The following is a 57,342-nucleotide window of genomic DNA, read 5'->3' on the forward strand; positions in this document are numbered from 1 at the left end:
TCCTTTGCCATGGTGAATCACGTATTACAACAAATGGGAATCCCCGAATTTAATAGGTCCTGACCCTAAAAACACACGGAAAATCGCGCCGCCGCCCCTGACAGAACGGGAGCGGGAATGCCTGTTATGGGCGGCACGCGGCAAAACCAATGAAGAGATCGGCATCATCCTGTCAATTTCCGACAGCACGGTCAAAGCCCATTTAAGCGGCGTAGCCAAAAAGCTGAATACTCACACCAAAACCCAAACCGTGGTGGAAGCCATCAAGCGGGGGATGCTGGTGCCTTGGTAACCAAGGCGGGCCAGCCTGCAGGCTTTACTTCAGCGCTTGCACCACCGCCCTTACGGCCATCACCTTCACCAGATGGGCCCGAAAATCGGCACTGGCGTGCATATCGGAATTCAATGGCCCTGCATCCACAGCAATGCCTTCCAGCGCATCGGGGGCGAATGTGCGTTCCAGCGCCTGCTCCATTTCCCGGTGACGAAACACCGTGGGACCGGCCCCTGTTACCGCAACACGTACCTTTTCACCCAATTGTGCCACGAACACCCCGGCTATGGCATAGCGCGAGGCAGGATTATGGAATTTCACATAAGCGGCCCGTTCAGGGCGCGGAAAGCGGATAGAGCTAATCAACTCCCCGTCTTCCAGCGCCGTTTCAAACATGGCTGTAAAGAAATCATCCGCCAAAATCTCGCGGCGATCTGTCTGGATGGTCGCCCCAAGGCCCAGCACAGCACCGGGATAATCCGCCGCCGGATCGTTATTGGCCACCGAGCCACCCAAAGTTCCCCGTGCCCGCACCATTGGATCGCCAATATCGCCAGCAAGAATGGCAAGCGCCGGGATCGCATCACGCACATTTGGGGATTTTGCCACGTCTTTATGGCTGACCATCGCCCCGATCTTCACATGATCGCCCTCCAGCGTGATACCGCGCAAAGCCTCCACCCCTGACAGGTCCACAAGATCCGACGGCATGGCAAGGCGCTGTTTCAGCGTGGGGATCAAGGTCATGCCCCCGGCGAGAAACACCCCGTCTTCTGCCGCATCAAAAGCGGCGCGGGCGTCTTCAAGGCTGGTTGCTCTATGATAATCAAACCGAAACATTTAAGATCCCCCTTCAGCTTTCGCTGTCCGTCATAAGACGTGTACCGGCCGCAACTGCTTTCACGATATTCTGATAGCCGGTGCAGCGACACAGATTGCCTTCCAGTTCGCGTCGGATGGTTGCCTCATCCGCATCGGGGTGCTGCCGTGCAATGCCAATGCCCGTCATCACCATCCCCGGCGTACAAAAGCCGCATTGCAAGCCGTGATGCTGGGCGAACGCCGCTTGCATGGGATGCAGTTCCCCCTCCGGCGCCAAGCCTTCAATGGTCAGAATCTCCGCCCCATCCGCCTGCACGGCCAAGATGGTGCAGGCTTTCACCGGCTGGCCATCAAGATGAATGGTACAGGCACCGCACTGGCTGGTATCACAGCCCACATGGGTCCCCGTTAACTGCAAATCATCACGCAGGAAATCCACCAGCAGGCAGGTTGGCTCAACGGTCTTTGTAACGGCTTCGCCATTGACAGTCAGATTTATGGATAGGGCCATTCTCGGATCTCCATAGGGGAGCAGGATACAGTCAGCTTATCGCAATCGGCTTCAATTTCTGGATTGGGCCATAAAGTCCGCCAAAGATTTCCCTTGTTCTTCATTGGATTGCTTACATAGATCCGTTTGCGCCACCACATCATGCCATTGTTTAAGCTTTGGTGTCCCTTCAAAGGGATCAAAACCCAAAATCGGCGCCAATGTGCGCACAAAGAAGAACACCGGGATCATGGCACAATCCGCAAGGCTCCAGTGATCCCCCACTGCCCGCTGGCCCGGCGTGATATAATATTCAAGATAAGACAGGGCCTTTTGCAAATTCGCCACCGCCTCATTTGCCGCATCGCTTTGGGCTTCACCTTCCCGGACCGCACGAAATACCGGCCCCAAAGCCGCCGACACATAAATATCCACAAGGCGACACAGCAACTCCACCTGCGCCGCATCTTCCGCCCCGTCGGGGATCAGGGCCGGGCTTGGATAAAGCCGTTCCAGATAGGTGCAGATCACCTGACCTTCCGGGATCACAAATCCTTCGCGCACCTCAAGCGTCGGGATCTTTCCGATAGGGGTGATCGCTTTATAGTCTTCGGACCCAAGTCCGCCCGGCACCGGGGTCAAGGCCACATCGTCCAGCGCGTTCTTAAGGCTTAAAACCAGTACCACACGCTCAAAATATGGCGATAACCGCCGACCATAAAGTTTCATCATTTCGTCCCGATCCTATCGATGTCAGCGTTATTTTTTAATCTTTGGCAGAGATTGCCCCAGCCATTCCAGCAAAATGGCATTCACCTCGTCGGGTTTTTCCTGCTGTGTCCAATGCCCGCAATCCTTAATGTCGACCCGGCGATAATCTGTGAAAAAAGCATCCTTGCCATCCGCCAGATGCGGCGGGCAAACCCCGTCCTTATCGGCGGTAATCATCAGCGCCGGACTATCAACAAGCAATGCCTTCCCTGCGGGCTGAAAGCGCTCCATATCACGCCAATTGGCATCCATATTGCGGTAATAATGCAAAGGGGCCGTCATGCCGCCTTCCCGGAATGCCTCCACATAGACCGCCAATTCCCGCTCCGGCAAGAAATCATCCCCCGGCCATTTGTCACAAGGCCCTTGCAGCCAGGATACCAGATCCAAATCCGGCACCGAAAACGCGCCACCGCCGCCTCCTGCGCCATCATGGATTTTGGGCTTGCGAAAGAAGAACGCCATGGTGCGGGCCATATCTTGCTCGAAAATCGCTTCGCACGGCCCTTCCTCTTGAAAGCGCACGATATACATCTGCTTGCCGAAAGCCGCTTTGAAAAGCGCGATCGGCGCAATAGAGCCGCGCGGAAGAAAGGGGATATTGAGATTGGCAATGCCGTGCAGGCGGTCCGGACAGTAAAATGGCAAGGACCAATTGATCAGCGCCCCCCAATCATGGCCGATTACAAAAGCCCGGTGCACCTGATAATGATCAAGCAAGCCTGTCACGTCGCGGGCCAAAATCTCCATTCCATAAGCGGATCGGTCTTGCGGCTTATCCGAGCGCCCAAAGCCGCGCAAATCCGGCGCAAGAACGCAATAGCCCGCCCCGGCAAGAACAGGAACCTGATGCCGCCATGTAAAGGCAAGATCGGGGAAACCATGCAGCAACAAGACCACAGCCTTTGCCCGATCCGGTGATGGCCCGGCGCGGTGCACGGCAAGTCGAATGCCGTTGGTTTCAACCATTTCTGGAACGGGAAAAGCGAACATAAGTCTCCTTCGCGCTGCACGCATTAGCCGTTATAGGGGAAAGAAAGCAAAAATCAGATGATTAAGCCAGACAAGAACGCCGCTCATCCCCCCAGATCCCGGATATTGGCATAATCCTCACTGCGTAAGCCATCGATGATATGGTCAGCCGTACTATGTGGCAGGCCCAAAGTCCGCAAAACCTGCCCGCCAAGCTGCAAGCTGGCCTCCAGCGTTTCCGGCACACAAGCCGATGCCCCCAAGGCTTCAAGCTCCACACCATGGGCATGATCGCGGGATCGCACAATGATCGGAATATCGGGATTGATGCGCCGGGCCGCTTTCACAGCGCGTGCCGCAGACGCCGGATTGTCCAATGTCACCACAAGGCTTGATGCTTTATAAAGCCCTGCGGCTTTTAACGTCTCGGCTGATGCGGCATTGCCATAAAATACCGACCAGCCCCGCCGGGTGGCACGCATGATGGTATCGCCATTCAGATCCAGCGCCACATAATCGATGCGCTGACTGCACAGGATTTTCGCCAGCGTTTGCCCGACCCGGCCAAATCCGGCGATTACCACATGACCTTCCAAATGCCCGCCCGTGTCCTCCAACTTTGTTTGGTTGCCCGGCGTGTCAACAATCGCCACGCGGCGCTCAAACCAGCGTCCTAAAGCATCCAATGCCGGTGTCAAGGCGATGGACAACACCACCACAACGCTAAGAATTTGTACCTCTCGGCTATCCAGAAGCCCAAGGGCCAAGGCGGCGGCAAACACAATGAAGGCAAATTCCCCGGCTTGCGACACCAAAAGCCCAAAGCGTTCCCGCCCCCCCTTTTCCAGATCGAATATCCAGCCAAGGCCAAAGGCAACGATGGCTTTTATCGCCAGCATGCTTACCAACAATGCCAGAATCCAGCCGATTTCATCCAAAATCAGCATGGGATCAAGGGCCATACCGATGGTCAGGAAAAACAGCCCCAAAAGCAGACTGCGATAAGGTTCGATATCCAGTTCCACCTGCGTTCGGTATTCGGTTTCCGCAAGCAACAAGCCCGCCAGAAATGCCCCCAGTTCCAAAGACAATCCCACCCGTTCCATGGCCCAGGCAGCCCCCAGAACCACCAGCAAAGTGGTGGCAGCGAACAATTCAGAGTTTTTGGTACGCGCCACAAGGCGGAAAAAAGGCTGGGCGGCAAACCGTCCAAGCCCCCACACAACCACAAGGGCGACAATCGCTTCCCCGATGGCTTTCAAGGCCGCCAAAGAAAAAGCGGGGGCGCCATCCGCAAGAGCACTGACCAATAACAGGATCGGCACCACCGCAATGTCTTGGAACAACAGCACGGAAAAGGTGCGCCGCCCGACCTTTGTGGCCAAGGCATCCTGATCCAGCAGCAACCGCATCACCACCGCCGTGGACGACAGGCCTAGTGCCAGCCCCACAACCACGGCCGCTTCCATTGTCAAACCCAAAAGCGAAGCCGCAAGGCCAATGGCTGCCGCACTGAGAACAACCTGAAGTCCGCCCAGACCAAAAATCATCCCGCGCATGGCGCGCAGCCGTTGCGGCGACAATTCAAGCCCGATGGTGAACATCAAGAACACCACGCCGAATTCCGCCAGCATATGGATTTGCGGACTATCATCCACCAGCCCCAGCACAAAAGGACCGATCACCGCACCGGCGACCATATAGCCAACCACCGGGCTCCAGCGCAGGCGTGCAACCCCGAGCGCCGCCAGAATAGCCGCCAATAAGAACACCAACGCATCCATCAAGGCGCTGCCCTCTGCGCTAAAGGCGATCTGGGTGCTTTCGGATGTCATGATGTGTTCTGATATACCTTTGACTAGAGAGAGGTTCTTTTATTCCTAAGCGGGAGCCCCTATATGGGCAAGTGCATCGGCTGGATTAATTGCCGATGTTTTTTTTACACACGGCATGAGGGACGCAAAGTCCAACATATGTTTCTCGCTCTCTTGCAAGCTATCGCCGGTCTGGGGCTCCTTGTCATAGCCGGTGACATTCTCGTTCGCGGCGCCGCGGCTTTGGCCGAAAATTTCGGCCTGCCGCCTTTGTTGATCGGCCTGACCATCGTCGCGTTCGGGACATCGGCCCCTGAATTGTTCGTTGGCGTGGATGCTGTCTTGCGCGGCGCACCCACCTTGGCCCTTGGCAATGTGGTCGGCAGCAATATAGCCAATGCCCTCTTGGTTCTCGGCCTGCCAGCCTTATTGGCCCCCCTGACCTGCTCTGCGCCAAAATTGAACCGGAATGTGGCGGTGATGCTGGCGGCAACGGTGTTGTTCATTGCCCTCGCCATGGGCGGTCAGATCGGCTTTTTTGAAGGCATGGTTCTGTTCATCGGGCTGGTTGCCTTTCTGGTCTATTCCGGTATACGCGCCAAAGCCGATCCAAAAGTGGCAGAAGAATTTCTTGAATTTGAAGAAGACCTTTCCGAAAAACGCCGCCCCTGGGCCGCCGGGCTCATGGTTATCGGCGGCTGTGCCGGGCTGGTGTTCGGGGCAGATTTTCTGGTGGACGGATCAATGTTCATCGCCACAACCTTGGGCGTGCCCGAAGCGGTGATCGGCCTCACCCTTGTGGCCCTTGGCACCTCCCTGCCCGAACTGGCCACTTCCATCGCCGCTGCCTTGCGCTGCCAATGCGATGTGGCGCTGGGCAATGTGATCGGCAGCAATATCTTCAATCTGCTGGGCATTATGGGCGTGACCGCCATGGTGGGAAATGTGCCGGTTCCAGACAGCTTTTTCCATGTAGATCTTTGGGTGATGTTGGGAGCGTCCCTTGCCATTTTGCCCTTCACATTAAAACATCGGCCTTTAGGACGAATCGCCGGCTTTGGGCTTGTGCTTGCCTATGCCGCCTATATCGGCTGGCTGGCTTATGACGGGGTGAGTATCGCGCGTATGGCGGCGGTGGGATCATGACAGAAACCATTTTGATCACCGGCGCGGGCAAGCGTATCGGACGCGCCATGGCCCTGGGCCTTGCCAAAGCCGGGCACAGGATCGTGGTCCATTATCACCGGTCGGCTACAGATGCGGACCATCTTGTGAAAGAAATCATTGCAGATGGCGGCACGGCCCATGCCATTGGGGCCGATCTTTATGACGAAACAGCCCTCGACGGCCTGATCGACGATGCGGCAGCGCAAGCTGGGCCGATTTCGTGCCTGATCAACAATGCCTCCACCTTTTTGAATGACGATCTGTTGTCGGCGAAGCGGGAAAGCTGGGACCAGCATATGCAGGTCAATTTACGCGCCCCATTCGTTCTAACGCAAAAATTCGCAGCCCAATTGCCGTCTGCTATGGCCGGATCTGTGCTCAATGTGATCGATCATCGGGTATGGAAGCTCAATCCGTTATTCTCCACTTATACGCTGTCCAAAGCCGCTTTGTGGACATTCACACAAACCGCCGCACAGGCTTTGGCCCCACGCATTCGGGTCAATGCCATCGGCCCCGGACCGGTGCTCCCCAGCACCCACCAAAGCGCTGAGGATTTCGCAAAAGAAGCCGCCAGCGTGCCTTTAGGGCATGGCCCATCCCTTGATGAATTCGTAAAAGCGGTTCAATTTCTTTTGGATGCACCCTCGATCACCGGTCAAATGATCGCTTTAGACGGCGGCCAGCATCTGGCATGGCGTACAGCGGATGTGGATGCAAGCAAAGGATAACGCCATGGATGGCAGCGAGACTCACCGCACCCAAGACTCCTCTCATATTGCCGATGGCTATCGTCGGATCCGGCATGTGTTTATCCGCGATCTTGTGGTGGATGCCCATATCGGGGTGTGGGAACATGAAAAAGGCGGCGGCCAACGGGTGCGAATCAATGTGGATTTAGCCGTCGATGACCATCCCGGCCATCTGGACAAGCTGGAAAATGTGGTGTGCTACAACGAGATTATTGAAGGCATCCACGCCATCCTTGCCCAGGGCCATATTCATCTGGCCGAAACACTGGCCGATCGCATCGCCGCCATGTCCTTGAAAGACAACCGCGTCCGGTCTGTCAGGGTTCGGGTGGAAAAACTCGATGTGGTGGCTGCCGCAGCCAGTGTCGGCGTCGAAATCGAGCGTTTCAAAGGCTTTCCGTAACGCGATGCGCCTCCTTTGGCTTGCGAATCGCAAACGGCTTGTACACAGGGGTAATGAAGGTCAAGAGGTCAGTTCAAGAGAATTTCCCGATCCCTTCAATAAATCATCTTTTCCTCGTTGACTTAATATTTTATCTGCAATTTCAATGAGTTAAGAAAATTGCCTATTTTTTGTGCAAAGACCTATGAACCAAAGGTTACAGCCACGTTACGTGATTATGACAATGCTTTCCCACAAGGTTATCCACAGGAGCCGTGGACAAGTTTTCGCCGACTCTGATGCCGATCCTGCAGCCCCTTGAGTCATTGGTATTTTTTGGTCTTCTTGACAAAAAATTACAGAATTGATCGAAAATAAAGTAAACTTCCGGGCCGATAGACGCCATGACCGACCGTAAAAAAATCACCGACCGTCAAACCGGCACGCCCGATAATGTCGGCCTGCCAAAAGAGGCGGTCGCACCCCAAAAAAACGCGGATCATGCCCCCATCGGGGCCGATGCCATTCGCCACGCTTTGAAAACAGCTCCGCGTGCCCCCGGCGTTTACCGTATGATGAATGCGCACGGAGACGTGCTCTATGTTGGTAAGGCGAAAAACATCCGCAGCCGAGTGTCCAATTATACCCGACCCAATGGCCTTGGGAATCGCATCGGACGCATGGTCAGCCAAACCCGTTCCATGGAGTTTGTGACCACCCACACAGAAGCCGACGCCTTATTGCTGGAAGCCAATCTGATCAAACGGCTGAAACCGCCGTTCAATGTGCTTTTGCGCGACGATAAATCCTTTCCCTATATCGTCTTGAAAAACACCCATCATTGGCCGCAAATTGCCAAGCACCGGGGGGCGCGGGGAAAAGACGGCCTTTATTTCGGGCCTTTTGCATCGGCGTCATCTGTCAATCGCACGCTCAACACCTTGCAGCGTATTTTTTTGCTGCGCACCTGTTCGGATGCGGTTTTGGAAAACCGGTCAAGGCCATGCCTGCTTTACCAGATCAAGCGGTGCTCTGCCCCATGTGTGGGCCGCATTTCAAAAGCCGATTACGATCAGTTGGTGGCCGATGCCCTTGCCTTTCTGGAAGGCCGCGACACCGGCATTCAAAAGCGTTTGGCCGCCGATATGATGGACGCATCGGACGCGCTGGATTTTGAAACCGCCGCCATTTTGCGCGACCGCCTGAAAGCCCTTGCCCATGTGCAAAGCCACCAAGGCACCACCACCAGCCGCCTTGATGATGCGGACGTGATCGCGGCGGTGATGAAAGGCGGCCAGGTCTGTATACAGGTGTTTTTCTTTCGGGCGGGGCAAAACCGGGGCAATCGCGCCTTCTTCCCCCGCCACGCCAAAGACGACCAGCTGGATGATGTGCTGAGCGCCTTTCTGGCCCAGTTTTACGTTAACAAACCGCCGCCCCGCCAAATTCTGCTGAATGAAACTCCGGCCAATATGCCCTTGCTGGCCCAAGCCTTGAGCGTGGCAGCAGAGCACATGATCACGCTTCATTTGCCGCAACGGGGCGCAAAACGCGATCTGGTCATAGAAGCCGAACGCAATGCCGTTCTGGCGCTTGACCGCAAACTGGCAGATGCCGCCAATGAAAGCCAATTGCTTGCCGAGTTGGCGGACATTTTACATCTGGACAGCGTGCCGAACCGTATCGAGGTGTATGACAACAGCCATATTCAGGGCAGCCACGCCTTGGGCGCGATGATTGTCTCCGGCGCAGAAGGGTTCGATAAAAGCCAATATCGGCGCTTCAATATCAAAAGCACCAGCCTGACCCCCGGCGATGATTTTGCCATGATGCGCGAAGTGATGACCCGGCGCTTTTCCCGATTGCTGAAAGAAGACCCGGACCGTAGCCGTGGCTTGTGGCCCGATCTGATGCTGATCGATGGCGGCAAGGGGCAGCTTTCCGCCGTTCTGGAAGTGGCGCAAGACTATGGGGTAACGGAAGATGTTGACATTGTCGCTATTTCCAAAGGCCCCGACCGCCATGCAGGCCGCGAACAATTCCATAAGGCAGGCCATGAGGCCTTCATGATCCGCCCCGGCCATCCGGCCCTTTATTATCTGCAACGCCTGCGCGATGAAGCCCATCGCTTTGCCATTGGCGGCCATCGGGCCAAGCGGTCCAGAGCCATTGTCAAAAGCCCGCTGGACGACCTTGCCGGTATCGGCCCCAAACGCAAACGCGCCTTGTTGCATCATTTCGGATCGGCTTCCGGCGTGGCCGATGCCGCCTTGAAGGATCTGGAATTGGTGGACGGCATTTCAAAGGCTATGGCGCGCCAGATCTACGACCATTTCCACGCCGGTTGATGCCTTTTCATTTTGCGCCGCAACATGTGAATTGTATAGCAAGATCAATATCCCATATAGGCTAAACATTCGATTTTATTATTTAAGGAGCCTTTCCATGTTGCACGGCAAAACAGCGATCGTTACCGGGTCCACCAGTGGTATCGGGCTGGGTATTGCAAAAGCGCTCGCCCATGCGGGCGCACAGGTCGTTCTCAATGGATTTGGCGATGCGGCCGAGATCGAGAAAACCCGTGCCGCACTGCAAAGCGAAACAGGCCAGACCGTGCTTTATAATGGCGCCGACATGACAAAGCCGGACCAGATAGCCGATCTGGTTGCAAAGACCGCCAAAGAGTTGGGCAGCGTTGATATCATCGTCAACAATGCCGGCATCCAGCATGTGGCCCCCATTGAAGATTTCCCGGTCGAAAAATGGGACGCCATCATCGCCATCAATCTCTCTTCCGCCTTCCACATGATCCACCATGCCATTCCGCATATGAAGAAAGCCGGATGGGGCCGGGTGATCAATCTGGCTTCTGCCCACGGCCTTGTGGCCTCTCCGTTCAAATCCGCTTATGTGGCCGCCAAGCACGGTATTTTGGGGCTGACCAAAACCGTGGCTCTGGAAGTGGCCGAACATAATATCACCGCCAATGCCATCTGCCCCGGCTATGTGCTTACCCCCTTGGTGGAAAAACAGATCCCCGATACCGCGAAAGCCCGCGGCATGACGGAAGATGAAGTAAAGCGCGATGTGCTTTTGGCGGCCCAGCCCACCAAGAAATTCGTAAGCGTGGAAGATCTGGGTGCCTTGACCGTCTTTCTATGCGGCCCCCATTCTGACTCTTTCAATGGCGCATCGCTTCCCATTGAGGGCGGCTGGACGGCACAATGAATCATAAAGTCTGTGGTGCAGACCTGCCGGGACAATGTGTTCTGGTGCTCCAAGGCGGCGGTGCATTGGGTGCCTATCAAGCCGGCGTTTATCAGGCGCTGAACAAATCGAAGATGGAGCCCGATTGGGTAATCGGCACCTCCATCGGCGCCATAAATGCCGCCATTATCGCAGGGAACGAACAAAACAAGCGGCTGGAAAAGCTGGAAAGTTTCTGGCGCATCGTCCAGCGCGACAGCCCGCCCATGATGCCCTCCTCCTTCGCACATATGGGGTCCATGGCGGATATTTTTCTGCGCGGCATCCCCGGCTTTTTCCGCCCGTCCCTTTCGATGATGACAGGCGGATTATGGCCGCAAGGGCTGCAGCATGCCGCCTGGTACGATACCGATGCGCTGCGCGATACGCTTGAAGCCCATGTGGATTTCAAGCAGCTCAATGCGGGCGCCACGCGCTTAACTGTCGGGGCGGTGTCTGTCACCAAAGGCGAAATGCGCTATTTCGACAGCCGTGATACAAAACTGACCGCCGATCATATCATGGCATCGGGGGCTTTACCGCCCGCCTTCCCCGCCATTGAAATCGACGGAGATCATTATTGGGATGGCGGGATTTATTCCAATTCCCCCATTGAAGCGGTGTTCGACGATGCCCACCGGCGCAATTCGGTGGTGTTTTCCGTGCAGCTTTGGAACAGTGAAGGGCCGCAACCCAATAGCCTGTGGGAGGTATCGGCGCGGCAAAAAGAAATCCAGTATGCCAGCCGCATCGATAGCCATATCAAGCGGCAGGCACAGCTTCACCATCTGCGCCATATCATCAATGGTTTGGCAGAAAAAATCCCTAAAGAAGAGCGGAAAAAGCTGGAAATCGCCGAACTGGCCGCTTGGGGATGCCAGACCGATATGCGCGTCATCCGCCTGGTCATTCCCCGCCATAGCTATGAAGACCCGCTCGCCGATGCGGACTTCACCGCCGCCAGCCTGCAAGAGCGCATGGAGGCAGGCTTTGCAACGGCAAACCGTGCTTTATCAGACAAGCCATGGGAAAGGTTCCTTGATCCCAAAGAGGGCGTGGCGTTATTCGACTATCGCTAAGCCACAAAAATAAAGGGGAGCACGGTGCCTGATTTTTCTATGGAACTCCATATGGGCGGGCTGGTGGCCGGAGTGGATGAAGCCGGACGCGGCCCCCTTGCAGGCCCCGTGGTCGCCGCCGCCGTTATTCTGGACCCGGAGCATATCCCCCTTGGCCTGGATGACAGCAAGCGCCTGAGCAAGACCAAGCGCCAAAGATTGTTCGACCATATCCATGAACAGGCCGTTGCTGTGGCGATCACGCAGGCCAGTGTAGAGGAAATCGATCGCCTCAATATCTTGCAGGCCAGCCTGTTGGCCATGCGCCGTGCGGTCGAGGCCCTTGATCCCGCACCCCATGCCTGCCTTGTGGATGGCAATCAGCATCCCGGCACCAAATGCCCGACCCGATGCGTGATAAAGGGCGATCAATTGTCCGCATCCATCGCCGCAGCCAGCATTTTGGCCAAAGTAAAACGCGATCAAATCATGGCCGATCTGGCCCGAAAACATCCCGCTTATGGATGGGAGCAAAACGCAGGATATGGCGTGCCAAAGCACCTCGAGGCGCTAAAGCTTGTGGGTGCCACCGCATATCACCGCAAAAGCTTTGCCCCGGTTCGTAAGATTCTACTCCAGACTCATAAGGCAAATAATTGATTCAGATAGAAGAATCTGATTGACCCGAGTCGCCGTTTTTTCCACACTAGGGCCGTCCAGAGAGGAAAAAACGATGTCGAATACCCAAAAAGAAGCCGGAACAGCCAGCGCCAAAGCAACGCCGCAACGCTCTGCAAATCTGCCGCTGGATACCATCTTGCAAGGCGAGTGTATCGAAGTGATGCGCGGCCTTCCCGATGCGTCTGTGGACATGATTTTTGCGGACCCGCCTTATAATCTGCAATTAAAGGACCAGCTTCAACGTCCCGATAATTCGCAGGTGGATGGCGTTGATGATGCCTGGGATAAATTCGACAATTTCGCCAGCTATGACAGCTTCACCCGCGAATGGCTGGCTCAGGCGCAGCGGATCCTGAAAAATACCGGAACGCTGTGGGTGATCGGCACCTATCACAATATTTTCCGCGTTGGCACCGCCATGCAGGATCATGGCTTTTGGCTTTTGAACGACATTATATGGCGCAAAACCAATCCCATGCCCAATTTTCGCGGCACCCGTTTTACCAATGCCCATGAAACCCTTATCTGGGCTGCAAAAAGCGCAGACCAACGCAAATACACATTCAATTACAATGCGCTAAAGGCCATGAACGACGATCTTCAGATGCGTTCCGATTGGCTGATCCCCATTTGTTCCGGCAAAGAACGCCTGAAGAAAAACGGCAAAAAAGCTCATGCCACGCAAAAGCCCGAAGCGCTTTTATACCGCATCTTGATGGCCGCATCGAAACCGGGGGATGTGATCCTTGATCCCTTTTTCGGGTCTGGCACCACGGGTGCTGTCTCGAAAAAACTGGGGCGCCATTTCGTGGGGATCGAGCGGGATGAAGGCTATATCGCCGTTGCCCGCGAACGCATTGCCGCCACGGAAAAGCTGGATGAAGAAGCGCTGGGCTATACCATTTCCAAACGTCAGGCTCCGCGCGTTCCCTTTGGCCAGCTTGTGGAAGCGGGGCTGATCAAAACCGGGGCCACCCTTTATGACAGCCGTCGCCGCCATACGGCACGAGTGCGGTCTGACGGCACCTTGGTCAGCCGCGACATGACAGGCTCGATCCATCAAATCGGCGCCCATGTGCAAGGGGCGCCCGCCTGCAATGGCTGGACCTTCTGGCATGTGGAAAATCGCGGTGATCTGGTGCCTTTGGACCGCCTGCGTGAAGAAATCCGCGCCATTTCCCACGCCTAGAATCACAGCTTCGCCTGTCGAACGAGAGAGGTTCCCACGGTTTCAAAGCAGCGTTACAGTATCATCGGCGGTTATGGCCATGATGAAAAACCTGCGAGGGCTTTGGGAAAATGATGCGGATCATAATGCGCGGCGTGGTGGTACTGGGTGTTTTGCTGGTGCTGGCCTTTATTGGCTTATGGCTGCGTGTGGTTTTCCTGCCGGATGCACGCCCCGATAAAGTGGACAGCCCGACCATCAGCCTTGATGGCAAAGCCGCCATTGACCGGTTGGCACAAGCCATTCGCTTTGAAACCGTTTCCACAGAAAATGCGGCCGATTATGATGCGGCTCCCTTTGCGGACTTTCATGCCTTTTTGAAAGACCAATTCCCCTTGATCCACCAACGGGCCGAACGCCATGAAATTGGCCGTGATGCCCTTTTGTTCGGGATCAGGGGCACAGATGCAGAGACACCGGCCATTGTGTTGATGGCCCATCAGGATGTGGTGCCCGTGGAACCGGGAACCACAGGCAACTGGATACATCCCCCCTTTGGCGGCGTGGTGGCCGATGGCTATATCTGGGGGCGCGGCACGCTGGACGATAAAGGCAGCCTGATGGCCATCATGGAAGCCCTTGAGTATCTGCTTGCCCAAGGCTTTACCCCCAAGCGCAGCTTGTGGCTGGCTTTCGGGGCCGATGAAGAATTGGGCGGCGACAAAGGGGCGGCGCTGATCGCCCAATGGCTTGCGGAGCAGAATGAACAGATCGCCTTCGTTCTGGATGAAGGTCTGGCCGTTTTGCAAGGCATCACACCGGGCATTGCTGAACCGGTGGCCATGGTCGGGCTGGCGGAAAAAGGCTCGATCACCCTTCGCTTGCGGGCCGAAAGCGAAGGCGGGCACAGTTCCATGCCGCCGATGGTTTCGGCACCGGGCCGATTGAGCCGCGCCCTAGCTCGTCTGGAAAGCACCCAAATGCCCGCAAGCCTTGAAGGGGTGCCCAGCAAAATGCTGACCCGTCTTGCCCCGCATATGGCCTTTCCGTTGAATGTGATTTCAGGCAATTTGTGGCTTACTGGCCCTGTGATTTTGAACCAGTTTTCCAAAACACCCTCCACCAATGCCATGATCCGCACCACCACGGCCATCACCATGCTTCAGGCCGGGTTCAAATCCAATGTGCTGGCCCAAAGCGCCGAAGCCACCATCAATTTTCGTATTCGCCCCAATGATACCGGCCATTCCGTGATCGACCATGTGCGCACAACCATCGACGATCCGGCCATCACCATCATCGGCACGGCTGATCAGGCGCGGGAAGCCACAAAAGTATCTTCAACCGATAGCGCCGCTTTCCACATCATCGAAAAAAGCATTGCCGAAACCTTCCCCAAGGCCCTGATCGCACCGGGGCTGATGGTGGCGGCAACCGATAGCCGCCATTTCACAGCAGTGGCCGATGATGTGTACCGCTTTGCCCCCATGCGCCTTAATTCCGAAGATCTAAAGCGCCTGCATGGCACCAATGAACGTGTGTCCACCGAAAACTATCTGGAGATGATCCGCTTTTATGTTCGTCTGATAGAAAATTCCAACACCGCAACACGCCATTAGGCTTTCTGCTTTTGCACCATATGCGCCACCTTGCGCATCACCGTTGGCAACCCATCAAGATCGTGCATCGGCACCCACAGGCCATCGGGGCGGGCATCGGCCCTGATATGGGCGCGCGCCACCTTCAGGTGAAAATGAAAATGGGTGAAGGTATGGCGCACAGTGCCTTCCAATATGGCCCAGTCCGCAGCATTCGGGGCATGGGCCAGTGCCGCATCGTCATCAAGGGGTTCATCCCCCCACGGTGAAGACGGCACTTCCAACATCCCGCCCAGAAGCCCCTTGGCCGGACGACGGCGCAACAACACATCCCCCTCGCTTTCCAGCCAAAAGGCCAAAGCGTGCCGCACCGGCTTTCTCTTCTTTGGGGGCTTGATGGGCAGATCTTCCATCCGGCCCTTTGCATGGGCAATACAAACGCCTTCCCACGGGCAAATCCCGCATTTGGGCGCGCGCACTGTGCAGATGGTCGCCCCCAGATCCATCAGGCTTTGGGCAAAATCGCCCGCACGTCGATCCGGTACCAAGGCCAGCGTTTCCGCCCGGATCGCTTTTTTGGCTTTGGGCAAAGGCTCGTCGATGAACCGCATGCGAGAAATCACCCGCTCCACATTGCCGTCCACAGCGGCGGCGACTTTGTCAAACGCAATGGCGGCAATGGCCCCTGCGGTATAATCGCCAATCCCGGGCAGGGTTTTCAGCGTTTTTTCATCCGATGGAAAACGGCCGCCAAAATCCGCCACGATCTTGCAAGCACAGGCATGAAGATTGCGAGCCCGGGCATAATAGCCAAGCCCGGCCCAACGATCGAGCACGGCTTCCAACGGGGCCTTGGCCAGATCCTCAATGGTTGGCCAGCACGCCACAAACCCTTCAAAATACGGCTTTACCGCCTGAACCGTTGTCTGTTGCAACATAATTTCCGACAGCCACACATGATAGGGATCAGGCGCTTTCCCTTCCCGTGCCCGCCAAGGCAACACCCGTTGATGCCGGTCATACCATGCCAGCAAAGCCCCGCTCACTTCATCCGGCCGGTTCCTGGATATGCTTCCCATCCGGGGCTGTGTTTTGGGACGAAGGGTGCTACTCATCAAGAGGTTCGGCTTTCTTATAGGAAACAGTTTTGGCTTCTCGTGACTATCATGGCGCGGTGAAAGGACAGTGGCAGGCAAGATGAATGCTGGCAAGTCAAGCAGGGGCAAACAAGCCCGCCTCTCGAGGCGCGGAAAAACCGTTCCGCTTGCCCGATTGATGCCAGATATTGCCCGAACGGCTTGGCGTAGCCGTGGCTTTATCAATCAGGAAATCGTCGCCCGTTGGGTTGAAATCGTTGGCGAGGATATTGCTGGCAACGCCGTGCCTTTGCGGCTTTCCTTCCCGCGCGGCGAACGCATGGGCGGCACATTGGAGATTCGCGTCACCCCTGCTTTTGCGCCGATGCTCCAGCATAGCGAACCACGGATCATCGAACGGGTGAACCGCTTTTTCGGTTATGGGGCGGTGGCGCGTATCAAGCTGCAACAAGGCCCGGTGCAGCGCCAAACCCCACCAAAACCGCCTGCCCCGCCGTCACCACCCGATCCCCAAGCGGTGGCGCAATCGGGAAAGCTGGTAAAACCCATTAAAGACGATAAACTCCGCGAGTTGCTGGAACGCTGGGGAGCCGCTATTTTACAAAAAAATCGCTCCTGAGCATGAAGGGCGCCCATAAAGGCTCATACGGGCATTTGACACTGGCCATCCGGCTTCATGCCGATTAAAATTTCTATATCTGGTAGGTACAAGGCTTATGACACACAAATTAAAGCAGTTGGCAACCCCGTCCCTCATTGCGTTTCTGGCATTGGGGTTGGCCGCTTGCGGCAATGACGACAGCAACGGAACAATGGACAACAGCAGCGCCCCTGCAAAAAGCGCAAGCGCTGAGAGTGCCACCGATTACAGCAAGGTCATCACCACCGAAACGGCATCGGAAAAAGGCTTTGCGCTGGGCGGGGTCAGCATGGGCAATCCCGATGCACCGGTGACCATCATCGAATATGCATCGCTCACCTGTTCGCACTGCGCCGCCTTTGACCGCGATGTGCTTCCCGATCTGAAAGAGACCTATATCAAGACCGGCAAGGTGCGTTACGAATTCCATAATTATGTGATGAACCGCTATGATCTGGCCGCCTCTGCCGTGGCCCGTTGCATGGGACCGGACCGGTTCTTCCCAATCGCCGAGTTGTTTTTCTCCACTCAGGCCACATGGCTTGCCAATGCCAGCCAGCAAGATGCGAAAGTGGTGATTGATGACATGGCCAATGTGGTGCGCAAGGCAGGTGTCAGCCGCACCCGTTTCGATCAATGTCTGTCGGAACGTGATCTGCAGCAACATCTGGTGGAAATGACCAGCGAAGGCCAGAAACGCTGGCAGATCGCAGGAACGCCTACCATCATCATCAACGGGAAAAAGCGTGGCGCCGAAGCTCAGAGATTCGACACCCTGTCTGAAATCATCGAGGACGAACTTTAACCTGAACAGGCCAGCCTTTGCAGTTCTCAAAGCTCAGACTTTCCGGCTTTAAGTCCTTCGTCGATCCGACCGAGCTTCGGATCGAGGTTGGACTCACGGGAATCGTCGGGCCCAATGGCTGCGGAAAATCCAATCTGGTAGAGGCGCTGCGCTGGGTGATGGGAGAAAATTCTGCCCGATCCATGCGTGGATCGGGCATGGACGATGTGATTTTCGCAGGAACCAGCCGCCGTCCGGCGCGCAATCTTGCGGAAGTCTCGCTGACCATTGATAACAGCCGCCGCAGCGCCCCTGCCGCTTTCAATGAAGAAGACCAGCTTGAAATCGTTCGTCGAATCGAACGGGAATCCGGCTCCGCATACCGCATCAATGGACGCGATGTGCGGGCCAAGGATGTGCAGCTTTTATTTGCCGATGCAGCCACCGGCGCCCGCTCTCCGGCCATGGTCAGCCAAGGCCGCGTCGGCGCTTTAATTGCGGCAAAGCCAAAGGACCGCCGCGCCATATTGGAAGAAGCGGCGGGCATTTCCGGCCTGCACAGCCGCCGCCGGGAAGCGGAACAACGCCTGAAAGCGGCGGAAAACAATCTTGTCCGCCTGCAAGATGTTCTGACCCAATTGGAAACACAAAGCGCCGCTTTGAAGCGGCAGGCCCGGCAAGCAGAGCGCTACCGCACCCTTTCCAACGACATCCGCAAGGCAGATGCGGGCATTTTATACCACAAATGGCGCAATGCTTTGGATCAGGCGCGCGCCTTGGAACGCGATCAACACGAGATCGAACAGCAAGTCGCCACCCTGACAGCCACGACAACGAAGCTCAGTGCGGAACAAACCCGAAGTGCGGCCCGGCTTCCCGACCTGCGCAAAGCCGAAACAAATGCCGCAGCCCATGTGCAACGGCTGCAAATGACCGCCAACCAGCTTGAAGCGGATGAGCGCCAACGCGCCGACATGCTGGCATCGCTGGAGCGTCAGATCCAGCAGATTCAAGCGGATGAACTGCGCGAAAAAGAAACCCATGCAGATGCCAAAGCCGCCCTGTCGCGGCTGGATGCGGAACAGGCCCGCCATAAGCAGGCCCAAGAAGGCCAGCTTGCGGCGGAACAGGCGGCCCGCGACCATCTTGATGCCTGCGCCCGCAAAGCGGAGGAGGCAGAAGCCGCCTATGATGCCATAAGCCAGCACCTTGCCGAAGCGCGAGGCCGCCGCGCCAGCCTCTCCAGCGATCTGACCGCCCTTGAGCGTCGGCGCGACCGCATGGCCCGCGATCATCAGGAAACGCAAGCCGCCATCCACGCCATGGAAGAGGCCGACACCGATGCGCAGGCGGTAAAAACCGCAGAAATCGCTGTCGCTTCTTTAGAAAAACAAATCGCCGACTGTGCCCTCAAACTGGAAGAGGCTGCCGCAAAAACCGCGCAAGCCCGCGAAGAAGCGGATCAAAAACGTGCAGCCCTGTCGCAAAGCCGCAGCAATATGGCCAGCAATCAAGCAGACCGTGCCGCATTGGAGAAGCGGCTGCAGGCGCGCAATGTGAACGGGCAAGCCTCTATTGCCGACCAACTTTCCGTGCATGCCGGCTTTGAACAAGCCTTGGGCGCCGCGCTGGGGGAAGATCTCAATGCCCCCCTTGATGCTGCCGGCGCGCCAACCGTTTGGCATAGTCTTCCGCCTCTTTCCCAAGTGCCGCAGCTTCCCGATACGGCAATCGCCTTATCCAATCATGTGAAGGGGCCAGCCACCCTGACCCGCCGCCTGTCGCAAATCGGTGTGGTGGAAACGGATGCCCAATTACAGCATCTGGCCCCCGCCTTGCTGCCCGGCCAAAGGCTGGTGACCAAAAACGGCGGCCTTGTGCGCTGGGATGGTTACCGCATGGCTGTCAATGCGCCAAGCGCGGCAACCATTCGCCTGCAACAGAAAAACCGCTTGGATGTTTTAAAAGCGGAAAGCGTTGAACTGGAAGCCAAAGTCGCCGCTGCCGCCACGGCCCATGAACAGGCACAAAGCGCGGTTCAAAGCGCCACAAAGGCGCAGGCATTGCAACGCACGCATCTTGATGAAGCGGAAAGCGCCGTGCGTGCTGCAAAGCAAAAGCTGGCCGAGGCAGAAGCGGAAGCCAATCGCCGTGCCTCGCGCCTTGCGGGGCTGACCGAAACACTGGCCCGTCTCACACAAGAAATGAGCGATGCACAGGCCCGCTGCAAAACCATCGAAGCCGCTTTGGCCGAACTCCCCCTTGCCACCGACCTGGAAACGCGATCCAGAACCGCGCGGGAAGCGGTTGAAACCGCCCGCCATGTTTTGGCTCAGGCCCGCACCAACCACGACACATTAAACCGTGAAGCACAAAGCCGCCGGGATCGCCTGTCGGCCATCGAAACGGAACATCGCGCTTGGGAACAACGGCTCAAGCGTGCTGCCGATCAATTGGAGCAACTGGATAAACGCCGCCAAACAGCACAGGCCGAGCAGGTAAAAATCAAAATCCCGCCCGACGAATTTGCCCAAAAACGTCAATCCCTTGCCGACCAGATTGAACAAGCCGAGGCCACAAGACGGCAAGCAGCCGATCAATTGGCAAGCGCAGAAACTGCACTGGCGGAAAAAGATCGGGCCTTAAAGGCCGTGCAAGAACAGCTTGCCGATATCCGCGAATCCCGCGCGCGAACCGCTGCAGCATTGGACGCCATGACAGCACAGCGGCAAGAAATTGCCCGCATGTCTGGCGAGCGGTTTCAATGCCCGCCCCCTGATATTTTAAAGAAACTGGATCTGGGCGATCCGGCCCAACTGCCGGATATGGAAACATTCGAGGAGCAATCGGCGCGTCACAAAGCCCAGCGGGAGCGTTTAGGGGCTGTGAATCTGAGAGCCGACGAAGAATTGCGCGAGGTTGAAACCCAGCTTTCCCATCTGTTGGAAGAACGCAGCGATCTGGAACAGGCCATCGGGCGTTTGCGTCAGGCAATTGGCAGCCTCAACCGCGAAGGCCGCGAACGGTTATTGAGCGCCTTTCAAGAGGTAAGCCGCCATTTCTCCGACCTGTTTCAAACCCTGTTCGGCGGAGGATATGCGCGTCTGGAACTGGTCGAATCGGATGACCCTTTGGATGCGGGCATCGAGATCATGGCCAGCCCGCCGGGCAAAAAGCTGCAGATCCTGTCGCTTTTATCAGGGGGCGAGCAAGCCTTGACCGCGCTGTCCCTGATCTTTGCGGTGTTCATGACCAACCCCGCCCCTATCTGCGTGCTGGACGAAGTGGATGCCCCGTTGGATGAAGCCAATGTGGAGCGGCTGTGCGATTTGCTGGACGGCATGAATGCCCGTACCGACACGCGGTTTCTTATCGTCACCCATAATGAAGTGACCATGGCCCGTATGCACCGTTTGTTCGGCGTAACCATGGCCGAACGCGGAATCTCGCAGCTGGTCTCTGTGGATCTGGAACGCGCCGAATCACTAACCGCCGCACAATAAGCCTTGCGAATCACACTTTTCTTATATTTTTCAATACTTTAAACCAATATCCATCATTCTTGACAGCATATGGGGCCGCCTCTATAGTGCGCGCGCGTTTGCAGAGGGGTGTATCCGGCATTTTTCACAAGCGCGCTGTCAATCATGGCAGGTGATCGTGGATCCTGAGACACGCGAAAATAAAAAAAGCAGCTTCGACAAGAGGTTGGCTGAAGCGCGTGCAAAAATCGGGAAGCATGATGATGCCGATGGACAGCAAAATAAAGATGCGGACGACGGCCAAAGCCTGTCACATGGCTATCGAATGGGGCTCGAGTTCGTGTCGGCGGTTGCAGTCGGCGCTTTCATAGGCTACTGGCTTGATCGCTGGTTTGGAACATCTCCGATTTTCTTGATCGGGATGTTTCTAATCGGAACGCTGACAGGGTTCCGCAATTTGATGCGGCTTCTTGAAAGCACCAATGACGAGACTGACGACAAGGCTGGCGGCAAAACTGACGACGGACTTGACGACAAGACTGGCGAAAACGAATAGGCAACTCTCATCGCGGAGCTTTAAGGCGTGGCTAACCCGCTCGAGCAATTCGAAATTCATCCCGCAGCCCCGCTTTCCATTGCGGGCGTCGATGCATCCCTGACCAATGCTGGCATTTTCATGCTGATCAGCAGCCTCAGCGTTGCTGTGTTCGTGCTGATGGGCGTGCGCCGTAGCAATGTGGTGCCCGGCCGCTGGCAGTCCATGGTTGAACTTTGCTATGAATTCATTGCCGGTATGGTGAAAGAGAATATCGGACAGAAAGGACGCGCCTATGTGCCGTTCGTCTTTACCCTGTTCATGTTTATTCTCGCCGGAAACCTGATTGGTTTGCTGCCCTATTCCTTTACGGTGACCAGCCATCTGGCGGTTACATTCGCCTTTGCCGGACTGATTTTTCTGGCAACCATTGTCATTGGCTTCATCAATCATGGCGCGCACTTCCTCGGGATGTTTGTTCCCAAGGATACGCCGATCGTTTTGATGCCGTTGATCATCGTGATCGAGGTTATTTCCTTCCTCTCGCGTCCGATCACCCATTCGGTGCGTCTGTTTGCCAACATGACCGCCGGGCATATTCTGTTGAAGGTATTTGCCGGTTTCATCGTTAGCCTGTTGTTGGCGGGCGGTGTATTGTCAGGGATTTCGGTGCTGCCGGCCTTGATGATTGTCATTCTGAATGCGCTTGAACTTCTGGTCGCCGTTGTGCAGGCCTATGTGTTCGCGCTTTTGACCTGTGTTTATCTGAACGACGCCGTCAATCTTGAACATTGATCGGCCAAGCCACATCCACAACTCATTTGACCATCTGACCTTATACGAAAGGACTGACTAATGGACGCAGAAGCCGCAAAGCTCATCGGTGCAGGGATCGCCACACTCGGCATGGGTGGGGCCGGTATCGGCCTTGGCTTGATCTTTGGCTATTTCCTTCAGGCCGCACTTCGCAATCCGGCTGCCGCTGACAAGCTGCGCCCGACCCTGATTTTCGGCTTTGCCGTGACAGAAGCCCTGGGCATTTTCTCGTTCCTGGTTGCCCTGATCTTGCTGTTCGTCGCCTAATAGGCGGCCAAGCAATCAATGCCCACCGCCGGATCGTCCGTTCATCGGGTCCGGCGGTGGATTTTCAGCCGGATCAGTCCCATAATGGGATTGATAGGCCGAAAACGACCTGACACGCGACCCGAGCAAGAGGAAGCACAATGCCTCAGTTTGATCCGGCGCTTTTTGCACCACAGATCATTTGGCTGATCATCGCCTTTGGCGTACTTTGGCTGCTTATGGCACGCGTGGGACTTCCGCGTGTGGAGCGGGCCATGGTCGAGCGTTCTGAACAGATCGAAGCCGATCTGGATGCCGCCCGCACCATGAAAGCCAAGGCCGACGAACTCACTCAAGAGTATGAAGCGGCTCTGGCTCAGGCTCGGGCCAAAGCAGGGGCCATTTCCGAACGCACCAAGGCCGACATCCGCGAACGCTCCGAAAAACTTCTGAGCGAGACGCAAGCAAAAATCGATGCAGAAATTGCCAAAGCCCAACAGGGTATCGATCAGGAAGTAAAGGCCGCTATGGGCGAGATGGATAAAATGGCCACGGATGTGGCTGCGTCCCTGATCGCACGCCTGATAGGTGAAGAGGTGGAAAGCGCCGAGCTTGAAGCGGCTGTGGCCACCATCCGGTCGGAGGCGGCATAATGGCCCAGACATCTCAAAATAACGGCCATCAGGAACTGGTGGAAGTGAATGCCCATCACGGCGAAGAAGGGCTGTTCCAATCGGCAGAATTCTATGTTGCCCTTGGATTCATAATCTTCGTTGCTTTGTTGCTGTATTTTGGCATTCACAAAATGATTGCCAAAGCACTTGATGACCGCTCTGCCAAAATCGCCGGACAGATCGATGAAGCCCGTCAGCTTCGGGAAGAAGCACAGGCCGATCTGGCACAAAGGCAACGTCGCCAGCGGGAAGCCGCCAGCGAAGCAGACGCCATCATTGCTCAGGCCGAAGACGATGCCCGCCTGGCCACCAGCGAAGCAATGGCCGAGATCAATCGTGTCAGCACCCGCCGCGAAGAAGTGGCTCGCCAGAAAATCAAGCAGGCAGAACAAGATGCCCTGCGCAATCTTCGTGCGGAAGCCACCGATATCGCTGTGAAAGCCGCTCGCACGGTGATCGCCGATAAATTGTCGGGCAAAAAAGGCTCCGACCTGATCGCCACGACCATCAAAGGTCTGGACGCCTGATCCAATTTCTTTGCCTTCCGCAGTCGAACCGGGCTGCGGAAGTGCTTTTCCTCCGGGCCGATCCGGAATACCCGTCGCAGGATCGGGGCCAAGCGCCCTTTTAAGCCTCCCCCATATTACCGCCATAGCGCAGCCCATATGCCACGTCGCCCTTCTCCTTGGGCAAAGCAGCCTCCCGCCCCATATGCGCGCTCCAGGCCCATCCATGGCGTTCTCCGGGGCTATATAGCTGTCAGGTAGGGCGGCAAATGGACAGCATCCACAGATTGACGCGGACAGGCCGGACGCAGCCGGGAAACAAAAAACCGCCAGTCCCAGAAAAGTCTGGAACCGACGGCTTATCCTGCGTGCTCTTGACAGTTACGGCATCAAGCAGAAATCAATAGCCGCAAATCTCTTCCACCTTGTTCAAGGTCAAACGCGTTTCCACAAGAAGTTCATTCACTTCATCATAAGCCAGATCTTCTTCTTCCGCGAAGGCCTTCATGCCTTCGTCATCACCGCTAACGGCAATCGCAGCAAGAACGGTCATGATTTCGTAGGAATCCTTGGGCAGCGCCTTTTTCAGTTCCACGATATAACATTCGCAAGCCTCTGGATCGGCCCCCGGTTCCGCTTTACATGCCTCGGTAATCCGGCCTTCAGCTTCCGTCACACTCAGCACCTGTGCAGACGCAACACCGCCAAAACAAAAACCCGACACAACGAGCGCGAGAAGAGAAGAACGGATCATATTGGTTTCCCTTAAAAAGAGTTTTCTGATCGACAAACACATGCAATGACTGTGGCGCGGACGATCAATCGCCCTCCCCGGAAGTCTTGAAAAACCCGTTGCTCTTGAAGGTCATGACAACATCACCCTTCTGATTGAGCACCGTGTAATCGCTCTTGATATTGCCTATTCCCGGCTTGGATTTCAAGCGACGCGTGTCTGTAACTTTCATATGCACGCTTAACACGTCCCCCGGATAAACGGGTTTCACCCAGCGGATCTCATCCACACCGGGCGACCCAAGGGTGGCTGTGCCGGTTTCTTCCATATGATCGACCATCATGCGCATGGTCATGGCGCATGTGTGCCAGCCCGAAGCGCACAAAGCCCCGAACAGTGATTTTTTTGCCGCCTCCTTATCCACATGGAAGGCTTGAGGGTCATATTTCCTTGCGAAATCAAGAACTTCGGCTTCTGTCACTTCGTAACGGCCGAAAGATGCCTCGTCTCCCACATGGAAATCTTCAAAAAACATGGCCTGTTTTTGCACCTTGGAAACCTCCTTGCTATCCACCTGTCCAGAGATATCCCATCGCGCCACATGAACCCGGAAGAGCAATCCGGCAGGCTTTAATTGGCAAAGCGGAACATCATAATGTCCCCATCTTGGACCAGATATTCCTTGCCTTCCAGACGCATTTTCCCGGCGTCCTTCGCGCCATGCTCGCCGCCACAAGCCACATAATCATCAAATGCCGTGGTTTCGGCCCGAATGAAGCCCTTTTCAAAGTCCGTATGGATAACGCCAGCCGCTTGCGGGGCTTTGGTGCCTTGGGTGATGGTCCAGGCGCGTGCCTCTTTGGGGCCAACGGTGAAATAGGTAATCAATCCCAGCAAATCATAGCCCGCGCGGATGATGCGGGCGAGCCCGGTTTCCGAAAGGCCGATATCCGCCAGAAATTCCGCTTTTTCCTCGTCGCTGTCCATCTGTGCGATTTCCGCTTCAATGGCGGCAGAAATAATCACGCAAGCCGCCCCTTCGGCCGTGGCTTTTTCTTCCACCTTTGCCGAAAACGCATTGCCGGATGCGGCCGCCGCCTCATCCACATTGCAGACATAGAGAATCGGTTTCCCGGTCAGCAATTGCAGCCCTTCAAACAGGCGTTCTTCTTCCGGATCGGCACGCTCCACCGCGCGGGCTGGCCGTCCATCTTCCAGCACTGAAATGCAGCGCGTCACCAATTCCAGAATGATTTTTGCTTCTTTTTCCTGACCACGGATGCGCCGCTCCAGATTGGGAATACGCTTGGTCAACGACTCAAGGTCTGCCAGCATCAGCTCGGTTTCCACCGTTTCCGCATCCGCCACAGGGTCCACTTTGCCGTCCACATGGGTGATGTCGTCATCTTCAAAGCACCGCAACACATGCACGATGGCATCAACCTCGCGGATATTGGCCAGGAACTGATTGCCAAGCCCTTCGCCTTTGGAAGCGCCGCGCACCAATCCGGCAATATCCACAAAAGATAACCGGGTGGGGATCGTCTGCTGAGATTTGGCAAGGCTGGCTATTTCAGAAAGACGCGGATCAGGCACAGAGACATCGCCCACATTGGGATCAATGGTGCAAAAAGGATAATTCGCCGCTTGGGCGGCGGCCGTGTTGGTCAGCGCATTGAACAAGGTGGACTTGCCAACATTAGGCAAGCCGACGATACCGCATTTGAAACCCATTTTCCGATCCTTATCGCGGCGCCCTTGTAGCGCCCATTGTTTTTAGCGAGAGTGCGACACGGACTGCGCCACATCGGTCATAAAGCGCGGCCAATCGCGCTTGACGAGCCATTGGGCGCTCCCCGCAATGGCGTCGCATAAGCCATCAACCCAAGGCCAGTCCGCCTTGGAAAAATCAGACAGTACATAAGGACTGACGAGATCCCGATCACCGGGATGCCCGATGCCCATGCGCACACGGACAAAATCGGCCCCGCAATGGGCCATGATCGAACGCAAGCCATTATGGCCCGCATGACCGCCGCCGACTTTCACCCGCAGCTTGCCCGGTGTCAGATCCAGCTCATCATGAAAAACCACAAGGTCGGCCGCCGTCAGCTTATAAAAACGCATGGCTTCGCCAACCGCACGACCACTTTCGTTCATATAAGTCTGCGGCTTTAGAACGATCACCTTTTCACCGGCGATCCTCCCTTCACTGCACAAAGCGGAAAAGCGGGCGCGCTCTGGCCCAAAGGAATGGCGGCGGAGTATTTCATCCACCGCCATAAAGCCAATATTATGCCGATTGTCGGCATATCGATTTCCGGGATTGCCCAAACCGGCAAAAAGCAGCATGTGCTGGCTCTCAGTCCTCGGAGCTCTCTTCCGTTTCAGCTTCCTCGGACTCTTCACTTTCCTCGGACCGCATGGAAGACGGCGCTGCAATCGTGGCGATTGTGAAATCACGATCGGTAATGGTTGGCTCACAGCCTTCAGGCAGAGACACCGTCGAAATCTTGATGCTATCGCCCACATCGAAAGAGGCGAGATCAATATCGATGGATTCCGGAATATCCGTGGCAGGAACATTCAGTTCCACTTCATGCCGCACGATATTCAGAACACCGCCACGTTTCAGGCCGGCACATTTTTCTTCATTGGAGAAATGTACAGGCACTTCCACGGTGACTTTCGAGCCTTTTGCAAGACGCAGAAAATCCACATGCAGTGGCGTATCAGTAACTGGATGAAGCTGGATATCACGCGGCAGAACGCGTTCTTTTTTGCCATCAACCGACAGTTCATACTGATGCGATAAAAAGCCACCACGGTTCAAAAGGGCGATCAATTCATTGAGCTTGATCGTCACCATAACCGGGGGTTTTTTCGCACCATAGATAACAGCCGGTACAAGGCCGTCACGGCGCGCTGCGCGGGCGGATCCCTTTCCGGCCTTATCGCGAGGCAGCACATTCAGGGTCAAAGCCTGAGCCATCGTCATATTCTCCATTCATTAAACAAACGAAACATACCGGGCCTCCAGGGATGCCCCGGTTACATGCTTCGGCGCGGGCATAGCCGCTTGGGTGCAAAAAATCAAGGGCTGCCTCTATAAAAGCCCCGCTTTTGCACGTTTCAACGGGCCGTGAACGTGCGGCACAGGGTCGCGCCCGCACGCCACTGAAAAGCCCTTGTCCCTTATCCCTTTTTCAGCGCGGCCATTGCTTTCATGGCGAATTTCTCGGTCTGTTTTGCCCCCATCTCAAAAGGCTGCTGGCCGCGCATATCCACAATATCATCCCAGCGGGCGGCCAGAGCTTCCGCTGTTGCATCCGCGCCCAGATACGCGCCTTCGCTTTCCACGATTTGCGCCTTTGCGAAATGTCCGGCCCCGGCACAGATGATTTCGCCATTGGGGGCATCTTCCCCGGCCAGCAACATCACCGCAGGGCTGACAAGTTCAGGCCGGAACAATTCCAACAGTTGTGGCGGGAACAGATCTTCGGTCATGCGTGTGGCAGCGATGGGCACAATGGCATTGGTATGGATATTATCTTTCGCACCTTCCAGCTTCAGCGTGTTCATCAAACCCGCCTGCCCCAGCTTGGCCGCGCCATAATTGGTTTGCCCGAAATTCCCGTAAAGCCCGCTTGATGAGGCGGTCATAACGATACGGCCATATTTTTGCTGCTTCATCACCGGCCAAACCGCATGGGCGCAATTGGCGGCGCCCATCAGATGCACATCCACCACCAACTGGAAATCGTCCATGTTCATTTTAGCAAAGGATTTGTCCCGCAGGATTCCGGCATTGTTCACTAAAATATCGATACGGCCAAAGGCATCCATGGCTTCGGCGACCAACCGCGCCACCCCGTCCCGATCGGTAACGGACGACCCGTTGGCAATGGCTTCACCGCCTGCCGCCTTGATTTCTTCCACAACGGCATTGGCGGCATCCGATGAGCCGCCAGACCCGTCCACCGAGCCTCCCAGATCATTCACCACCACTTTTGCACCGCGCCGCGCAAATTCCAGAGCATGGCTCCGGCCAAGGCCGCCTCCGGCTCCTGTCACAATTGCGACCCGTCCATCGAACCGAATGGCCATTTCTCCGTCTCCCAAACATCTGGCGGCACGGACCCAATCCGAGCCTTAAAAAACACGATCTTTTATTTAGAAGAGCCGCGCCTTATGGGCAAGCATCTGAAGTGGCGGGTTTGCGCCCCCCTTAAGCCAAACGAAACAGAAAACCGCGCCGGAGATCAATCTCCAACGCGGCCTATTTCCATTGGCGCTGTGTTTCAGGGGCTCAGGCCCTGATCTGGCGCACGAAATCATCTGCGGCGCTGCCCAGCGTCTGGAAGCCATCCCCCAAGCTGGTGATCACATCCAACAGGGATTGGGAAGCCTCGCCATTTTCCTCGGCGCCGGCATTCATCCGCTCGACCCGCTCAGCGAACAGATCGGTTTCTTGCGAGGTCAGCTCCACCGTTCGGACGATTTCCTGCGTCGCGGCCGCCTGCTCTTCCACCGCCGATGCGATGGCTGTTGCGCTTTCTTCCGCCTTGCCGATCATGTCTTTGGTTGCAGCCATGCGCGACACCACAGATCCCGTCAATGATTGCACCTGACCGATCCGGTCACCGATATCATTGGTGGCCTTTGCTGTTTGCGCCGCCAACGATTTCACCTCGCTGGCCACCACGGCAAAGCCTTTTCCGGCATCTCCGGCCCGTGCGGCTTCGATGGTGGCATTCAAGGCCAAAAGATTGGTCTGGTCGGCAATATCATTGATCAAGGTAACGATTTCCCCGATCTGGCGCACTGATGTCTCAAGCGTTTGCACCGTGTCCGATGCTTCCACGGTGGCCGACACCGCATCCGCCACATTGTGTGAAGAATGTTGAACCTGCCCGGAAATTTCATCAATAGAGGCCAGCATCTGCTCTGTAGCCGAAGATATCACCTGAATATTATCCAGAACCGAGCGGGAGGCTTCCGTCAATTCCTGACTCCAGGTGGCATTTTCACCAGCCCGCGTTTTCATGCCCTGTGCACTTTCCGCCACTTGCTGCGCCGACGCTTCCAGACCCCGCATCAGATTCGAAACGGTTTGATCGAAATGCTCGGCCAAAGCCCGGCGTTCTTCTGCCGCTTTTTCCTGACGCTCTTGATCGCGGGCGCGTTCTTCGGCCTCGCGCCGGGCTTCCAATGCCTGACGCTCTTGTGCCTGTTCCGCCTCGCGCACACGGGCGGCATCTTGTTCAGCCCGCAAGCGCGCGGTTTCTTCTTGTGCGACCCGGAAAGTAGCCAAAGCCTGTGCGATGGCCCCCAATTCATCCCCACGTTCCAGGCTGGCAATATCTAGGCTGGTATCACCCGCCGCCACGCGGCTGGTGGCATCGGCAATGGTGCGCGTGCCCCGCACCGTATCAAATCCGACGATGCCCGACGCCACCGTCAGCAAAAGTGTGCCAACCACCGCAATAATCACAATATTGCGCAAAGTGGCGCTGGCATTTTCCTGGGCGGCGCTGGCATCTTCGACAGCGGCTTTTTCTGCCGTTGCCACCAGATCCACAATGGTTTGCGAAACACGCTCTCCCAATTCCCCGAAAGGTGCCAACAAGGAAGCGGAACTGGCGAAATCAATCTCCAGCATGGTTGCCACCACGCCAATGGCATCCCGATAGGATTGCAGATCGCCAGACACCGCGGCCAATTGTTCGGCCATGCTTTGACCCACAGGCGTTTCCGCCAAGGCAGCAAGGCGGTCTTGCACCATGCCGATTTCATTTGCCGCTATATCCATTTCCGAAACATCAGCCGTGCTGTCGCCCGCAGCCGTTGCTGTCATAAACCGATAGAGCCGCCCTTCCGCCGATTTGAATTCCTGGCCCAACGTCCCCACCTCGATACTGGTGGCAAGGCCATCATCAACGATACGGATCATCGCTGCATTGCTACCGCTCAGAGCATTCACCGCAAAGCTGACCATCACAACGATGCCGATGAGGGCAAGTATGGGAGCCAGTGCAAATTTCGCTGCAAATGGCCAGTTTTTAACGCCTTTTCCAATCGAGACGGATGTTTTTTTAGACATACTTTCCCTCACCATCTTATGCATTTCTTCAAATCACCAGCGGAAAGATGTGGTCAGATAGGCTTGACGTTCTGCCGCATCCGCCTGGCTTGGGTTGTAGGTTTTCTGATTGAATGCCACGGCGGAAATGGTCACATCCCACCAGTCCGTGATGTCATAAGTGGCCCGCCCTGAAAGGGTGAACACGTCATTCACCGGTGCCAGGCTCAACCCACCGGCGGGGTTTTGTTCGATCCGATCCGATTTCGAGAAATATTGGGCATAGAGATCAATGTCGAAGGCCCCAAGGGTATAGCCCAGATGAGCATTGGCCTTGTGCTTGGGGGTTGAGCGTTCGAAATCGACCCCGACCGGGCTGATCCCGTTTGTGAACAAATCGAACTTATCATCCACATCAATATAGCTGTAATTGGCGCTCCAACGCAGATTGTCTTTTGCCCCTTCCAATTCCACTTCGACACCGATCTGCTCGGACGCACCCACATCGATCGGTTGCGACACAAAGAGCGGCGGCGCGACGAAATTCGGCTGGAAATTCGCAACCGTCACGTTTTTCGACAGGGATGTGTAGAACACATTCGCCTGAAGGCTGGAGAACAGCGCCGGAATTTGGCGTTCCACACCGATGTCATAGCTCTCGGTGATGCTGGCCCCCAGATCGGGGTTGCCGATTTCAATGAACGTGGTGCCCGGGAATGGACCCGGCCCCATCCCTGCAGCGGCAAATTCGATGAGGCTCATCATTTTCGCCCCGCGTGCCGCCGAAAAGCGCACACTGGTCTGTTCGTCGGCCCGCCATACCAGCCCGGCATTATAGGTATATTCCGTCAGGCTGCGGTCGAAATCCTCATTGGTCAGAGGAAAGCCCGGAACTTCAAAGCCGGAGCGCGAGAAATCGACAACATCCAGACGCCCGCTGCCAACAAAATTCAGCCGGTCTGTGATGGTCCAATCCCACATGCCACTGGCGGCAAAGGAGTCAAAATTGGCCTTCACCCCTTCATCAAAGGGATTGGAACCAAATTCGCCTTTATATGTATTGTGGCGATATTCGCCAAACAGGCGGAAGGAATGGTTGGTGCCGATTTTGAACAGGTCTTCTACCTGCGCCACCAGAACATCGTTCTGATAGGCCAACTCACCAAAGCCAAACACCGTGGTATCATGGTCAAGCGAGTTGAAATAGACATTCGCCTTGATCAAGCCAATGCTGGAATCCCGCAGATAAGACCCGCGTGCCGAAAATGTCTCCACATCGGGGTGCGATGCCTGAAAGGTCGGAACGAAAGCGGCACGCTTGGTGGAAGACCATGACCCTTCAAAACCGATTTCCGATTTGGCATCCAGCTTGAACTGACCGCGCAAATTGAACGTGCCGGTGGAAGGATCGCGGTCCGGAATGATCCGCGGCTCATCGCCTGCATTGAACGCATTGGCATCCAGATAGCTACCCGACATGGAAATGCCGCCATTTTCAAAGCGCTTGGTCAAAAGACCACTCACTTCTTTGGTATCCTGGGTGCCATAGGTGAAACGCACATCGTTCACATCATCATGCATCGGGTTATAGGTGACGATATTGATCACCCCGATGGCGGCATTGAAGCCGAAAAGGGCCGTATTAGGGCCTTTCACCACTTCGATCTGGCGAATTTCCCCCATTTGAACAGGGATTGCATTCCAGAAAACCATGCCGAAATGGTCGGCATAAACCTGACGGCCATTCACCAGAACCAACAGGCGCGGATTGAAAGGCGAGTTATAGCCGCGCACCGAAACATCCGCCCCTTCAGTGGACCAGCGGATCACATCCACGCCCATCACATGGCGCAGGGCATCAGGGATATTCGTGGCCCCGGTCTGGCTGATCTGGTCAGCCGTCACGATTTCCATAGGAACCGGCACTTCGGAACTACGCTGCGGCTTTCCGGTGGCCGATGTGGTGACAGGTTCGCCAAACAACATTTCCAACGAGCCATAATCCACGGACTGGGCGAGCGCGGCCTGGCTTCCAGCCAAAGCAACAAACGACACACAAGCGAGGAGGTTTTTCTTCATCAAACTAGGCATAATAATTTTCCCGAGAACATGTGTGAGTTGGCTCAGATTTCACTCACAAGCATCAAAAAGGCTGAGGCAAAACTTGCGCCAACGGCATCTTTGGCCGCACGGCTGACAAAAATCTCCACACGGGGGGCAGAGGCAATACCGACGACACAATGTCCGCCTTGCACACAGGCCAGATCTGATGACAGGGTTACAATGCCGGAAGATTGCGCGGTTTGCGCAATGGCGGCGGTATAAGCGGAGGCCCCTTCGGCAATGAAGGCAACTTTCGCCGACGATAGCGATGACAAATCATCGGCAGCCACCAAACGCGGAGCCAGTTTTGCCTTACCTGCCGCAGGATGCGCGGCCAGATAGGCATGGATCGCCTCGGCATCGCTTTTCGACGCCGCATTGGCCGGATCATAAAGAACCGCCGTATCCACAGATCCTGCCGGCATATTTGATACAAATGACAAAGCACGCGCCGCCACCTGAAGATCTTTTTCGCTGGTCGCCGATGCCGTAAGAGGCGTTGCAATGAAAAGCAGTGCCGCTACCGTTCCGCGTAGTAAGCCCCCGCGCATAATGCGCCGGATTTCACCGGAATTTTTAAAATTGGTGATCTCCACCATCCTCGCCCCTCCAAAAAACATATGAGCGTTCACAAGTACGTGAGAGGACTATCGGAAAAATCCATAAACAACTGATTAACGCGGTATATTTTTTTGAAATTATATTTTACCCCGCGCAGAATCGCGCATATCGCCCAGACAAAAATATTTAGAAAAATTCAATAAATTCAACAGAAAATCGCAATATTCCGCGAACAATCCGTTATATAAAACGGACGGATGACACGCGTCTTTTTAACAACTGTGAACGAGAATATTTTTCCACAGAATATATACGACGCTCACAATTTCGTGAGATCGTGTTGAAAATGTCTTCCAAACAAAGCCGGATAGCGAAAATACGCCATCGCGGCGGGATTACGAATATATCCCACTGAATGGTAAAGATTTTGCAAAAATTTCAACGAGAAGATGGTGGAAAAATATATTTTACCGTTGAAAATCGTAAACAGGCCCTAAATTGAGCATATCTGTCAGAGCATCCAAGGCTGTGCGACATTCCACCAACAAGTCCGGGTCCCGCAAATCATTCGGAGAAAGTCTGTCACGATAATGTTTTTCGACCCATAGTCGCAATTCATCAATCAATTCATCGTCCAGAATCACCCGGGCACCCAAAGCCTGCTGTGCCGTCTGATCCAGCACCACCCGCAACCGTAAACACGCCGGACCGCCGCCATTGCGCATGCTTTGGCGGACATCCAGTGTTTCGGCATGGCCAATGGAACCATCCGTTTCAAGGAGCTGTTCCACATAGCGCTTGGTGGAGGCCGTTTCCGCCACTTCCATCGGCAGGATCAGCGTCATCTTTTCCCGGCCGGGAATGGACAGAAGCTGCGAATTGAACAGATAGGATTTCACTGCGTCATCAAGGCTGACATCGCGAGCGGGCACCCGAATGAACCGGAACGGGATAGAAGGGGCCGCAGCGCACAGATGCGCTTCCATGGCATCGGGATCGGCAAAGGCCTGTTCGTGATAAAAGAACACCTGCTTGTTGGACACAGCCACCACATCATTATGGAACGCACCCGCATCAATCGCTTCTGGATTTTGCTGGATGAACACTGCGTTCTTCACGCCATGCTGACGTGCAATGGCCTGCGAGGCTTCAAGGGTCTGGCGGGCGGGGAACCGTTTGGGGGCATTCTCCCGTGAAAATGCCCGCGCCCCGTACACAAACATATGCAGCCCTTCGGCCCCATAGTCTTCGCAAAAGCGGTTATGATTGGCAGCTCCTTCATCGCCCATTTGCGGTGCACCCGGCATGGCCGGATGATGGGAAAAATGCGCCCCTTCCGGGAAGATCGCCTTCAAGACCCTTCCTGTAACCGGATGTTCGATGGAACGGTGAAACATCGCCACAAGATTGGCGGGCGTGATATGCATCCGGCCATCACGGCTATCGGCCGCCGGCGTGATGGTGGCCGCATTGGCTGTCCACATGGCAGAAGCAGAACTGACATTCCGCAGCAATTCCGGCGATATTTTATAAGCCTCTTCCAGAATGGTTTTTTCAGGGCCTTCAAAGCCCAAGCGCCGCAAAGAGGGAATATGGGGCCGTTCCTGCGGTGGCAAAATCCCCTGCGCCATCCCCATGGACATCAGCCGACGCATTTTCTCCAGACCCTGCAAGGCCCCTTCGCGGGGATTGGCAATCTGCATGGCATGGCTGGTGGCGGCCATATTGCCATAAGACAACCCGGCATAATTATGCGTGGGACCAACAAGCCCGTCGAAATTAAACTCACGCGCGCCCATGGCTATGCATCCTTTTCCATCACACCGCGCGGTAAGTCCGCCGCCGCCACCTTATCTTGTGCATCTTCAATACTGGCCACCGGATAGGCGCAATAATCGGCGGCATAATAAGCACTGGCCCGATGATTGCCGCTTTCCCCGATCCCGCCAAAAGGTGCCGCCGACGAAGCACCGGTCAATGGCCGGTTCCAATTGACGATCCCGGCCCTTGCCTGCGCATAAAACTGCTCATAATGTCGGCGATTGTCTGACAACAATCCCGATGCCAAGCCAAAGCGCGTATTATTGGCCTCTTTCAGGGCAGTCTCGAAATCCGCCACCCGAATGACCTGTAGCACCGGACCGAAAATTTCATCATCGGCGCGATCGGCCACCGCCGATACATCCAGCAAACCGGGGCTAAGGAAAGCCGGACCGCGCTCGAGCCGGATCGGTGGGCGAATGGCAACGGCCCCCGCCTCCAACAATTGTGCTGTTTGATCCAGAATCTTTGTGGCCGCCGCTTCGCTGACCACCGGCCCCATAAACGGCTCTTCTGCATCATCCCACGCGCCAATGCGGATACGGTCCATCAGATCCGCCAAGGCCGCAACAACGCTATCGCCTGCGGCTCCTTGCGGCACAATCAAGCGGCGCGCACAGGTACAGCGCTGCCCCGATGTAATGAAGGCCGATTGCACGATCAAGGAAGCCGCTGCCTCCATATCCGCGGCATCCCAGACGATCAACGGGTTGTTTCCGCCCATTTCAAGGGCCAGAATTTTCCCCGGCTGCCCCGCCGTCTGCCGGTGCAATGCTTTGCCGGTGGGTACACTGCCGGTGAACAAAATACCGTCCACATCCTCATGCGAGGACAAGGCCACGCCGGTATCCTTGCCACCTTGTACCAAATTCAGAACGCCTTTTGGCAGGCCCGCCTCGTGCCACAGCCCCACCATCAGCTCTGCCGTGGCCGGCGTTAATTCGCTGGGCTTGAAGACCACAGTATTGCCCGCAATCAGGGCGGGAACGATATGGCCATTGGGCAGATGGCCGGGAAAATTATAAGGGCCGAACACCGCCATCACCCCATGAGGCCGATGCGTCAGCACTTGCCGCATCCCGCCCGCTTTTGATTGCCGATGCCCGGTGCGCTCTTCATAGGCCTTGATGGAAATAGCAATCTTGCCCGCCATCGCCGCCGCTTCACCCGAAGCATCCCATAAGGGCTTGCCCGTCTCCGTGGCGATCATCTGCGCCAGATCCGCCTTGCGCTCGGCCAGCAGATCTCCATAGCGCCGGATCACCGCCAGACGCTCATCCAAAGAATATGCCGACCAGTGGGAAAAGGCACCGCGCGCTGCACGAACCGCATCCGCCACATCCTGCTCCAAAGCCTGATGGCCGCGCCACAGCAGCGTTCCATGGGCAGGGTCATGGCTTTCCAGCAAGGGACCAGACCCGTCCCGCCAAACACCGTCAATATAAATGCGTCCCTGTGTCATGCTGTTCTTTTTCACTCTATTCAAGATGTGGTTGTTTGCGAAACCGGCTCTTCTTTTCTTCGGTTGACCAAAGGGGAAACCAATAAAGCATCACCCTCTTTCACCGACAAAGCGTTGGCGGCCTCTTGGCCGATGGCCACCTGCTCCTCGTTCATTTCCGACATATGCGTGGCTATGATGCGAAAATCAGGCATGTCCGCTACGGCAACAAGCGACACCGAACCCGGCGAAACATCCAGAGTTCCGATCGCCCCGATACGAACAGAACGCGCTTTTCTCAATGTGCGGATATCATGGCGCGGCACCTCGAAACAGGGGCCGCCATCGAAAATATCCACCGCCCCCGCATTTCGGAAGCCTTCATCCATAAGCAACCGCACAGCCCCACGCGCCCCATCATGGGGCTTGCCGATCACATCCTGCGCCTCTTGGGGCAACAAATTGGTATATATAGGGAATTTTGGCATCAGATCGGCGATGAACTGATTATTCCCCATGCCGTTGATATGGTCCGCCTCCTGAAAATCCATCCCGAAAAAATGCCGTCCGATGGCGTCCCAAAACGGGGATTGTCCGTTTTCATCGGTCCAACCGCGAATTTCCGCCATTACTTTTTCGGAAAAGCGCCCGGGACAGGCCGCCAGCATCAGATAACGCGCTTTCGATAACAAGGCCCCGGCATGGCCCTTGCGATAATCGGGATGCAAAAACAGCGTCCCCAATTCCGTGGCGCCCGCATAATCGTTCACAAGCTGCAAAAGCTGCGTGTCCACCTTCATGTCAGGCTGGTGGCTCACCTGCGTCAGCTTCAGGATGCGGTAGCTGTAAAATGGTTTCGATTGACCGACAGAGGCAAAAATCCCCGATGTTCCCACCACCTTGCCACGCGCCAGATCTTCCAGTGCGAACAGATAATAGGCATCTTCAAGCGCATCGCTTCCGGAATGGAAACTGGCCTCTGACAAAGCAATCTTCGCCGCCAAAACATCGCGGTCTGCGGGCAAGGTGGTCAGCCCGCCGCCGGTGGACAGCGACAATTCATAAAGATCGGACAGATCGGCTGCCCGAACAGGCCGTAAAAGCAACATGGATCAGGCCCCTTCCTGCATGAGCGCCTGATCGAAATGGCCCTGCGCAAATCCCAGCATAATCACAGCGGAAAGCTTTGCCCGTTCGGCAAAGCTATCGACCAGAACAAATTCATCCGATGAATGGATCTTGCCGCCGCGCACCCCAAGCGTATCCACATTGGGCAATCCCGCTGCGGCCAGATTATTCCCCTCGCAACAGCCTCCGGTCGCCTGATAGGCCACTTTAAGCCCCAAAGCATCACCACAGCGGGCCACCACATCGAACAGCGCCTGATTGGCCCCGCTGATGGGTTTGGGAGGCCGATTGAACCCGCCATGCACCATAAGATCATACCCTTCACGGCTGGAAATGCGCGTGCGTATTTCTTCCAGTGCCTGCTCGACCCAGCGGGCATCTTCATGGGTTTTCACCCGCGCATTCACCCGCAATACCGCCATGTCTGGCACGATATTGGGGGCCGCACCGCCGGAGATCACCGCCGGGTTCACCGTAACCCCTTCCCGTTGGCCGTTCAGACCATCAAGGGCCGCAATCACCTCGGCCAAGGCCACAACGGCATTCCGGCCTTCATGGAAGGCACGCCCCGCATGGGCCGCACGGCCTCGCACCACGATGGAGAAATTCCCCGATCCTTTCCGCGCCCCCGCCAAGGTGCCGTCCGCCAAGGCCGGTTCATAAGTAAGGCCAATATGGGCGTGCGGCGCCCGCTCTGTCAGGATCGCAGCCGAACCGATGGACCCGATTTCTTCATCGGAACTGATCAGCACTTCCCAGCCCAGATCATCGGCCAAGCCCGACCGCTCCACAGCCAATAAAGCGTGCAACATCACAATCAGGCCGCCTTTCATATCGGCGACACCCGGACCGTTCAAAAGCGTATCGTCCAGCCAGCGCGGCACCTGAAACGGGCTGTCTTTGGCAAAAACCGTGTCCAGATGGCCGGTCAATAGCACCCGGCGTTTTGCATCTGGCCGCTTTTGAAAACGATAAACCGGCCCCAAAGGCAAAGGCTCCAGATCGCCTGATGGTGTGACATGGCTTGAAGGGGGAAGCGCGATGCTTTCAAAATTGCCGCCAAGGGCAGAAAACGCCTCGGTCACCTTTGCGCCCATATCTGCCAATCCCGGCAGATTGTGGCTTCCGGAATTAACGCACGACCACGCTTCCACCTGACGGACCATGGCCTTTTGCTGGCGGTCTATCCAATCCAAAGAGGCCTGATAGGGGGCCATATCCAACCCTGATTTCAACCCCACAAAACACTCCCCATTGCTATCAATTTCCCAAGCATAGAGGGGCACAGAACGGCGCTCAAGCCCTCACAGCCAGATATATCACTCAATAATATAATATTTAGATATGTATCATTTGATAAAGGGGGGTTCCCCTGAAGGCCGAATGTGCTAAACTCTTGGGCATAAAAACGGACCGCGAAAATATGCGGCCTTTGACACGACAGCCAGAGGAAGAAGATAATGTCACGAGCATTGATCATTGATGGTTATGAGCTATTCCGAATCTCTCTTCGGGAAATTCTGTCCGCCACAGGGCAATTTGATAAGATTGATGAAGTTGCATCCAGCGGTGATTTCATCTCTGCCGTAACCAATGACGCACCGGCCACATTGGCCGTGATCCACCCCTGTTCTATCGGTCTGAACGAAAGTGAGTGTTTGCGCCTGTTTCGTCGGGTAATGCCCGATGCCCATATCGTGGTTTTCCGCGACAAGGACACCGCAGAAACACCCACCCCGCCCGATAAAAACATCACCATTCTCCCGCGGGACGCCAATAGCACCGATGTGCGTGATGCCGCGCTGGGTGCCTATTCCCGCACCGGCAAGCAAATGGGCACAGCCGCACCGCTTTCCAAATACAAAGGCATGGGCAGGTGGGATCAAAGAAGCGCCACCGAACATTTATCAAAGCGCCAACGCGAAATTATGGCGATGGTTGCCGAAGGCATGGCCAATAAAGAAATCGCCCACCGCATCGGCATCGCCGAAGGTACGGTAAAGGCGCATATTCACGCTGTCTTCCGGGCTTTGGGGGTGAATAACCGCACCCAAGCCGTGGTACGTTATGGCTCTGCCTTGCGCCATTCCGGCTATTGAGCAACGGCCCGGCCAAACACCGCAAACCCGGCTTTTCTCTTGCCTCGAACCGAAAGCACCGTCAGTCTTGTTGTTTATCGCAACAAACTGGCGGTGCTTCTTTATGTATGATGATTTTCGCCTGATTCATCTTCGCGCCCCTAAGGACTGCATCGAAAAACTGTCAGATCTTGCACAAAGCGACGATGTGCTGGATTGGCATGTGGGCGTCGAACAGAATGGAGAAAGCGAAATCACCATGCTGGTGGGGCAAAAAAAGCGCCAGCATGTGTTGGATAAATTGCAAAAGGCGATGGAATCCGAAAGCGGCTGGCGCATTCTGGTTCAGCCTTTGGAAGCGGCCATTCCAAAACCCGAAGAACTGGCTCCGCCCGAAGAGGAGCAAAAAGAACGCGCACAAGCTCGGCGCATGCAAAGCCGCGAAGAAATCTATAACGACATCACAAGCAGCCTGTCCATCGACAGCAACTTCTTGTTGATGGTTGCCTTATCCTCCATCGTTGCCGCCATCGGCCTGATGAAAGACAATGTAGCGGTGGTGATCGGGGCCATGGTCATTGCGCCGCTTCTTGGGTCCAATCTGGCACTGATTTTCGCCGCCACCGTGGGGGATCGCAGCCTGCTGGCACAGGCGGCAAAGGTGGCCGCCATCGGCGCGGGTCTGTCCATCGCCATCGGCGTCATCATCGGGATCATTTTCCCCGTAGATTTCAAAAGCGTCGAATTGATGAGCCGCACCCATGTGGGCGCCGACAGCATCGCATTGGCTTTGGCATCAGGGGCGGCCGCCGCGCTGAGCGTCTCAACGGGCGTGGCCAGTGCGTTGGTGGGTGTGATGGTCGCCGTGGCCCTTTTGCCCCCCGCCATGACAGCAGGTGTGATGCTGGGCACAGGACAGCCCGATTACGCCCTAAGCGCTGGATTGTTACTGCTGGTCAATATCGTTTCTGTCAATCTTGCAGGGCAATTGGTGTTCTGGATCAGCGGCCTGAAACCACGCACATGGTATGAACGGAAATCGGCGGGGCAATCCATAAAATACAGCATCATCACATGGGTCGTCTCTCTAGCTATCTTGTCTGCCGCGATCTGGTTCCGCGCCCAGATTTAACTTCCTCGCCAAGCGCCAAGGCCCCTAACGTATCAACCGCCCCGGTCGGGCATCGGTCAGTTGATCGTTCAACAAGATCGGCTCACCGGCAACCAATGTGGCCAGATATCCCCGTGCACCCTGATACAAACGCTTCCCGCCCATGGGCAGATCACGCACCATATGGGGCCTTTCAAGCGCCAAAGCCTGATGGTCGATCACATTAAGATCTGCACGCAGACCCGGTTTGATCAGCCCGCGATCCATCAGGCCCATATGGCGGGCATTATCGTGGGTTTGTTTGCGGATCAGCCATTCCAAAGCCAGATGCGGCCCCCGGCTGCGGTCCCGCCCCCAATGGGTCAGTAAAAAGGTGGGGAAGCTGGCATCACAAACCGTTCCCACATGCGCCCCGCCATCAGACAGACCGAACAGGGCATTGGGGTGGGTCATCATGCTATGCAGATCCGAAAAATCGAAGCGGCTATAATTATAGATCGGGAAATACACCAATTGCTGGCCGTCTTCTTCCAGCATGATGTCGTAAATTGCTTCCATCACGCCGACACCGCGCTCCCGCGCTTCATAATAAAGCGAGCGCTCCATAGGCGGCTCATAATCGGGCGGATCACCAAGGCGGAACATACGCAAAGAAAAGAAATCCAGCCGATCCAGAACCATATCGGCCAAGGGCGGCACGGCGCGATCCGTGCCCGACAAATGCTCACGCGGTTCTGATAGCAGCTTTGCCTTCATTTCCGGCTGGCGCAAAATCGCCACCCGTTCGGCCAAGGGCTTGTCCATGATCCGGCGATAGCTTTCAAAGGACATCAGCGGATTGAGCGTGGTTTCCAGCCCGAAAAACACACCGATCCCCCGCGCTGCCACCTGCACTTTCATATCGACACCGCGAGCATTGGCGGCCTCTACCCGTTCCAGAATCCACTGCCATTGCTTGGGGGCCATGTCCCGTTGATTAAGCGACAAAGACACAGGCCGCCCCGCCGCATCCGCCATGGCATCCACCAGATCGAACTCCGGCCCGAATGCCTCTTCCCCTTTATCCAGCTTGAAATCCGACACCACTTGCAACACGCCGCGCCCGGCATCCTTCAAGGCACCGGCCAGCCCTAAAAGCTCTGCCAATCCGCTATCGCGGGCCGGCGTATCCGTGCCTTTCGTGGTTTTGTGGACATCGGATCGTCCGGTGGTCACCCCCAAAGCCCCGGCCCGCAAGGCATCAAAAGCCAAGGCGCGCATTTGGGCAATATCCTGATCTGTTGCAGGCTCGCCCAAAGCGCCGCGATCGCCCATCACATAAAGCCGCAAGGGATCATGGGTCACTTGCGCGCCAATATCGATGCTGTGGGGAATGGCTGCCACCGCATCCAGATAATCGCCAAAACTCTCCCAATTCCAGCGCACTCCTTCGCTTAAAGCAACGCCGGGAATTTCTTCCACCCCTTCCATCAATTCGATCAGCCGGTCTTGTTCACCGGGCTTCAAGGGCGCAAAGCCAACGCCACAATTGCCCATAATGGCGGTGGTCACCCCATGGACCGAGCTTGGTGCCAGCGTTTCATCCCAACACACCTGCCCATCATAATGGGTATGAATATCCACAAAGCCCGGCGTCACCATGGCCCCATCCGCATCGATGCTGCGCCGTGACGGGCTGGTCACCCGACCCACTTCGGCAATTTTACCCTCTGCTATGCCGATATCGGCGGTGATGGGGGCCGCGCCCGACCCGTCATAAAGTGTGGCGCCCGTGATTTTCAGATCCAATGTCATAACTCAGCCTTTATCAAAGCAAGGCGGCGTTCACCGCGCAAAACAAACACCACAAACAGGAAAGCCGTCGGGAACATAAACAGCCCATAAGCCGCACCGGGCAGCATCATGGTGTCATTCCCCAGCAAGGTTGCGGCCACAAACATCGCCAGCGATCCATTTTGAATGCCGCATTCAAGGGTCAGGGCAATCACCCGATCCGGCACAAGGCGCACCATTTTGGCAAGGCCATATGCCAGTGTCATCGCCGCCAAATTCAAAAGCAGCACCGGCGCGGCAATGGCGGGAAGCTCCGCTCTCACTGTGGGCCATTCCATGATGATGGCGGCAAAAATAAACATCACGAAAACCACAGTCGCCGTGCGCCTTGCAAAAGGCTCGACTTTCAAGGCAAAGCCGGGCACCAGCGCCCGAACGGCCATCCCCAAAGACACCGGCACAAGAGTCATGAAACTCAGGCCGAATATGGTGCCAAGAAGCGACAGTTGCGGGGCTTTGGTTCCCATGAAATAGGGCAGCGAAAACCCGACGACCAATGGCAGGGTGACAACGCTCAAGCCGCTGATAACCGCTGTCAGGGAAATGGATAATGCCGTATCACCACGGGCCAAATGGGTCAGCAAATTCGACATGGCCCCACCCGGACAAGCGGCGATGATCATCAACCCCGCCGCCAAAACGGGTGGCATGGGCCACAAGGATGCCACGGCAAAGCCCAAAGCGGGCAACAGCAAAAGCTGGCTCATCAGCCCCACGGCAAAGGCCCGGGGTTTTTGCACCACTTGTGCAAAATCCCGCACGGATAGCGCCAGCCCCATGGAAAACATAATGAGCGCCACGATGCTTGGCAGCAGATAAGCCGTGAAAATATTCATCTATGCTCCCTTATCCCACAGGATAGAGCCTGTCGCGCCGCTGGCACCTCCCGAAATATGCAGCCAAAAATCTCTGTTCATCCTTCCCCGCGCGGTTCCGCCACAATATGGAACTGATAGGGCGAGCCTTTCGGGCCAGCGGTTACTTCATTGGCGCCCATTTTCAAAAAAGCCGTGGCTTCATGGCCAAAGCGCGACAAATGCTGCCCATTGGCGATGGTGCCCAAATGGCTGCCCAAATCGCGGATGATCAAATAACCATCGCGCTTTTCCAGCTCGAAATGTTCGGGGGACAAGATGATGTCATTGCGGGCATGGAGCGACAACAACCCTTCGGAAATCTCTGTTCCATCATTATGATTGCCTCGCCTGCCAACACGAAACGGCAGCATTGATAAGGAAATACCATCTTCCCCGATCTGCTTACTCATGGCTTCGCTATTGGGCAGGATGCGAATGGCTCCCACCTTTTCCAAAAAGGCTTTGTCATCCCCCCGCGTGCCACCATAAATCAACCGCTCGTCCGCCTTTTCCAACCGTTCGCTCAACATCCGCAGCATGGGCAGGCCCAAAGGATTATTGTCGCTGAACAATTTAAGGAATTGCGCCTTGGTAACCGACAAAAGCACGGTATCTGTCAGGGTGCGCATGGTGGTGCTATGGACCTTGTTGCGGATCACACCACTTTCGCCAAACACTTCACCCTTGCCAAAAACCGCAAGGCGCACCGCCCGATCCCCCGTTCGGCGCGACACTTCCACCGCCCCTTCTTCAATCAGAAAAACCGCTTGGGCGGCGTCCCCTTCTTCATAAATGATTTCTCCGGCGGGCAATGTAAGCGTTTTCATAGATCCTCCTAGCCAAGAAGACACATTGACAAGATAGCACAAGCATCGCACTTCACACATTGAACCAAGGAGAGGTCATGCGCAAAATTCCCTTCCCGCTCAATGAAAAAGACCTGGAAACATTCCTCATCGCCGCCCTGGCGGAAGATGTGGGCACGGGCGACATTACCAGCGAAACGGTAATCCCGGAAACGGCACAACTCTGCGCCACCATGGTCGCCCGTGAACCGATGATTTTATCCGGCCTTCCCGTTGCCTGCGCGATTTTCAGGACATGCGACCCCCATGTGGTGCTGACCGCCCATGCCCATGAAGGCGACCAACTGAGCGAAGGCGCGCCGATTCTGCGCATTGATGGCAATGGACGCGGGCTTTTGACGGCAGAACGGACCGCCCTTAATATCGTGCAGCATTTATCGGGCATTGCCACCCTGACCGGCCGTTATGTGGAGGCCATAAAGGGAACGGATGCGGTCATTCTGGATACCCGGAAAACCACCCCCTTACTGCGGAGCATGGAAAAATATGCGGTGGCCTGCGGAGGCGGTGTCAATCACCGCATGGGGCTTTATGACGCCGTGATGATCAAAGACAATCATATCGCCGTCGCGGGATCAATCACCAAGGCGGTGGCCGCGGCAAAGCAGGCGGGGCACAGCCAGATCCAAGTGGAATGTGATACGCTGAATCAGGTAAAAGAGGCGCTGGCCGCCGGAGCCACCAGCCTGTTGCTGGATAATATGCCGCCCCCAAAATTGCGCGAGGCCTTGGCAATCATCGATGGACGGGCGATCACCGAAGCCTCTGGCGGGGTGCGGCTTGATACCGTGCGGGCCATTGCCGAAACCGGCGTGGACCGTATTTCCATCGGCAGGCTGACCCAAAGTGCGCCCGCGGTGGATATCGGCCTTGATTTCGGAGCCTTATGATGACGTGGTTTGTTGCATTTGCCGGAGCCAATGGCCTGATGGCTGTGGCCGCATTGGCCGCCGGTTCCCATGTGCTGAAAAGCCGATTGGGACCGGACCAGCTTTCTTGGCTAACTCAAGCCGCCAATTTCCAGCTTCTTCATGCCTTGGCGCTTCTGGCACTGGCCGCCCTTATGAAAAGCCCCCAAAGCATCGCCTTGTTAAGCGCTGCGGGCTGGCTTTGGATGGCCGGAATTCTGTTATTCTGCGGCAGTCTTTATTGGCTCGCCGCTTATGGTTCGGGCAGCCTTGGCGTGCTGCACTGGCTTACCCCCTTGGGCGGGCTTTCCTTGATGGCAGGATGGGGCCTTGTATTGATCTCTGGCCTGAAAAGCCAATAACCGCCTATGCCTTGTCCATAAAGCGGTGAAAAGCCCGAACGGCCAACAGAATACAGACTGCAGAAAACAGCGCCAATTGTGCCCCATATTGGGCCACAAGGCTCCAATCGCCACCCAATGCCGCGCCGCGTGCCATCTGCACCGCCCAATCCACCGGATTGTAACGTGCCACAGCGGCGATCCAATCGGGCATGGCTTTTGTCGCAATGATCATGCTGGATAAAAACACCAAGGGCATAATCACAAAATTCATCACGGCAATAATGGCATCATGGCGCGGAATACGCAGCGCCAAAGCATTGGATAAAGCGCCGAACCCCGCCCCAAGCAAGGCTGCAGCCACAAGAATCACCCCATAACCCGCCACGGACATCTGCGCCCCCATGCACAAGCCCACCAGCACGATCACCGTGGCCTGAAGCATCACAACCACCCCGGATTGCGCCACATAAGCCCCGATCAAAGCGCCACGGGCCGCCGGTGTCACCAAAAAGCGATCCAGAATACCTCGGTCATGGTCCATCAACAGCGCCATGCCGGAATAGGCAGAGCCAAACAAAGCCGCCATCACCGCAAGGCCCGGCACCAAGAAATCCGCATAACCTTCTGTTCCAAAGCCTCCCAAAGCGGTGATGCGCCCGAAAAGCGGCCCGAACAGCACCAGCCAGATCACCGGCTGAACGATGGAAATAATCACAAAGGCGGGCATTCTGATGCTGTGGATCAGCAAACGCCGGGTCAGAACCACAAGATCGCGCAAAGCCGTCATGACGCCACCTTTTGTGCGACATTGGAATGGACGGGTTCATAAGGCTTTCCCGTCACCGCAAGATAGACATCATCCAGACTGGCGCGGCTCATGCTGACCTCTTGCAAATCAAAGGCCGCAAGCGCCGCCATCAAGGCGGGCATGGCGGTGCTGCCATTATCGACCCGCAGGTCGATTTGCGGCCCATTGCATTTCACATCCACGGCAAAAGGCAAAGGTGCCAAAGCCGCGTGAAGGCTATCTTCATCAAAATCCGGGCTTCGCAAACGGATACTGACCAGATCGCCGCGCAAGCGATCCTTCAAAGCATGTGGCGTGCCTGTTGCGACGATCCTGCCTTTATCGATGATTGCAATCTCGTCGGCCAGCCGGTCCGCCTCTTCCAGATAATGGGTGCTCAAAAGGATGGTGATGCCGTCTTTTTCCGCCAAACGCTCCACTTCGCGCCACATCACCGCGCGGCTGTGCGGGTCCAGTCCTGCCGATGGCTCATCCAAAAGCAGCAAACGCGGCCCGTGCACCAGCCCCATCGCCAGATCAAGGCGACGGCGCATTCCACCCGACCATCCCTTCGTTCGGCGGTTTGCCGCCTCTTCAAGGTCGAACAACGCCAATAAATGTGCCGCCCGTTGCCGGAGAGCCGCCCCACCCAAGCCGAACAAACGCCCTTGCAGCATCAAATTTTCAAGGCCCGTCAGATGGGCGTCCGCCGCCGAGGCTTGCGCCACATATCCGATGGTGCGGCGAATCTGTACCGTATCAAGGGCTGCATCCTTGCCATCGATCCGGATGCGGCCCGATGTGGGGCGGGAAAGGGTTGCCAACATGCGGATGGTGCTGGATTTCCCCGCGCCATTAGGACCAAGAAGGCCGAAAATCCGGCCTTTTTTCACGTTAAAATCAATACCACGCACAGCCTCGACTTGGCCGGGATAGGTTTTAACCAGCGCCTTGACGTCAATCATTGTCATTCGGGTTTACAGGCTTTCCGGAACAGACATCTCACCAGCGATCACTTCCACACAATGGCCGGAAATATGCACACGATCTTCAGCAACGGACAGCCACAATTCGCCGCCCCGCTGGGAGATCTGCCGGGCGAACAGCTCGCTTTTCCCCAGCCGATCCGCCCAGAAAGGGGCCGATACGCAATGCGCCGATCCGGTAACAGGATCTTCTTCTACGCCAAAAGCGGGAAAAAAGCAGCGCGACACAAAATCACAATCGCCCGCCCCCGGCGCCGTGGCGATAAAGCCGCGCTTTCCAAAGGATTTCAAGGCTGTAAAGTCCGGTTTCAACGCACGGACCTGCTGGGCATCTTCAAACAAGGCCAGAATATCGCGGCCACCAGAAAAATAGGCCGAAGGCACAGCCCCGAAAGCCTCTTTTGCTCCGGCCTCTCCGTTGGTATCGGGCAAAGCCTCCAAAGCACGGGGCCGGCGCGCGGGCAGATCCATCGACAAACGGTCCCCGTCCTTGGTGACAATCAAAATACCCGCCTGACTGGAAAAGCGGACCGCTTCCCCCTTGTCCCGCAGATTGCTCAGGATCGCATGGCCCGATGCCAAAGTGGCATGGCCACACAAATCCACTTCGGTCATGGGGGTAAACCAACGCAAACAAAAATCCGCATCATCCTCATCGGAGGGCACGAAAAATGCCGTTTCCGACAGATTGTTTTCCCGCGCGATGGCCTGAAGCACCGGGTCCGGCAGCCATGCATCCAAAGGACAGACGGCAGCGGGATTGCCCTTGAACGGCTCTTTTGTGAAGGCATCAACTTGCAAAAACGGGATGCGGATGGTGCGTGTCATGCCTGCCTCTCCGGCGCGCCGATCAACGATTTGATGCTGTCGTCAAACCCCACCACAATGCGGGTCCCCAGATCCCATACCGGCCGTTTCACCAAAGCGGGATGGGCCATCATCAAGGCACGGGCGCTTTGTCCATCCACCGCTTGACGCACCTCTTCATCAAGGCCGCGCCATGTGGTACCGCGACGATTGAGCAGCGCTTCCCAGCCCACCGCATCTATCCAGCGGTCGATCAGATCGTCTTCGATCCCTTGATCGCGCACATCCACAAACTGATAATCCGCGCCGGTTTGATCCAGCCATTTCCGTGCCTTGCGGCAGCGATCGCAATTTTTCAGACCGAACAGGATGATCATAGATGTCGCCCCCACGCATATGCCTTTCCCCGTCTTAGCGGCAACGGCCCTTGCTGGCCAGAGGGAGTCTTGCGAAAAGGCCCCTTCATTGAGGAAGTTCCTGCACCGTTTTGTTCGGCTTGCCAGACCCGGCAGGATCGATTTTGATGATAAATTCCGCATCGGGGAAGTGTTCGCTCAAGGCTGCTTCCACCTCCGTTGCAGCCAGATGGGCCGAACGCAGGCTGGCCATCGGGTTCACTTCGATATGAAACTGGATGAATTCACGCAGGCCCGCCTTGCGGGTTTTCAGATCATGGATGCCCAAAACATCGGAATTGCCCAAAACGATATTGAAAATAACCTCCCGCGTGGCATCGTCCATTTCCTTATCCATCAGCATATCCACCGCGCGGCGCGCCACCGAAAAGGCGTTATAGCCAATGAATACCCCGATCAGTGCTCCGAACAGCCCGTCGGCCCATAAAATCCCGGCATAGCCGCTTAGCGCGATTCCCACCATCACGGCCAGATTCAGCAACAGATCGCCGGTATAATGGAGACTGTCCGCATCCACCGCCAAAGACCCGGTTTTCGCAATGACCGAGCGCTGGAACAGAACCAGACCAAGGGTCAGCACAATCGCCAGAACCGAAACCGCCAGTCCGCTCCACGCCATGGCCACCGGTTGCGGATCAAAGAGCCGCAGCACCGATTGCTGCAGCAAAAACACCGAAGACGCGATCATGATGGCCCCTTGCGCCAAGGCCGCCAGGCCTTCCGCCTTGCTATGGCCAAAGCGGTGATCGTGATCCGGCGGTTCCAAAGCTGTGCGGATGCCGACAAAGGTGATGATCGAGGCCAATAAATCCAGCGACGAATCGGCCAAGGAGGCCAGCATGGTCACCGATCCGGTTTTGATCCAGACCACCGCCTTTAAGGCCGCAAGACTTGCGCCCACAGACACGCTTGCCAAAGCGGCCAAGCGCATCAAACGACCCCGTTTTTTATCGTCTCGCATCATAAGACTGTGTCTTTTTCACCCAATGGCCAAGGCGCCGCATTGGCCGGAACGTCAAGGATACAATATTTTACGGGTCCAGCCGCCTGCCCCATCAGCGGCCCAGACCGTGCGATGGTGCAAGCGAAATGCGCCTTCTTCCCAAAATTCAAAAGCATTCGGACGCACAAGCATACCCGACCAATGGGGAGGACGGGGAACCTCCATATCTTTAAAGCGCGCCTCGATCTGTTGAATGGCCTGTTCAAATTCACCGCGACCACCGGGCATGACCTGTGATTGCGCCGAAGCCCACGCCCCGATCTGGCTTTCACGCGGGCGGCTTTTGAAATACCGGTCCGCCCGGGCATCCGGCACCTGTTCGGCGCGCCCTTCGATGCGGATCTGACGGGCCAGACTTTTCCAGTAAAACAGCAAGGCCACATGTGGATTTTGCGCCAGCTCCTGCCCTTTTCGGCTATGAAGATTGGTATAGAACACAAAACCGTCCGCACCCCATTCTTTCAGCAAAACGGTGCGGGCTGAAGGACACCCTTTTTGATCGGCCGTCGCCAATGTCATCGCATTGGGATTATCCGGCTCTGTCTTATGGGCCTTGTCAAACCATAGACCGAATTGCTCAAATGGATCGGGATTGCTCACCACAGAATCCTCCTTCTTTCGCGGTCCTTATGGCCGCACTTGGAAAGTCACGTCTCGCCCTTTAACATAGCCTGTGCATATCCTATGTCTTTCACCGCACAAGGCGGACAATCAAGGCTGAAAATGAAAGATCTATATTCCATACTTGGTGTCACCAAGGGCGCTGATGACGCAGAAATCAAGCGCGCATATCGCAAACTGGCCAAGGAACTGCACCCCGACCGCAATAAGGGCAACGAAAAAATTGTCGAGCGGTTCAAGGAAGTGTCCTCGGCATATGGCATTTTAGGCGATAAGGATAAGCGTGCCCGCTATGACCGCGGGGAAATCGACGAAAACGGCACCGAACGCGCCCCTTATGGTGCCGGCGGCCCCGGCGGTGCTGGCGGTTTTAGCGGCTTCCGACGCGGTGGCCATCCCGGCGGTGCGGATTTTGGCGATGCGGAAGACGTGTTTGCCGATTTATTCGGTTTTGGCCGCAGCCGCAAACCGCGCACACAGCGGGGACAAAATGTTGTCTATCAGCTGAAAGTGGCCTTTCTCGATGCTGTCTTGGGGGCAACGCGGCGGGTTACCTTGTCCAATGGCAAGACCCTGAATGTGAAAATCCCCGCAGGTGTACGCGATGGGCAGCAGATAAGGCTATCTGGTCAGGGAGAGCCCGGTTTCAATGGCGGCCCGGCTGGCGATGCGCTGGTGAAAGTAGAGGTGGAAGACCATCCCTATTTCACCCGCGATGGCCATGATATCTTGCTGGACCTGCCCATCACCCTTGATGAAGCGGTATTGGGCGCGCGTATTTCCGTTCCCACAACCACCGGAACCGTAACACTTTCCGTTCCCAAGGGTGCGTCTTCGGGCAAGCGCTTGCGGTTGAAAGGAAAAGGCATTTCGGCCGGAGGCAAAGTGGGGGATCAATATGTAACGCTGAAGATCGTTCTGCCCAAAACGGTGGACAGCGATCTGGAAAAGGCCATCGGGAAATGGGCCAAATCCCATCCTTATACGGTGCGGGACCATTTAGAAACCTAAGAGCGCATATGGCAGGATTCTGGCAAACGCAGTGCAAGAAACACGGCCAAATCTGGTGGTCGGCACTGACGCGTTTTTATACGGATCACGGACCGGAACATGCGGGAAACATGACCTTTCTGGGGGCCATGGCGATCTTTCCGTTTCTGATCTTCCTGATTTCGCTCTCTGGCCTTTTGGGGCAAACCGATACCGGGCAGAATGCCATCGCATTCTTATTGTCCAACCTGCCGCAAAATATCACCAAAACCCTACGCGGGCCGGTGAACAATATCGTCCAGAACTCCCATGGGGGTGTGCTCACCGGCTCTATGGTTTTTGCCCTTTGGACCGCAATCCAGGGGGTGGAAGCGGCGCGCCAGACGGTTATCCATGCCTATGACAGCTGGGAACATGCGGCCGCGTTCTGGCGTCGGCTTTTAGCGGATCTGGGGCTGGTGGTGGGCACGGCCTTGATGATCCTGCTGGCCATGTCCTTGTTGGTTCTGGCCCCTGTGACCCTTTCGCTGAGCCAGGATAGCGTGCGGGCCTCTGCCGGTTTTTTCGATTTTGACATATGGTCACGCTACCTGATCGCGCCTTTGCTTTTGTTTTTGGCAACCCTTACGGCCTATAAGGCCTTTGTGCCGCGCCTTCCCACCATGCGCCGGTATTACACACCGGGGGCAATCCTTACCGTTGTGGTTTGGCTGATCCTGGGGAAAGGCATGGCCATTTACCTCAAAAATGCGGATCGCTATGACGTGATCTATGGCAGCCTCGCGGGCGTGGTGATCTTCCAACTTTTCGTCTATATCATCGCCAGCGCCTTTATTCTGGGCGCACATTTAAACGCAAGCTATACCCGCCATCATGGGCCTTTGGGCATCGACCAGAATTTGGTCCTATGACTGGCACCGAGAATAAATGGCACTGAAAACGATCAAAAAGGAAACAACATGACCGCACAGACAGGTCTTCTTTCAGGCAAGCGCGGGCTCATCATGGGCGTTGCCAATGACAGGTCTTTGGCATGGGGCATCGCAAAAGCAGCCCGCGCACAAGGGGCCGAGCTTGCCTTCACCTATCAGGGCGAGGCTTTGGAACGGCGGGTGCGCCCTTTGGCCCAAAGCCTTGAGTCCAATCTTCTGGCTCCTTGTGATGTGTCGGATATGGCCTCTATCGACGCGGCATTTGCCATCATCGAAAAAGAATGGGGCAAGCTTGATTTCCTTGTCCATGCCATCGGCTTTTCCGATAAGAACGAACTGCGCGGCCGCTATGTGGATACCAGCCGGGAAAACTTCCTCCACACCATGGATGTCAGTTGTTATTCCTTTACCGCTGTTGCCAATCGCGCGGAAAAACTGATGAGCGAAGGCGGGTCGATGCTGACCCTGTCCTATTATGGCGCGGAAAAAGTGATGCCCCATTATAATGTGATGGGTTTGGCCAAAGCTGCTTTGGAAACCAGTGTCAAATATCTGGCCAATGATCTTGGGCCGCGCGGCATTCGGGTCAATGGCATTTCCGCAGGGCCTGTCAAAACCCTGGCGGCGTCTGGCATTGGCGATTTCCGCTATATCCTCAAATGGAATGAATTGAACGCTCCCTTGCGGCGCAATATCACCATCGACGATGTGGGCGGTGCCGGGCTTTATCTGCTGTCCGATCTGGCCTCTGGCGTTACCGGTGAAATCCACCATGTGGATGCGGGATATAATATCATTGGCATGAAACAGGCCGATGCGCCTGATATCGCCCTGAGTTAATTTCCCTTGATTGTCCCTTTGCCCCCTAGTCTGAGGAAGCCAACATGTCGTTGAACAGTTTTGGCCATGTCTTGCGCTTCACAAGCTGGGGGGAATCCCATGGCCCCGCCATCGGCGCGGTATTGGATGGGGTACCACCGGGCATCACGCTTTCAGAAGGCGACATCCAGCCCTTTCTGGACCAAAGGCGCCCCGGCCAATCGCGCTTTACCACCCAGCGCCGTGAAGCCGATCAGGTGCGTATTCTTTCCGGAGTGTATGAAGGGAAAACCACCGGAACGCCCATTTCCCTGCTGATTGAAAACACCGATCAGCGTTCGAAAGACTATTCGGATATCGCCAAACGCTATCGGCCCGGCCATGCGGATTTCACCTATGATGCCAAATATGGCCACCGCGATCCCCGTGGGGGCGGGCGCTCATCGGCGCGGGAAACCGCCATGCGGGTCGCCGCCGGAGCCATCGCCCGCAAAATTCTGGGCGACAGCATAGAAATCTATGGCGGTCTGGTGGAAATGGGCGGGGATACCATTGACCGCGATCTGTGTGATTGGTCCCGTGTGGGGGACAATCCGTTCTTCTCCCCCGATCCCGAAGCCGCAAAGCGTTGGGCCCGGCTGCTGGACGAAACCCGCAAGTCCGGCGATTCGCTGGGAGCGGTGATCGAGGTCGGGGCACGCGGCGTTCCTGCGGGCTGGGGGGCACCCATTTATGGCAAGCTGGATGCGGATCTGGCCGCGGCCATGATGTCGATCAATGCCGCCAAGGGCGTGGAAATTGGCGAGGGATTTGAAGCGGCCCGGCTGACAGGCGCACAAAATGCCGATCAGATCCGCATCGGGAAAAACGGCCAGCCCCATTTTCTGTCCAATCATGCCGGCGGTATTTTAGGCGGAATTTCATCTGGCCAGCCTGTTATGTGCCGGATCGCCATCAAGCCCACCAGTTCAATTCTGATCCCTCGGCAAAGCATCACAAGCAGCGGCGAAAATGTGGATGTGGTCACAAAAGGTCGCCATGATCCTTGCGTTGGCATACGCGGCGTGCCGGTGGCTGAGGCCATGCTGGCATTGGTTTTGGCCGATCATATGATGTTGCACCGCGCCCAATGCGGCTAAAAGCAGGAACTTCCGTTCATGTGGACGGTGGCGACGGCTCATAAGGGCGCACATCGGCGTGCAGCTTTTCGCGGCAGATGCTTCGGATCAGGGACGCAAGCGCACGATACAACACGCGATAAGGCGCACCGGGTCGCCAGGCAAGCGCAATGGTGCGGTAAGCTGGCACCTCGCTCAAAGGCAAGATCTGCACATCTTTTCGCGGTATGATTTCTGACCGCACATAAAGCGCTGGCAAAAAGCCCAATCCCATATTCATCCCCACCATATGGCGCAAAGTGTCAAGGCTTGTGCCTTCATATTCCCGCAGCAAGCGGGCATGATAACGATGTGCCAATTCCTGCACTTGATCGAAAAAGCGATAACGGTCTTCCAAAGCCAGTAGTTTTTGGCCATGCAAATGTTCGGGCGTTACTTGGTCCAGCAAAGACAAGGGATGATCGCGGGATGCCGTCAGAATCAGCGGTTCATCGAACAAAATATCCGTGGTGATATCCGATGCCGTCAAAGGAAACTGGGTCAGGATCAGGTCATGATGACCTTCCAGCAATTGCGCCTCCAGATCGCGCGGCCCGTCTTCGCGCACATAAAGCTGCAAATCGGGATAGGCTTCATGCACCGCTCCGATCACTTCGGGCAAAAGATAAGGTCCAAGGGTTGGCGGAACCCCCAAACGATGCGTACCGACCACGCCCAAGCTGCCCGACCGGGCTTTTTGCGTGAACAGGTCCATTTCATGGACAAGGGTTTGGCCGAGGCCGATCAAATCACGCCCCAAAGGCGTGGGAACCGCCCCCGTTTTCATTCTTTCCAGCAACACACAGCCCAAAATCTCTTCCAAAGCGGCAATCTGTGCGGTCAGTGTTGGTTGGGAAACACCGATACGGGCAGCAGCCCGGCGATAGCTGCCCGCTTTTGCAACTTCAAGGAAATAGCGAATCTGCCGAAGGGACGGTTCTCGCGTGCGGCCATGCCACGTGATAGTCAATCTCGATCACCTTGTCGTAAAATGTTATATTCCATTATCACATGGAATGCTCATTGTGCAGCTAGGGAATGTTCCTAAATACATATTTGTAGGCTGTTACAAGGAATCGCCGATGGACAAAATTTTTTCTGGCATCTCTAAATTCCAAAAATCGGTCTACCCGAAGAATGAGGAACTGTTTCACAAACTGGCTGGCGGGCAATCGCCCGAAGCCCTGTTCATCACCTGCGCCGATAGCCGCGTTGATCCCATGATGATCACCCAAACCGAACCCGGGGATCTGTTTATCTGTCGCAATGCAGGCAATATCATCCCACCCCATGTGCCCGATGCAGGCGGCGTTACGGCCACCATTGAATATGCCATCGGCGCCCTGAATATCGAGCATATTGTGGTCTGCGGCCACACCGATTGTGGGGCCATGAAAGGTGCGATGGATAGAGACAGTCTGGCGGATTTCCCCCATGTGCGTTCTTGGCTCGGCTTTTCGGAAGCTGCTGTGAAAATTGTCAATGAACGGGACAAAAACGCCTCGGAAGAAGAGCGCTTGAATGCCCTGATCGAAGAAAACGTCCTGTTGCAACTGGTGCATGTACGCACCCACCCCTTTGTGGCATCTCGTCTGGCGGCCGGGCTTTTGGAACTGCACGCTTGGGTTTACGACATAAAAAGCGGCACAATCAAAGCCTATGACTCCGAAAGCGGATACTTCCGCGAGATTACCCGCGCCAAAGGCAATGCGGAATTTCCCAAGGGAAACTGCCCGATACACGATCACGCCGATTGATCATTTGGCACATTCAGATTTCAGGACAGTCCGCACATGACCTTTAAGTTTAACAATCTGCGCGGCGACATTTTCGGGGGCACCACCGCCGCCATTGTCGCCCTGCCTTTGGCTTTGGCCTTTGGCGTGGCATCCGGCGCCGGCCCCATTGCAGGTCTTTACGGCGCCATTATCGTCGGCTTTTTCGCTGCCGTGTTTGGCGGCACGGCGACGCAAATTTCTGGTCCTACAGGACCAATGGTGGTGGTTTTCGCCGGGGTTTTCGCGGCCTATACCGATCAACCGGAGCTGGTCTTCACCTCGGTGATACTGGCTGGTCTTTTCATGATTTTGTTCGGCCTTTTGCGCCTTGGCGACTATATCCGCCTCGTCCCTTATCCGGTGATTTCCGGGTTCATGAGTGGCATTGGCTGCATCATCATTATTTTGCAATTCGGCCGCTTGATGGGCCATGAACCGCCAAGCGGCCCGCTTATGGCTTTGGCCTCCATCCCATCGGCTGTTGTCGACCCCAATTTTTCGGCGCTGGCCATTGGTATCATCACTTTGGCCGTGGTATTTTTCTGGCCAGCCCGGTTCAATCGTTATGTTCCCGGTCCACTGGCAGCGCTGTTCATTGCCACGCCACTATCGATGTTGTTTACCGGCGTTCCCATATTGGGCGAAATTCCCAGTGGATTGCCTGAAATGCAGATGCCTATGTTGACCGCGGATACGGCTTTCCTGGTCATTGAAACGGCGCTGATTTTGGCGGCGCTCGGCTCCATTGACAGTCTTCTGACATCCCTTGTCGCCGACAATATGACCCGAAGCCGGCATTCAGCCAATCGCGAACTGGTGGGACAAGGCATCGGCAACAGCCTGGCCGGTTTGTTTGGCGCTATCCCCGGTGCCGGAGCCACCATGCGCACCGTCATCAATATCCGGTCCGGCGGCAATAGTCGGCTGTCGGGAGCCTTACATTCGCTGATCCTACTGGCGGTGGTGCTTGGACTTAGCCCGCTTGCGTCCATGATTCCCCATGCGGTCCTTGCGGGAATTTTGGTGAAGGTTGGCTATGATATTATTGATTGGTCCTATCTCAAGCGAGCCCATCGCGGGCCACGCTGGGATCTGATCTTGATGATTTTGGTGCTGGGATTGACGGTGTTTGTTGATCTGATCACCGCTGTTGCCATTGGCATGGTATTGGCCGCCCTTGCTTTCATCCATCAATTGGCCAAAAC

The 57,342-nt window shown here is 55.9% G+C and carries 57 protein-coding genes (1 of these 57 only partly in view); 28 read left to right on the forward strand and 29 right to left on the reverse strand.

The window, feature by feature from the left end:
• Positions 1-97 precede the first annotated feature (97 nt).
• Positions 98-292, forward strand: coding sequence for a response regulator transcription factor (locus tag IEX96_RS04890; protein ID WP_308424559.1), 195 nt, complete (start codon positions 98-100; stop codon positions 290-292).
• Between the two features lie 24 nt (positions 293-316).
• On the opposite strand, the gene IEX96_RS04895 is transcribed toward IEX96_RS04890, so the two are convergent.
• The 5 genes from IEX96_RS04895 to IEX96_RS04915 all read right to left on the reverse strand — a co-directional run bounded on the left by IEX96_RS04895 (position 317) and on the right by IEX96_RS04915 (position 5,164).
• Positions 317-1,114, reverse strand: coding sequence for an FAD binding domain-containing protein (locus tag IEX96_RS04895; RefSeq protein ID WP_150005883.1), 798 nt, complete (start codon positions 1,112-1,114; stop codon positions 317-319).
• A gap of 13 nt (positions 1,115-1,127) precedes the next feature.
• On the reverse strand, positions 1,128-1,607 hold the full coding sequence (locus tag IEX96_RS04900; RefSeq protein WP_150005882.1) for a (2Fe-2S)-binding protein: 480 nt from the start codon (positions 1,605-1,607) through the stop codon (positions 1,128-1,130).
• A 51-nt stretch (positions 1,608-1,658) separates the two neighbouring features.
• Entirely contained in the window at positions 1,659-2,318 is a 660-nt protein-coding gene (locus IEX96_RS04905) for a glutathione S-transferase family protein (protein ID WP_150005881.1), read from the reverse strand.
• A gap of 27 nt (positions 2,319-2,345) precedes the next feature.
• Positions 2,346-3,350, reverse strand: a complete 1,005-nt coding sequence (locus IEX96_RS04910; RefSeq protein WP_188873565.1) for an alpha/beta fold hydrolase — start codon at positions 3,348-3,350, stop codon at positions 2,346-2,348.
• Between the two features lie 83 nt (positions 3,351-3,433).
• Positions 3,434-5,164 (reverse strand): monovalent cation:proton antiporter-2 (CPA2) family protein, encoded by a 1,731-nt coding sequence (locus tag IEX96_RS04915; RefSeq protein ID WP_188873566.1) that lies wholly within the window; start codon positions 5,162-5,164, stop codon positions 3,434-3,436.
• Between the two features lie 138 nt (positions 5,165-5,302).
• On the opposite strand from IEX96_RS04915, the gene IEX96_RS04920 reads away from it, so the two are divergent.
• The 9 genes from IEX96_RS04920 (at position 5,303) to IEX96_RS04960 (ending at position 15,216) form a co-directional block, all read left to right on the forward strand.
• Positions 5,303-6,289 (forward strand): calcium/sodium antiporter, encoded by a 987-nt coding sequence (locus tag IEX96_RS04920; RefSeq protein WP_188873567.1) that lies wholly within the window; start codon positions 5,303-5,305, stop codon positions 6,287-6,289.
• The gene (locus IEX96_RS04925) at positions 6,286-7,041 is read left to right on the forward strand and encodes an SDR family oxidoreductase (RefSeq protein ID WP_150005877.1); all 756 of its coding nucleotides are present in this window, start codon (positions 6,286-6,288) and stop codon (positions 7,039-7,041) included. The genes IEX96_RS04920 and IEX96_RS04925 overlap by 4 nt, the downstream gene beginning before the upstream one ends.
• Before the next feature lie 4 nt (positions 7,042-7,045).
• Positions 7,046-7,465 (forward strand): dihydroneopterin aldolase, encoded by a 420-nt coding sequence (gene folB / locus IEX96_RS04930; RefSeq protein ID WP_150005876.1) that lies wholly within the window; start codon positions 7,046-7,048, stop codon positions 7,463-7,465.
• A 401-nt stretch (positions 7,466-7,866) separates the two neighbouring features.
• On the forward strand, positions 7,867-9,792 hold the full coding sequence (uvrC, locus tag IEX96_RS04935; protein WP_373293754.1) for an excinuclease ABC subunit UvrC: 1,926 nt from the start codon (positions 7,867-7,869) through the stop codon (positions 9,790-9,792).
• 97 nt (positions 9,793-9,889) lie between these two features.
• Positions 9,890-10,672 (forward strand): 3-hydroxybutyrate dehydrogenase, encoded by a 783-nt coding sequence (locus tag IEX96_RS04940; RefSeq protein ID WP_150005874.1) that lies wholly within the window; start codon positions 9,890-9,892, stop codon positions 10,670-10,672.
• A complete protein-coding gene (locus tag IEX96_RS04945; RefSeq protein ID WP_150005873.1) occupies positions 10,669-11,769 on the forward strand; it encodes a patatin-like phospholipase family protein in 1,101 nt (366 codons plus the stop codon). The genes IEX96_RS04940 and IEX96_RS04945 overlap by 4 nt, the downstream gene beginning before the upstream one ends.
• A gap of 39 nt (positions 11,770-11,808) precedes the next feature.
• A complete protein-coding gene (gene rnhB, locus IEX96_RS04950) occupies positions 11,809-12,408 on the forward strand; it encodes a ribonuclease HII (protein WP_188873661.1) in 600 nt (199 codons plus the stop codon).
• Between the two features lie 73 nt (positions 12,409-12,481).
• On the forward strand, positions 12,482-13,618 hold the full coding sequence (locus tag IEX96_RS04955; RefSeq protein ID WP_188873568.1) for a site-specific DNA-methyltransferase: 1,137 nt from the start codon (positions 12,482-12,484) through the stop codon (positions 13,616-13,618).
• Between the two features lie 110 nt (positions 13,619-13,728).
• Positions 13,729-15,216: a M20 family peptidase gene (locus IEX96_RS04960; RefSeq protein WP_150005872.1), complete on the forward strand. Its 1,488-nt coding sequence runs from the start codon at positions 13,729-13,731 to the stop codon at positions 15,214-15,216.
• Here the strand turns inward: IEX96_RS04960 and mutY are convergent.
• Positions 15,213-16,310: an A/G-specific adenine glycosylase gene (gene mutY / locus IEX96_RS04965; protein ID WP_229773546.1), complete on the reverse strand. Its 1,098-nt coding sequence runs from the start codon at positions 16,308-16,310 to the stop codon at positions 15,213-15,215. The two genes, IEX96_RS04960 and mutY, sit on opposite strands and share 4 nt — an antisense overlap.
• 82 nt (positions 16,311-16,392) lie before the next feature.
• Between mutY and IEX96_RS04970 the strand changes: the two genes are divergently transcribed.
• The 8 genes from IEX96_RS04970 (at position 16,393) to IEX96_RS05005 (ending at position 23,996) form a co-directional block, all read left to right on the forward strand.
• Positions 16,393-16,911 (forward strand): DUF721 domain-containing protein, encoded by a 519-nt coding sequence (locus IEX96_RS04970; RefSeq protein ID WP_188873569.1) that lies wholly within the window; start codon positions 16,393-16,395, stop codon positions 16,909-16,911.
• A 97-nt stretch (positions 16,912-17,008) separates the two neighbouring features.
• The gene (locus IEX96_RS04975) at positions 17,009-17,737 is read left to right on the forward strand and encodes a DsbA family protein (protein ID WP_150005870.1); all 729 of its coding nucleotides are present in this window, start codon (positions 17,009-17,011) and stop codon (positions 17,735-17,737) included.
• A gap of 17 nt (positions 17,738-17,754) precedes the next feature.
• Positions 17,755-21,219 (forward strand): chromosome segregation protein SMC, encoded by a 3,465-nt coding sequence (gene smc / locus IEX96_RS04980; RefSeq protein WP_150005869.1) that lies wholly within the window; start codon positions 17,755-17,757, stop codon positions 21,217-21,219.
• 157 nt (positions 21,220-21,376) lie between these two features.
• Positions 21,377-21,754 (forward strand): AtpZ/AtpI family protein, encoded by a 378-nt coding sequence (locus IEX96_RS04985; protein ID WP_150005868.1) that lies wholly within the window; start codon positions 21,377-21,379, stop codon positions 21,752-21,754.
• Between the two features lie 27 nt (positions 21,755-21,781).
• Positions 21,782-22,528 carry a F0F1 ATP synthase subunit A gene (locus tag IEX96_RS04990; RefSeq protein ID WP_150005867.1) on the forward strand — a complete coding sequence of 249 codons (747 nt, stop codon included), beginning with the start codon at positions 21,782-21,784 and terminating at the stop codon, positions 22,526-22,528.
• Positions 22,529-22,588: 60 nt separating this feature from the next.
• Positions 22,589-22,816, forward strand: a complete 228-nt coding sequence (locus IEX96_RS04995; protein ID WP_042085892.1) for a F0F1 ATP synthase subunit C — start codon at positions 22,589-22,591, stop codon at positions 22,814-22,816.
• A 140-nt stretch (positions 22,817-22,956) separates the two neighbouring features.
• Entirely contained in the window at positions 22,957-23,448 is a 492-nt protein-coding gene (locus IEX96_RS05000) for a F0F1 ATP synthase subunit B family protein (protein WP_150005866.1), read from the forward strand.
• On the forward strand, positions 23,448-23,996 hold the full coding sequence (locus IEX96_RS05005; RefSeq protein WP_150005865.1) for a F0F1 ATP synthase subunit B family protein: 549 nt from the start codon (positions 23,448-23,450) through the stop codon (positions 23,994-23,996). The genes IEX96_RS05000 and IEX96_RS05005 overlap by 1 nt, the downstream gene beginning before the upstream one ends.
• A 379-nt stretch (positions 23,997-24,375) precedes the next feature.
• Here IEX96_RS05005 and IEX96_RS05010 read toward each other — a convergent pair whose 3' ends face one another.
• The 13 genes from IEX96_RS05010 to IEX96_RS05070 all read right to left on the reverse strand — a co-directional run bounded on the left by IEX96_RS05010 (position 24,376) and on the right by IEX96_RS05070 (position 39,085).
• Positions 24,376-24,729: a hypothetical protein gene (locus IEX96_RS05010; RefSeq protein ID WP_150005864.1), complete on the reverse strand. Its 354-nt coding sequence runs from the start codon at positions 24,727-24,729 to the stop codon at positions 24,376-24,378.
• Between the two features lie 64 nt (positions 24,730-24,793).
• On the reverse strand, positions 24,794-25,258 hold the full coding sequence (locus tag IEX96_RS05015) for a MaoC family dehydratase (protein WP_229773547.1): 465 nt from the start codon (positions 25,256-25,258) through the stop codon (positions 24,794-24,796).
• Between the two features lie 80 nt (positions 25,259-25,338).
• Positions 25,339-26,442: a redox-regulated ATPase YchF gene (gene ychF / locus IEX96_RS05020; protein WP_150005863.1), complete on the reverse strand. Its 1,104-nt coding sequence runs from the start codon at positions 26,440-26,442 to the stop codon at positions 25,339-25,341.
• 42 nt (positions 26,443-26,484) lie between these two features.
• Positions 26,485-27,060: an aminoacyl-tRNA hydrolase gene (gene pth, locus IEX96_RS05025; RefSeq protein ID WP_150005862.1), complete on the reverse strand. Its 576-nt coding sequence runs from the start codon at positions 27,058-27,060 to the stop codon at positions 26,485-26,487.
• A 10-nt stretch (positions 27,061-27,070) separates the two neighbouring features.
• On the reverse strand, positions 27,071-27,700 hold the full coding sequence (locus IEX96_RS05030) for a 50S ribosomal protein L25/general stress protein Ctc (RefSeq protein ID WP_150005861.1): 630 nt from the start codon (positions 27,698-27,700) through the stop codon (positions 27,071-27,073).
• A 203-nt stretch (positions 27,701-27,903) separates the two neighbouring features.
• On the reverse strand, positions 27,904-28,815 hold the full coding sequence (locus tag IEX96_RS05035; protein WP_150005860.1) for an SDR family oxidoreductase: 912 nt from the start codon (positions 28,813-28,815) through the stop codon (positions 27,904-27,906).
• Between the two features lie 202 nt (positions 28,816-29,017).
• The gene (locus tag IEX96_RS05040) at positions 29,018-30,811 is read right to left on the reverse strand and encodes a methyl-accepting chemotaxis protein (RefSeq protein WP_188873570.1); all 1,794 of its coding nucleotides are present in this window, start codon (positions 30,809-30,811) and stop codon (positions 29,018-29,020) included.
• Between the two features lie 33 nt (positions 30,812-30,844).
• On the reverse strand, positions 30,845-32,881 hold the full coding sequence (locus IEX96_RS05045) for a TonB-dependent receptor plug domain-containing protein (protein WP_188873571.1): 2,037 nt from the start codon (positions 32,879-32,881) through the stop codon (positions 30,845-30,847).
• Positions 32,882-32,913: 32 nt separating this feature from the next.
• Complete coding sequence (locus IEX96_RS05050) at positions 32,914-33,492, reverse strand: hypothetical protein (protein ID WP_150005857.1); 579 nt, start codon at positions 33,490-33,492, stop codon at positions 32,914-32,916.
• A gap of 429 nt (positions 33,493-33,921) precedes the next feature.
• On the reverse strand, positions 33,922-35,253 hold the full coding sequence (astB, locus tag IEX96_RS05055) for an N-succinylarginine dihydrolase (RefSeq protein WP_229773548.1): 1,332 nt from the start codon (positions 35,251-35,253) through the stop codon (positions 33,922-33,924).
• 2 nt (positions 35,254-35,255) lie between these two features.
• Positions 35,256-36,737: a succinylglutamate-semialdehyde dehydrogenase gene (gene astD / locus IEX96_RS05060; protein ID WP_150005855.1), complete on the reverse strand. Its 1,482-nt coding sequence runs from the start codon at positions 36,735-36,737 to the stop codon at positions 35,256-35,258.
• A gap of 20 nt (positions 36,738-36,757) precedes the next feature.
• Entirely contained in the window at positions 36,758-37,825 is a 1,068-nt protein-coding gene (gene astA, locus IEX96_RS05065) for an arginine N-succinyltransferase (RefSeq protein WP_150005854.1), read from the reverse strand.
• A 3-nt stretch (positions 37,826-37,828) separates the two neighbouring features.
• Positions 37,829-39,085: a hydrolase gene (locus IEX96_RS05070; RefSeq protein WP_229773549.1), complete on the reverse strand. Its 1,257-nt coding sequence runs from the start codon at positions 39,083-39,085 to the stop codon at positions 37,829-37,831.
• Positions 39,086-39,304: 219 nt separating this feature from the next.
• Here IEX96_RS05070 and IEX96_RS05075 point away from each other — a divergent pair, with 219 nt between their 5' ends.
• Together IEX96_RS05075 and IEX96_RS05080 are read left to right on the forward strand one after the other, a co-directional pair.
• A complete protein-coding gene (locus IEX96_RS05075) occupies positions 39,305-39,943 on the forward strand; it encodes a response regulator transcription factor (RefSeq protein WP_150005853.1) in 639 nt (212 codons plus the stop codon).
• Between the two features lie 103 nt (positions 39,944-40,046).
• On the forward strand, positions 40,047-41,054 hold the full coding sequence (locus IEX96_RS05080) for a TIGR00341 family protein (RefSeq protein WP_188873572.1): 1,008 nt from the start codon (positions 40,047-40,049) through the stop codon (positions 41,052-41,054).
• Between the two features lie 24 nt (positions 41,055-41,078).
• Here the strand turns inward: IEX96_RS05080 and IEX96_RS05085 are convergent, their stop codons facing one another.
• From IEX96_RS05085 to IEX96_RS05095, 3 genes are all read right to left on the reverse strand, one after another.
• A complete protein-coding gene (locus IEX96_RS05085; protein WP_188873573.1) occupies positions 41,079-42,827 on the reverse strand; it encodes an N-acyl-D-amino-acid deacylase family protein in 1,749 nt (582 codons plus the stop codon).
• The gene (locus tag IEX96_RS05090) at positions 42,824-43,702 is read right to left on the reverse strand and encodes a bile acid:sodium symporter family protein (RefSeq protein WP_150005851.1); all 879 of its coding nucleotides are present in this window, start codon (positions 43,700-43,702) and stop codon (positions 42,824-42,826) included. Before IEX96_RS05090 ends, IEX96_RS05085 begins: the two co-directional genes overlap by 4 nt.
• A 77-nt stretch (positions 43,703-43,779) precedes the next feature.
• Complete coding sequence (locus IEX96_RS05095; protein ID WP_188873574.1) at positions 43,780-44,550, reverse strand: cyclic nucleotide-binding domain-containing protein; 771 nt, start codon at positions 44,548-44,550, stop codon at positions 43,780-43,782.
• Between the two features lie 77 nt (positions 44,551-44,627).
• On the opposite strand from IEX96_RS05095, the gene nadC reads away from it, so the two are divergent.
• Both nadC and IEX96_RS05105 read left to right on the forward strand, forming a co-directional pair.
• Positions 44,628-45,479, forward strand: a complete 852-nt coding sequence (gene nadC, locus IEX96_RS05100) for a carboxylating nicotinate-nucleotide diphosphorylase (RefSeq protein ID WP_188873575.1) — start codon at positions 44,628-44,630, stop codon at positions 45,477-45,479.
• Positions 45,479-45,859, forward strand: a complete 381-nt coding sequence (locus IEX96_RS05105) for a DUF423 domain-containing protein (RefSeq protein ID WP_188873576.1) — start codon at positions 45,479-45,481, stop codon at positions 45,857-45,859. Before nadC ends, IEX96_RS05105 begins: the two co-directional genes overlap by 1 nt.
• Positions 45,860-45,863: 4 nt before the next feature.
• On the opposite strand, the gene IEX96_RS05110 is transcribed toward IEX96_RS05105, so the two are convergent.
• From IEX96_RS05110 to pdxH, 6 genes are all read right to left on the reverse strand, one after another.
• On the reverse strand, positions 45,864-46,628 hold the full coding sequence (locus IEX96_RS05110) for an ABC transporter permease (RefSeq protein ID WP_188873577.1): 765 nt from the start codon (positions 46,626-46,628) through the stop codon (positions 45,864-45,866).
• The gene (locus IEX96_RS05115) at positions 46,625-47,599 is read right to left on the reverse strand and encodes an ABC transporter ATP-binding protein (protein WP_150005847.1); all 975 of its coding nucleotides are present in this window, start codon (positions 47,597-47,599) and stop codon (positions 46,625-46,627) included. Before IEX96_RS05115 ends, IEX96_RS05110 begins: the two co-directional genes overlap by 4 nt.
• Positions 47,600-47,605: 6 nt before the next feature.
• A complete protein-coding gene (locus IEX96_RS05120) occupies positions 47,606-48,442 on the reverse strand; it encodes a PhzF family phenazine biosynthesis protein (protein WP_229773550.1) in 837 nt (278 codons plus the stop codon).
• On the reverse strand, positions 48,439-48,798 hold the full coding sequence (locus tag IEX96_RS05125) for an ArsC family reductase (protein WP_150005885.1): 360 nt from the start codon (positions 48,796-48,798) through the stop codon (positions 48,439-48,441). Before IEX96_RS05125 ends, IEX96_RS05120 begins: the two co-directional genes overlap by 4 nt.
• Positions 48,799-48,883: 85 nt before the next feature.
• Positions 48,884-49,801: a cation diffusion facilitator family transporter gene (locus IEX96_RS05130; protein ID WP_150005846.1), complete on the reverse strand. Its 918-nt coding sequence runs from the start codon at positions 49,799-49,801 to the stop codon at positions 48,884-48,886.
• Between the two features lie 51 nt (positions 49,802-49,852).
• Positions 49,853-50,440, reverse strand: a complete 588-nt coding sequence (gene pdxH, locus IEX96_RS05135; protein ID WP_150005845.1) for a pyridoxamine 5'-phosphate oxidase — start codon at positions 50,438-50,440, stop codon at positions 49,853-49,855.
• A 123-nt stretch (positions 50,441-50,563) separates the two neighbouring features.
• Here pdxH and IEX96_RS05140 point away from each other — a divergent pair, with 123 nt between their 5' ends.
• From IEX96_RS05140 to aroC, 4 genes are read left to right on the forward strand one after another with little or no spacing between them, the layout of a single operon-like run.
• Positions 50,564-51,472, forward strand: coding sequence for a DnaJ C-terminal domain-containing protein (locus IEX96_RS05140; protein WP_150005844.1), 909 nt, complete (start codon positions 50,564-50,566; stop codon positions 51,470-51,472).
• A gap of 8 nt (positions 51,473-51,480) precedes the next feature.
• Entirely contained in the window at positions 51,481-52,362 is an 882-nt protein-coding gene (locus tag IEX96_RS05145) for a YihY/virulence factor BrkB family protein (RefSeq protein ID WP_188873578.1), read from the forward strand.
• Positions 52,363-52,410: 48 nt separating this feature from the next.
• The gene (gene fabI / locus IEX96_RS05150; RefSeq protein ID WP_188873579.1) at positions 52,411-53,223 is read left to right on the forward strand and encodes an enoyl-ACP reductase FabI; all 813 of its coding nucleotides are present in this window, start codon (positions 52,411-52,413) and stop codon (positions 53,221-53,223) included.
• Between the two features lie 44 nt (positions 53,224-53,267).
• Positions 53,268-54,341: a chorismate synthase gene (gene aroC / locus IEX96_RS05155; RefSeq protein WP_150005842.1), complete on the forward strand. Its 1,074-nt coding sequence runs from the start codon at positions 53,268-53,270 to the stop codon at positions 54,339-54,341.
• 16 nt (positions 54,342-54,357) lie between these two features.
• Here the strand turns inward: aroC and IEX96_RS05160 are convergent, their stop codons facing one another.
• The gene (locus IEX96_RS05160; protein WP_150005841.1) at positions 54,358-55,329 is read right to left on the reverse strand and encodes a hydrogen peroxide-inducible genes activator; all 972 of its coding nucleotides are present in this window, start codon (positions 55,327-55,329) and stop codon (positions 54,358-54,360) included.
• Between the two features lie 112 nt (positions 55,330-55,441).
• On the opposite strand from IEX96_RS05160, the gene IEX96_RS05165 reads away from it, so the two are divergent.
• Together IEX96_RS05165 and IEX96_RS05170 are read left to right on the forward strand one after the other, a co-directional pair.
• Positions 55,442-56,116, forward strand: coding sequence for a carbonic anhydrase (locus tag IEX96_RS05165; RefSeq protein ID WP_150005840.1), 675 nt, complete (start codon positions 55,442-55,444; stop codon positions 56,114-56,116).
• A 36-nt stretch (positions 56,117-56,152) separates the two neighbouring features.
• Positions 56,153-57,342: the 5' portion of a SulP family inorganic anion transporter gene (locus IEX96_RS05170; RefSeq protein ID WP_150005839.1), read on the forward strand. The gene runs 436 nt beyond the window's last position; only the first 1,190 of its 1,626 coding nucleotides appear in the window; its start codon is at positions 56,153-56,155; its stop codon lies beyond the right edge, outside the window.

This window comes from Iodidimonas muriae, assembly GCF_014647255.1.
GTDB classification, from domain to species: domain Bacteria; phylum Pseudomonadota; class Alphaproteobacteria; order Sphingomonadales; family Rhodothalassiaceae; genus Iodidimonas; species Iodidimonas muriae.

Bases quoted from the DNA above. Each gene is read 5' to 3' on its own strand.
- IEX96_RS04895 (WP_150005883.1), bottom strand. From the start codon at position 1,114: ATGTTTCGGTTTGATTATCATAGAGCAACCAGCCTTGAAGACGCCCGC.
- IEX96_RS04900 (WP_150005882.1), bottom strand. From the start codon at position 1,607: ATGGCCCTATCCATAAATCTGACTGTCAATGGCGAAGCCGTTACAAAG.
- IEX96_RS04905 (WP_150005881.1), bottom strand. From the start codon at position 2,318: ATGATGAAACTTTATGGTCGGCGGTTATCGCCATATTTTGAGCGTGTG.
- IEX96_RS04910 (WP_188873565.1), bottom strand. From the start codon at position 3,350: ATGTTCGCTTTTCCCGTTCCAGAAATGGTTGAAACCAACGGCATTCGA.
- IEX96_RS04915 (WP_188873566.1), bottom strand. From the start codon at position 5,164: ATGACATCCGAAAGCACCCAGATCGCCTTTAGCGCAGAGGGCAGCGCC.
- IEX96_RS04920 (WP_188873567.1), top strand. From the start codon at position 5,303: ATGTTTCTCGCTCTCTTGCAAGCTATCGCCGGTCTGGGGCTCCTTGTC.
- IEX96_RS04925 (WP_150005877.1), top strand. From the start codon at position 6,286: ATGACAGAAACCATTTTGATCACCGGCGCGGGCAAGCGTATCGGACGC.
- folB (WP_150005876.1), top strand. From the start codon at position 7,046: ATGGATGGCAGCGAGACTCACCGCACCCAAGACTCCTCTCATATTGCC.
- IEX96_RS04940 (WP_150005874.1), top strand. From the start codon at position 9,890: ATGTTGCACGGCAAAACAGCGATCGTTACCGGGTCCACCAGTGGTATC.
- IEX96_RS04945 (WP_150005873.1), top strand. From the start codon at position 10,669: ATGAATCATAAAGTCTGTGGTGCAGACCTGCCGGGACAATGTGTTCTG.
- rnhB (WP_188873661.1), top strand. From the start codon at position 11,809: ATGGAACTCCATATGGGCGGGCTGGTGGCCGGAGTGGATGAAGCCGGA.
- IEX96_RS04955 (WP_188873568.1), top strand. From the start codon at position 12,482: ATGTCGAATACCCAAAAAGAAGCCGGAACAGCCAGCGCCAAAGCAACG.
- IEX96_RS04960 (WP_150005872.1), top strand. From the start codon at position 13,729: ATGATGCGGATCATAATGCGCGGCGTGGTGGTACTGGGTGTTTTGCTG.
- mutY (WP_229773546.1), bottom strand. From the start codon at position 16,310: ATGAGTAGCACCCTTCGTCCCAAAACACAGCCCCGGATGGGAAGCATA.
- IEX96_RS04970 (WP_188873569.1), top strand. From the start codon at position 16,393: ATGAATGCTGGCAAGTCAAGCAGGGGCAAACAAGCCCGCCTCTCGAGG.
- IEX96_RS04975 (WP_150005870.1), top strand. From the start codon at position 17,009: ATGACACACAAATTAAAGCAGTTGGCAACCCCGTCCCTCATTGCGTTT.
- IEX96_RS04995 (WP_042085892.1), top strand. From the start codon at position 22,589: ATGGACGCAGAAGCCGCAAAGCTCATCGGTGCAGGGATCGCCACACTC.
- IEX96_RS05000 (WP_150005866.1), top strand. From the start codon at position 22,957: ATGCCTCAGTTTGATCCGGCGCTTTTTGCACCACAGATCATTTGGCTG.
- IEX96_RS05005 (WP_150005865.1), top strand. From the start codon at position 23,448: ATGGCCCAGACATCTCAAAATAACGGCCATCAGGAACTGGTGGAAGTG.
- IEX96_RS05010 (WP_150005864.1), bottom strand. From the start codon at position 24,729: ATGATCCGTTCTTCTCTTCTCGCGCTCGTTGTGTCGGGTTTTTGTTTT.
- ychF (WP_150005863.1), bottom strand. From the start codon at position 26,442: ATGGGTTTCAAATGCGGTATCGTCGGCTTGCCTAATGTTGGCAAGTCC.
- pth (WP_150005862.1), bottom strand. From the start codon at position 27,060: ATGCTGCTTTTTGCCGGTTTGGGCAATCCCGGAAATCGATATGCCGAC.
- IEX96_RS05030 (WP_150005861.1), bottom strand. From the start codon at position 27,700: ATGGCTCAGGCTTTGACCCTGAATGTGCTGCCTCGCGATAAGGCCGGA.
- IEX96_RS05035 (WP_150005860.1), bottom strand. From the start codon at position 28,815: ATGGCCATTCGGTTCGATGGACGGGTCGCAATTGTGACAGGAGCCGGA.
- IEX96_RS05040 (WP_188873570.1), bottom strand. From the start codon at position 30,811: ATGTCTAAAAAAACATCCGTCTCGATTGGAAAAGGCGTTAAAAACTGG.
- IEX96_RS05045 (WP_188873571.1), bottom strand. From the start codon at position 32,881: ATGCCTAGTTTGATGAAGAAAAACCTCCTCGCTTGTGTGTCGTTTGTT.
- IEX96_RS05050 (WP_150005857.1), bottom strand. From the start codon at position 33,492: ATGGTGGAGATCACCAATTTTAAAAATTCCGGTGAAATCCGGCGCATT.
- astB (WP_229773548.1), bottom strand. From the start codon at position 35,253: ATGGGCGCGCGTGAGTTTAATTTCGACGGGCTTGTTGGTCCCACGCAT.
- astD (WP_150005855.1), bottom strand. From the start codon at position 36,737: ATGACACAGGGACGCATTTATATTGACGGTGTTTGGCGGGACGGGTCT.
- astA (WP_150005854.1), bottom strand. From the start codon at position 37,825: ATGTTGCTTTTACGGCCTGTTCGGGCAGCCGATCTGTCCGATCTTTAT.
- IEX96_RS05075 (WP_150005853.1), top strand. From the start codon at position 39,305: ATGTCACGAGCATTGATCATTGATGGTTATGAGCTATTCCGAATCTCT.
- IEX96_RS05080 (WP_188873572.1), top strand. From the start codon at position 40,047: ATGTATGATGATTTTCGCCTGATTCATCTTCGCGCCCCTAAGGACTGC.
- IEX96_RS05085 (WP_188873573.1), bottom strand. From the start codon at position 42,827: ATGACATTGGATCTGAAAATCACGGGCGCCACACTTTATGACGGGTCG.
- IEX96_RS05090 (WP_150005851.1), bottom strand. From the start codon at position 43,702: ATGAATATTTTCACGGCTTATCTGCTGCCAAGCATCGTGGCGCTCATT.
- IEX96_RS05095 (WP_188873574.1), bottom strand. From the start codon at position 44,550: ATGAAAACGCTTACATTGCCCGCCGGAGAAATCATTTATGAAGAAGGG.
- nadC (WP_188873575.1), top strand. From the start codon at position 44,628: ATGCGCAAAATTCCCTTCCCGCTCAATGAAAAAGACCTGGAAACATTC.
- IEX96_RS05105 (WP_188873576.1), top strand. From the start codon at position 45,479: ATGACGTGGTTTGTTGCATTTGCCGGAGCCAATGGCCTGATGGCTGTG.
- IEX96_RS05110 (WP_188873577.1), bottom strand. From the start codon at position 46,628: ATGACGGCTTTGCGCGATCTTGTGGTTCTGACCCGGCGTTTGCTGATC.
- IEX96_RS05115 (WP_150005847.1), bottom strand. From the start codon at position 47,599: ATGACAATGATTGACGTCAAGGCGCTGGTTAAAACCTATCCCGGCCAA.
- IEX96_RS05120 (WP_229773550.1), bottom strand. From the start codon at position 48,442: ATGACACGCACCATCCGCATCCCGTTTTTGCAAGTTGATGCCTTCACA.
- IEX96_RS05125 (WP_150005885.1), bottom strand. From the start codon at position 48,798: ATGATCATCCTGTTCGGTCTGAAAAATTGCGATCGCTGCCGCAAGGCA.
- IEX96_RS05130 (WP_150005846.1), bottom strand. From the start codon at position 49,801: ATGATGCGAGACGATAAAAAACGGGGTCGTTTGATGCGCTTGGCCGCT.
- IEX96_RS05140 (WP_150005844.1), top strand. From the start codon at position 50,564: ATGAAAGATCTATATTCCATACTTGGTGTCACCAAGGGCGCTGATGAC.
- IEX96_RS05145 (WP_188873578.1), top strand. From the start codon at position 51,481: ATGGCAGGATTCTGGCAAACGCAGTGCAAGAAACACGGCCAAATCTGG.
- fabI (WP_188873579.1), top strand. From the start codon at position 52,411: ATGACCGCACAGACAGGTCTTCTTTCAGGCAAGCGCGGGCTCATCATG.
- aroC (WP_150005842.1), top strand. From the start codon at position 53,268: ATGTCGTTGAACAGTTTTGGCCATGTCTTGCGCTTCACAAGCTGGGGG.
- IEX96_RS05165 (WP_150005840.1), top strand. From the start codon at position 55,442: ATGGACAAAATTTTTTCTGGCATCTCTAAATTCCAAAAATCGGTCTAC.